We start from the raw sequence: 56,663 nt of genomic DNA, 5'->3' as shown, positions 1-56,663 counted from the left end.
CGAACCGACCCAGGCCAGGGACCGGACATAGGCAATGCCTGCCAGATAAAGCGGTATATAGAGAATGCGACAGCCAAACCAAAGCCAGGCGCCGCCAAGGCCCCAACCGCTCGCATCGCCCTTCAGCACCAGCACCAGCGCGAGAGCGACAAAAGCCGGATAGGTTTCGCGGAAATTGGCGGAAGCGCGCTCGGCGCGACCGGCTATCCTGGCCGTCGGTTTCAGCCCCTCGTCACGCGGGCCGGCATTCCAGGCCGTACCAAGCTCACGCGTCGCCGTCATTCCTTGCAGGAGGATATGAACCACCAGCAAGACGACACTCCAGCCGATGACCGGCAGGAAAGGTGAAGAGGCGAAAAGACCCGGCTCCATCCGTCAGTCCCCGTTTGCAAAAGCCGCCCGATAAATTCGGGCGGCTCTTCAGGATGCTACTCAGAGATCGAGAACGAGGCGTTCCGGATCTTCCAGGCTTTCCTTGACGCGGACGAGGAAGGTCACGGCTTCCTTGCCGTCCACGATGCGGTGATCGTAGGAGAGCGCGAGATACATCATCGGACGGATGACGATCTGGCCGTCGACGACGACCGGACGTTCCTGGATCTTGTGCATACCCAGAATGCCCGACTGCGGCGCATTGAGGATCGGCGAGGACATCAGCGAGCCGTAAACGCCGCCATTGGTGATGGTGAACGTGCCGCCCTGCATGTCGGCCATGGAAAGCGAACCGTCGCGAGCGGCCTTGGCCAGACGCGCCAGTTCCTTTTCAACGCCGGCAATCGACATGCTGTCGGCATCGCGGATGACCGGAACGACAAGACCCTTGTCCGTGCCGACAGCCATGCCGACATGGGCAAAGTTCTTGTAGATGATGTCGGTGCCGTCGATCTCGGCGTTAACAGCCGGGATTTCCTTCAGCGCATGGGTCACGGCCTTCGTGAAGAAGCCCATGAAGCCAAGCTTCACGCCATGCTTCTTTTCGAAGATGTCCTTGTAGCGCTTACGCAGATCCATCACGGCGGACATATCGACTTCGTTGTAAGTCGTCAGCATCGCAGCCGTGTTCTGGGCGTCCTTGAGGCGCTTGGCGATCGTCTGGCGCAGACGCGTCATCTTCACGCGTTCTTCGCGCGAAGCGTCGTCGGCAGGCGAAGCCGGACGAGCGGCGGCGGCAGCAACCGGAGCCGGAGCCGCGGAAACGCCCCCAGAAATGCCCTTGGCGATAGCGTCGAGAACGTCGCCCTTGAGAACCTGACCGCGCTTGCCGGAACCATCGACCTGAGCGGCGGAGACGCCGCTTTCAGCCAGAAGCTTTGCAGCGGCGGGAGCCGGCTGCATGGCCGGGCCGGACGAGGCAGAAGCGGCGGCAGCCGGTGCCGGAGCGGCAGCAGGCTTGGCTTCTTCCTTCTTTGCGGCGGCAGGGGTAGCCGGAGCGGCAGCGGCGCCGTCGCTGGAAATCTGGCCGAGCAGCGCATTCACTTCGACCGTGTCGCCTTCATTGGCCACGATTTCAGCCAGAACGCCCGCAGCCGCGGCCGGAACTTCCACTGTCACCTTGTCGGTTTCCAGTTCCACCAGCGGTTCGTCGACGGCGACTGCGTCCCCGACCTTCTTGAACCATTTTCCGATGGTTGCCTCAGTAACGGACTCCCCAAGCGTGGGAACGCGAATTTCGGTGGCCATGGTTTCTTCTTCCGTTGATCTTCAATTTCTGGATTTGGTGTTCAATTCATGCCGGAGCCGCCTTTTAAGGGGCGGCTCCAAAACCGGTCAGTTGCCGAGAGCATCCTCAAGGAAAGCTTGAAGCTGCGCAAGATGCTTCGACATCAGGCCCGTCGCAGGCGATGCCGCAGCCGGACGGCCCGCATAACGGACGCGCTGATGCTTGGCGTCGATATGCGCCAGCACCCATTCCAGATACGGATCGATGAACGACCATGCGCCCATGTTCTTCGGCTCTTCCTGGCACCATACGATTTCCGCCTGACGGAAGCGAGACAGTTCGTTGATGAGCGCCTTGGCCGGGAACGGATAGAGCTGTTCCACACGCAGCAGGTAGACATCGTCGACACCGCGCTTTTCGCGCTCTTCGTAGAGATCGTAATAGACCTTGCCCGAGCAGAGCACGACGCGGCGGATCTTGGCGTCCTTCTGAAGCTTGATCTCGCCCTTGTTGTACTGCGCATCGTCCCACAGCAGACGGTGGAATGACGAATCGCCCGACAGTTCGCTCAGGCTGGAGACGGCGCGCTTGTGACGCAGCAGGGACTTCGGCGTCATCATGATGAGCGGCTTGCGGAAGTCGCGTTTCATCTGGCGGCGCAGAATGTGGTAATAGTTTGCCGGCGTCGTAACGTTGGCAACCTGCATGTTGTCTTCGGCGCAAAGCTGGAGATAGCGTTCCAGGCGAGCCGAGGAGTGTTCCGGACCCTGGCCCTCATAGCCATGCGGCAGAAGGCAGACCAGACCCGACATTCTGAGCCACTTGCGTTCGCCCGACGAGATGAACTGGTCGAAAACGACCTGCGCACCGTTGGCGAAATCGCCGAACTGGGCTTCCCACAGGACCAGCGCGCGCGGTTCGGACAGCGAATAGCCGTATTCGTAGCCGAGCACCGCTTCTTCCGAAAGCATCGAGTTGATGGCTTCGTAGATCGCCTGTCCCTTCTGGACATTGCTCAGCGGGATATAGCGGTTCTGGTTTTCCTGATCGTAGAGAACCGTGTGACGCTGCGAGAAGGTGCCGCGTTCGACGTCCTGACCCGACAGGCGGATCGGATGACCTTCGGCTGCAAGCGAACCGAAGGCAAGCGATTCAGCCGTTGCCCAGTCGATGCCTTCGCCCGTTTCGATCATCTTGGCGCGGTTGTCGAGGAAACGCTGGATCGTGCGATGAACGTGGAAATCCTTCGGCACTTCGACAAGCTTCTTGCCGATTTCCTTCAGCGTCTTCATCGGAACGGCGGTCTTGCCGCGACGCTGTTCGTCGGCATTGTCGGCGGTGCGCAGACCAGACCATGCACCGTCCAGCCAGTCGGCCTTGTTCGGCTTGTAGCTCTGGCCGGCTTCGAACTCGATTTCGAGCTTTTCGCGCCAGTCGGCCCGCATCCTGTCGATGTCTTCCTGCGTGACCAGGCCTTCGGCGATCAGCTTGTCGGCATAAAGCTGAACCGTCGTCTTGTGGCCGCGGATCGCCTTGTACATCAGCGGCTGGGTGAAGGACGGCTCGTCGCCTTCATTATGGCCGAAGCGGCGGTAGCAGAACATGTCCACGACGACCGGCTTGTGGAAGGTCATGCGGAATTCCATCGCAACCTTGGCCGCAAACACCACGGCTTCCGGGTCGTCGCCATTGACGTGGAAGACCGGCGCCTCGACCATCTTGGCCACATCCGACGGATAGGGCGAAGAACGCGAGAAGGCCGGATTGGTGGTGAAGCCGATCTGGTTGTTGATGATGAAATGCAGCGTACCCGCCACACGATGGCCCTTGAGGCCGGAAAGACCGAGACACTCCGCAACGACGCCCTGACCGGCGAAGGCGGCATCGCCATGCAGCAGCAAAGGCAGAACTTTTGCGCGCTCGGCCAGCGGCACCATGTCGTCGCGGGTGCGGCCGACCAGAAGATCCTGCTTGGCGCGCGCCTTGCCCATGACAACCGGATTGACGATTTCCAGATGCGACGGGTTGGCGGTCAGCGACAGGTGAACCTTGTTGCCGTCGAACTCGCGATCCGACGAAGCGCCCAGATGGTACTTCACGTCGCCCGAACCTTCCACGTCGTCCGGCGTATAGGAGCCGCCCTTGAACTCGTGGAAAATCGCGCGGTGCGGCTTGCCCATGACCTGGGAAAGCACGTTCAGACGGCCACGGTGCGCCATGCCGAGCACGACTTCCTTCAGGCCCATCTGGCCACCGCGCTTGATGATCTGTTCCAGCGCCGGGATCAGCGATTCGCCGCCATCGAGGCCGAAACGCTTGGTGCCCTTGTACTTGACGTCGATGAACTGCTCGAAACCTTCCGCTTCGATGAGCTTCGACAGGATGGCCTTCTTGCCTTCGGCAGTGAAGGCATAACCCTTGTCCGGGCCTTCGATGCGCTCCTGAATCCAGGCCTTTTCGACCGGATCGGAAATATGCATGAATTCGACGCCGATGGTGCCGCAATAGGTGCGCTTGAGGATTTCAAGCATTTCCGGCACGGTCGCATATTCGAGACCGAGCACATTGTCGATGAAAATCTTGCGATTGTAATCGGCAGGCGTGAAGCCGTAGCTCGACGGCTCCAGCTCATTATAGTCGTTCGGCTTTTCGGCGAGACCGAGCGGATCGAGATTGGCATGAAGATGGCCGCGCATACGATAGGCGCGGATCATCATGATGGCGCGCACGCTGTCGCGCGCAGCCTGGGCAATCTCTTCGGCGGTGAGCGGTGCGCCGGATGCGCCCTTGGCCTCACCTTTCGCAGCCTTGCCCTTCAACTTGTCGGAAACGGCCTTTTCGACTTCGGCCCAATTGCCGTCGAGCGCCGAAACGAGTTCGCCATTGGCGGCAATCGGCCAGTTCTTTCTGGTCCAGGATGCACCTTCGGCGTTCTTCTTCACGTCGGCTGCATTATCGCCGAGCTTGGCGAAGAAATCCCGCCACTGCGGATCGACCGAATTCGGATCGTCCTCGTACCTGGCATAGAGTTCCTCGATATAGTCGGCGTTGCCGCCATAGAGGAACGAGGTGAGGGCGAAAACGTCGTTGGCTTGTTCCTGCCTTGCCATAGCCTACCCGGAGCCTTGCTCCGTCTCCTTGTCAGCGATTCATTTCGCGCGGGCCGGAAGTCCGACAATGAAACTTCATCCCTCACGCCGCCGGGAAGGAACCGCTACAGACCCCGGCAAACCATACTCTACGCGTTGGAGCGGTCGCTTCCGCTCCGCTGTCACCGGAATATCCCGGTGTTCATGCCAAACCCGGCAACGGCTTTCGCCGATGCCGGGGCTATTCAAAATAACGACCGGTCTCAGCCCTTGAGGACTTCCACCAGCGTCTTGCCGAGTTGCGCCGGCGACGGGGACACGCGAATGCCAGCCGATTCCATGGCTGCAATCTTGTCTTCCGCGCCGCCCTTGCCGCCGGAAATCACGGCGCCGGCATGGCCCATGGTGCGTCCGGCGGGAGCCGTGCGGCCTGCAATGAAGCCGACCATCGGCTTGTTTCGGCCACGCTTTGCTTCGTCTTTCAGGAACTGCGCGGCATCTTCTTCAGCCGAACCGCCGATTTCACCGATCATGACGATCGACTTGGTTTCATCATCGGCCAGGAACATTTCCAAAACGTCGATGAATTCGGTGCCCTTGACCGGGTCGCCGCCGATGCCGACAGCCGTCGTCTGGCCGAGACCTTCGTTCGAGGTCTGGAACACAGCCTCATAGGTCAGCGTGCCGGAACGGGAAACAACGCCCACCGAACCCTTCTTGAAGATGTTGCCTGGCATGATGCCGATCTTGCATTCTTCAGGGGTCAGGATGCCGGGGCAGTTCGGTCCGAGCAGGCGCGAATTCGAGCGTTCCAGACGCTCCTTGACGCGAACCATGTCGAGAACCGGAATGCCTTCGGTGATGCAGACGATGAACGGGATTTCGGCTTCAATGGCTTCGATGATCGCATCGGCTGCACCTGCTGGCGGAACGTAGATCACGGAAGCGTCGGCGCCCGTGCGTTCCTTGGCTTCGGCAACGGTCGCGAAGATCGGAAGCTTTTCGCCCTTCTGACCTTCCCAGGTTTCGCCACCCTTCTTCGGATGGATGCCGCCGACCATCTGCGTACCGTAGTAAGCAAGCGCCTGTTCGGTGTGGAAAGTACCGGTCTTGCCGGTCAGGCCCTGTACGAGAACCTTGGTGTCCTTGTTGACGAGAATGGACATGCCTTAGTTTCCCTTCACTGCAGCGACGATCTTCTGCGCCGCATCGTCGAGATCGTCAGCCGAAATGACATTCAGGCCGCTCTCGTTGATGATCTTCTTGCCAAGCTCGACATTGGTGCCTTCGAGACGGACAACCAGCGGAACCTTGAGGCCGACTTCCTTGACGGCAGCGATCACGCCTTCGGCGATGACGTCGCACTTCATGATGCCGCCGAAGATGTTGACCAGAATGCCTTCGACAGCCGGATCAGCGGTGATGATCTTGAACGCAGCCGTCACCTTCTCCTTGGTAGCGCCGCCACCAACGTCGAGGAAGTTGGCAGGTTCCGCGCCATAGAGCTTGATGATGTCCATCGTCGCCATGGCGAGACCGGCGCCATTGACCATGCAGCCGATATTGCCGTCGAGGGCAACATAGGCCAGATCGTACTTGGAAGCTTCGATTTCCTTGGAATCTTCTTCCGTCAGATCGCGCAGCTCAAGGATGTCCGCATGACGGAACAGGGCATTGTTGTCGAAGGAGACCTTGGCGTCGAGAACGCGCACGCGGCCATTCTTCATGACGATCAGCGGGTTGATCTCCAGAAGGCTCATGTCCTTTTCGACGAAAGCCTTGTAGAGGATCGGGAACAGCTTGAGGCCGTCTTCACGGGCTTCGCCTTCGAGCTTCAGCGCATCGGCGAGCTTGGCGGCGTCTTCGTCCGTCACGCCCTTGGCCGGATCGATGGCGAGCGTCACGATCTTTTCAGGGGTTTCTTCGGCAACGGCTTCGATATCCATGCCGCCTTCGGTCGAAACGACGAAAGCCGGACGGCCGACCGAACGGTCGATCAGGATCGAGAGATAAAGCTCGCGGTCGATGTCGGCGCCATCTTCGATATAGAGGCGGTTGACCTGCTTGCCGGCCGGGCCGGTCTGCTTGGTGACCAGCGTATTGCCCAGCATTTCCTTCGCAAAGGCAACCACTTCGTCAATCGACTTGGCGAGGCGCACGCCACCCTTGGCATCTTCGGGAAGTTCCTTGAACTTGCCCTTGCCGCGTCCGCCAGCATGAATCTGGCTCTTGACGACATAGAGCGGTCCGGGAAGCGTCTTTGCCCATTCTTCCGCCTGTTCGACGGAATAGACAGCCACACCGTTGGCGATTGGCGCGCCGTAGGTGTGAAGCAGGCGCTTGGCCTGGTATTCGTGAATATTCATCTGGTTGTCCTCTGCGGATTCCCGACCCGCTTCTCAAGCGTAGCCGGTACGGCCCAAATCTTCGACCAATAATTGGCAGCCGGAAAAGGCCGGAGCCGCCCGAAGCGGCAACCGGCCTTGTCTGGAATTTACTTCAGCGACGGAGCGATGCCGATGCAGGCTTCGCAAAGACCGGCGACAGACGCCACCGACTTGTCGAATTCGGCCTTTTCGCCACCGTCGAGATCGATCTCGATGATGCGCTCGACGCCATTGGCGCCGATCACGGTCGGCACGCCGACATACATGTCCTTGACGCCGTACTGGCCGGTAAGCTGTGCCGCGACCGGCAGAACACGCTTCTTGTCCTTGAGATAGGATTCAGCCATGGCGATGGCCGAGGAAGCCGGTGCGTAGAAAGCCGAGCCGGTCTTGAGCAGGCCGACGATTTCCGCGCCGCCGTCACGGGTGCGCTGGATGATCTTGTCGAGCTTGTCCTGGCTGGTCCAGCCCATCTTGACGAGGTCCGGCAGCGGAATACCTGCAACGGTCGAGTAACGGGCCAGCGGAACCATCGAGTCGCCATGGCCGCCCAACACGAATGCGGTGACGTCTTCAACCGACACGTTGAATTCTTCCGACAGGAAGTAACGGAAACGGGCGCTGTCGAGAACGCCGGCCATGCCGACGACCTTGTGAGCCGGAAGGCCGGAGAACTTCTGCAAGGCCCAGACCATGGCGTCGAGCGGGTTGGTAATGCAGATGACGAAAGCGTCGGGAGCATATTTCGCGATGCCCGCGCCGACCTGTTCCATCACCTTCAGGTTGATGCCCAGGAGATCGTCGCGGCTCATGCCCGGCTTGCGCGGCACGCCTGCGGTGACGATGACAACGTCTGCGCCCTCGATGGCGGCGTAGTCATTGGCGCCGGTAAACTTCGCATCAAAACCGTCGACCGGAGAAGATTCGGCGATATCCAGTCCCTTACCCTGCGGGGTGCCTTCCGCAATGTCGAACAGGACGACGTCGCCGAGTTCCTTCAGACCGGCCAGATGAGCGAGCGTACCGCCGATCATGCCCGAGCCGATGAGGGCAATCTTGTTGCGTGCCATGATTGTTTCTTTCCTCACGTTTGATCCAGAAACGCATCAAGCCATCCGGTTTCCTCCCCGGAAACGCTCAAGCGTTGGAACTGCGAGATAGGACTCTTTGCAAAAAAACTCAACTCATTATTTTGCGACCAATGTTTTCAATCGGTTAGAATTATATGTTCTTACGTAAACGTAAGATATTTTGTCGAAAACAAGGCAAAATCACCCTTCCCTCCCCGCCGCCAGCCATCCCCGAACAGACGGTATGGAGCGACTGGCAAGCTGCCAATTCCTTCAGCGTCATGCAACGGTTCCAGACCGGCCACGATCTGGAACCGATACGCGTTTCAGGTTTGGGTTAGCCCCTAAGGTGTGCCAGCCCACGACCACGAATTGCGCTGGTAACATAGCCCAGGGAACATATAAGTCCAGTCTGTGGCAGCCTGATGATGGGGCAGCCTGATGATGGGCAGCGGACGATACGGAACGCTTCAGCCGGCCTTGCCGGGCGGCTCGGCCAGATATTCCGCGCTCTGCATCTCGAACAGGCGTGACGCGGTGCGGTCGAACTCGAAGGCCTCCGTACCCTTGCTGGCAATATAGAGCTTCTCGGGCGGAGCTTCCGCCGAAACGAACACCCGCGCATGATGATCGTAGAGCACATCGACCAGCAGGATGAAGCGCTTGGCCTCATTGCGACGCGCATAATCGAGCACCGGCACACCGTCGATAAACAGCGTCGGGTAGCGCTTGACGATGGCGATGTAGTCCGAAGCGCCGAGTGGTTTCGAGCACAGCGCATCGAAGGACAGACGCGCGGCGCCGGAAACCGCACGGGCAATCTCGATCTCGCGGCCCTTGATGCGGATCGTATCCGGCTTTTCGTCCGCGCCGTTCTTCTGGGCCGCCCAAGCGGCATCCATGCGGCCTGCCGTCTCATTTGTGAGCGGTGTCAGATAGACCGGCTGGCGGTCGAGCTTCTCCAGACGGTAGTCGGTCCGTGAATCGAGATTGATCACATCGACATGCTGCTTGAGGATGTCGACGAAAGGCAGGAAGAGCTGCCGGTTCAGCCCGTCGCGATAGAGATTGTCGGGTGCGACGTTGGACGTCGCCACCAGCACCACGCCACGCGCGAAAAGCGCGCTGAACAGGCGCGACAGGATCATCGCATCGGCAATGTCGGTGACGGTGAATTCGTCGAAGCACAGGACCCAGGCCTGCTGGCTCAGCGCATCGGCGACCGGCGGGATCGGATCGTCCTGCTTGGTCTCGCCGCGTTTCAACGCCTGACGATGGGCATAGATGCGCTCATGCACGTCGGCCATGAAGTCGTTGAAATGCGCGCGCCGCTTGCGCTCCACCGGCAGAAGCGAAAAGAACATGTCCATCAGCATGGTCTTGCCGCGCCCGACCTCGCCATGGACATAAAGCCCCTTGACGATTTCAGCCGCCGGCTTGCGCTTGCCGAACAGCCAGCCGAGCGCACTCGACTTGCGTGACAGTCGTCTGGAACAGATTTCCTCGATCAGCCGGTCATAGCGATCGGTGAGTTCGAGTTGCGCGGGATCCGCGTCCACATCGCCCGCCGCGACCATCGCATCGTAATGTTCGCGAAGGGAGGGAAACGCCTTGAGATTGCCGTCGAAAGACATCACAGGTTCCGGTGAAACCGTTATCGGGGAATTGGCGGAGCCGTCCGAAGACGCTCCGCCTCATAGAATGCTGCCACCGAGGGCGCAGCGTGAAAACAATCAGCGCGAGAGCGACACAGCCTGACCGCCCGAAGTCTGTCCGTCGAAGCGGCTCTGGCCCGAAGAATAGAGCGAGGCAACGGTGCCGCCATTCGCATCGTAAAGCACGAGCTGCTTGCCGTTGACCGCCCAGGAGGCGAGGCTTGCCAGTTCGCCGGGGCAGCGCAGCGGACCTGCGCGATAGCCCTGACCGTATTTTGTCTGCGGCGTCGCGATCTTGCAGCTCTGGCCGCCGAGCGATGCATTCCACACGCCTGCGACAGCGCCCGGCGTCACATCCGGCGCGGATGCCGGCGGCAGGTTCGCAACCTGCGTGCCGTCCGGCGCATTCGGGTCCGTGGTCGGAGCGGTCGGAAACTGCGAGGCATTGGGAGAGGCGAGATTACCCTTCTGCACCGTGCCTGCCGGGGCAGCATTGACCGGCGGCGGGGGCGGCGGAGGCGAAACCGTGTCGAGATTGCCGAACCGGGAGCTCTGGCACCCGGCCAGTACGATGCCAGCTGCCGCGAGGCTGAGCAGACTTGCTTTCGAAATTCCCATCAGGTTCTCCATTTCCGTCGTATTTCATCAGGGGTGGGGACGCCCCCGGCTTACCTACCGAAGCCGTGCAATGTGACAATATTGGACCGATAAAATGGCTATATGGTTAAAAAAGCAACACCGGCACCTGTCATTTTTGGCCGCAGAACCCGTCAGCGAGGCTTGAAAGCGCTTAATAATCCGGGAACTGGCACAGGAAGGTCACAGTTTCGGCATTCAGGGTTCCACGCAAGGAACAGGGAGCCGCCGCCGTCCCGTGTTTTTGCAATCTGTCACGGGCACTGGCAATTTGCGGGCTTTTCCGCCATATAGACCCTGAATGTCCATAGGCTTCACCAGCAAAGCCGCAGGAAAACGGAACCACGATAGTTATGGCCACCAAGGCAGCCTTCGCCAAGATGAACGGGCTCGGCAACCAGATCATCGTTGCCGACATGCGCGGTCGCGCCGACCGGATCACGCCTGAAGCCGCGATCCGCCTCGCAGGCGGCGGCGAAACGGCCTTCGATCAGATCATGGCAATCCACGACCCGCGCACACCGGGAACCGACAATTACGTCGCCATCATCAACAGCGACGGCACTGAAGCCCAGGCCTGCGGCAACGGCACGCGCTGTGTCGTGCAGGCGCTCGCCCGCGAGAGTGGCAGGCGCGACTTCACCTTCGAAACCCGCGCCGGAATCCTCACCGCGACCGAGCATGAGAACGGCCTGATCTCGGTGGACATGGGCAAGCCGCGTTTCGGCTGGCAGGATATTCCGCTGGCCCGCGAAGTCGCCGACACGCGTGCCATCGCGCTTTTCGCCGGTCCGGCCGACGCGCCGGTCCTGCAAGCGCCGTCAGTTGCCTCGATGGGCAATCCGCACGCCATTTTCTGGGTGGACGGCGACGTCTGGTCCTATGAGCTGGAAAAATACGGCTCCGCCCTCGAACACGATCCGATCTTTCCCGAGCGCGCCAATATCTCGATTGCGCGCATAACCTCGCCGGAAACGATGGACCTGCGCACATGGGAACGGGGCGTCGGCTTGACCCGCGCCTGCGGTTCCGCCGCCTGCGCCGCGGGCGTCTCGGCGGCCCGCACGGGTCGTACCGGACGCACCGTCACCGTCACCGTTCCGGGCGGCCCGCTCCGCATCGAATGGCGCGACGACGATCACGTCATCATGACCGGCCCCGCCGAATGGGAGTTCGGCGGCACGTTCGATCCTGCAACCGGCGAATGGGAGCACGCCCCCGACAATAGCCGGGGTGCCGCCTGATGGCTGTCGAGATCGTAACATTCGGATGCCGCCTCAACACCTATGAGTCCGAGGTGATGAAACGCGAGGCCGATGCTGCGGGCCTTGGCGAGCTGAAAGATGGCGCCATCGTCTTCAATACCTGCGCGGTCACGGCGGAAGCCGTGCGCCAGGCGCGTCAGGCGATCCGCAAGGCCCGCCGTGAAAACCCGGAAGCGCGCATCATCGTCACCGGCTGCGCCGCGCAGACCGAGGCCGACAATTTTGCCGCCATGGGCGAGGTGGACCTCGTTCTGGGCAATGAGGAAAAGCTGAAAGCCAATTCCTACCGGATGCTGCCGGACTTCGGCGTCAACCAGTTCGAGAAGGTGCGCGTCAACGATATCATGGAAGTGCGCGAAACCGCGAGCCACATGGTCGACGCCATCGAGGGTCGCGCGCGCGCCTTCGTGCAGGTGCAAAATGGCTGCGATCATCGCTGTACCTTCTGCATCATCCCTTATGGACGCGGCAATTCCCGCTCCGTGCCGATGGGCGCGGTGGTGGATCAGGTCAAACGGCTCGTCGGAAACGGCTATGCCGAAGTGGTGCTGACCGGCGTGGACATGACCTCCTACGGTCCCGACCTGCCGGGCAATCTCCGCCTTGGCAGGCTCGTCAGGACGGTTCTCGATCAGGTGCCCGATCTTCAACGCCTGCGGCTCTCCTCCATCGATTCCATCGAGGCCGATGACGAGTTGATGGATGCGATTGCCAATGAAAAGCGTCTCATGCCGCATCTGCACCTGTCCTTGCAGGCGGGCGACGACATGATCCTGAAGCGCATGAAGCGCCGCCATCTGCGTGACGATTCCATCCGCTTCTGCGAGACGGTGCGCGGGCTTCGCCCCGACATCGTTTTCGGCGCGGACATCATTGCCGGTTTCCCGACCGAAACCGAAGAGATGTTCCAGAATTCACTGAAGATCGTCGAGGAATGCGGCCTCACCCATCTGCATGTCTTTCCCTATAGCGCCCGCGAGGGGACGCCTGCTGCGCGTATGCCGCAGGTTCGCCGGGAGATCGTCAAGGAACGCGCCGCGCGCCTGCGCGCCGTCGGCGACCGCGCCTATGAAAAGCATCTCGCCGCACTTGACGGCACGCGCCAGCGTCTTCTGGTCGAGAAGCAGGGCATCGCCCGCACGGAAGGCTTCACGCTTGCCGCCGTCGATGGGGGCAATCCCGGCGAAATCATCGAATCCATCGTGACAGGCCATGACGGGGAAAAACTCCTCACCCGTCAGGCAGAGCCGAAAGCGGCTTAAACAGGGCATAAAAATTCATGGCAATGGGCTTCATCAAGAAAATGTTCTCCTTCGGCAAGAAGGAGGTTGAGGAAAAGCCGGTCGAAGAATCGACCCCGGAAACCGTGGAAACGCAGGTGCCCGAACCTGCCGAAGCGCCCGCCGTCGAAACCGCCCGGGAGCCGAAACCCGAACCGGAACATCCGGTTGCCGAGATCGAAATCCCGATCGAGCAGCCCCCCGTCATGGAACCGCCCGCCGTGGAACCGCCCGTCGTGGAACCGGTTCCGGCGGAAACACCGCCGGTCGAACAGCCAATTGCGGAACCTGTCGTCGAACAACCGGCTCCCGAGCCTGAACCTGCCATCGAACCGGAACGCGCCGAAGAGCCGGAAGCTCCGGCACCGGACTCCACCCCTGTTCCGGCACCGGCCAAGCCCAAGAAGGTCAAGGTCGCCAAAGCCGTCGAGGAACAGCAGGAAGAGTCCCCCGTCGAGGTGACGCCCCAGCCGAAGCTCTCATGGTTCGAGCGCCTGCGGCGCGGCCTTGCCCGCTCGTCCAGTTCGCTCAGCGAATCCATCGGCGGCATCTTCACCAGGCGCAAGCTGGATGACGACACCTTGCAGGATCTGGAAGACGTGCTGATCCAGGCCGACCTTGGACTGGAAACGGCGATGCGCGTTACCGATGCACTGGCCTCGGGCCGGTACGGCAAGGATGTCACCGGTGAGGAAGTCCGCGCCATCATGAGCGCCGAGATCGAAAAGGTGCTCTCCCCCGTCGCAAAGCCGCTGGAACTCGACCTGTCGCACAAACCGCATGTCATTCTGGTCGTCGGCGTCAACGGCACCGGCAAGACCACCACCATCGGCAAGCTCGCGGCAAAACTGACCGCCGGCGGCCTCAAGGTCATGCTGGCGGCGGGCGACACGTTCCGCGCTGCCGCAATCGAACAGCTCCACATCTGGGGCGAGCGCACCGGTTCGCCGGTCGTCTCCTCCAAGCTCGGCGCCGATGCGGCGGGGCTTGCCTATGACGCGTGGGAAAAGGCCAGGGAAGCAGGCAGCGACGTGCTCATCATCGACACGGCGGGCCGTCTCCAGAACAAGGCCGAACTGATGGAAGAACTGGCCAAGATCGTGCGCGTTCTCGGCAAGCACGACCCGGAAGCGCCGCACACGGTGCTTCAGACGCTCGATGCCACCACTGGCCAGAACGCGCTCAACCAGGTCGAGATTTTCAAGAATATCGCCGGCGTCAACGGTCTCGTCATGACCAAGCTTGACGGAACCGCGCGCGGCGGCATTCTGGTCGCGATCTCGGCCAGGCACAAATTGCCGGTCTATTTCATCGGCGTCGGCGAAGGCGTCGACGACCTCGAACCCTTCGCGGCCAGCGATTTCGCGCAGGCTATTGCTGGAGTAGCGTAATGGAAAAGCATATTTTTGAAAGCGACCCGGCCCGGAAAAGCGAAGCGGAACGCAAGGAAGTTCCGCCGCTCCTGAAGCTCGCGCTGGAACTGGGGCCGCTTCTGGTCTTCTTCTTTGCCAATGCGCGCGGCGAAATGCTGATCGAGCGCTTTCCCGTTCTCGGCTCCATCGGCGCGCCGATCTTCCTGGCCACCGCGCTCTTCATGGCGGCGACCGTCATCGCGCTTGTCATCTCATGGTCGATGACCCGCACCCTGCCGATCATGCCGCTCGTTTCCGGCATCGTGGTGCTGGTATTCGGAGCGCTGACGCTGTGGCTGCATAACGACACCTTCATCAAGATGAAGCCGACCATCGTCAACACGCTGTTCGGCGCGATCCTGCTCGGCGGCCTCTTCTTCGGCAAATCCCTGCTCGGCTATGTGTTCGATTCCGCCTTCCGGCTCGACGCCGAAGGCTGGAGAAAGCTCACGCTGCGCTGGGGCCTGTTCTTCATCTTCCTCGCCATCGTGAACGAGATCGTCTGGCGCAATTTCTCGACCGACGCCTGGGTATCGTTCAAGGTCTGGGGCATCATGCCCATCACCATTGTCTTCACGCTTTTACAAATGCCGCTTATTCAGAAACACTCGCTGGCCGAAGACAGCAACACCGCATCATGACCGCATGACAGGAGGGAGGACGCCATGTCCGGGATCGAACCACGGCTTGAAATCGAACAGTTCATCTGCCGCAGCGACAATTATGGCGTCCTGATCCACGACCCGGAAAGCGCCCTCACCGCCTCTATCGACGCGCCCGATGCGGCGGCGATCGAGGCAGCGCTGAAGCGGCGCGGCTGGACGCTCGATTTCGTCTTCACCACGCATCACCACCTCGATCATGTCGAAGGCAATGAGGCGCTGAAGGCGAAGTATGGCGTCAGCATCATCGGCCCCAAGGCCGAGGAAGCCAGGATTCCGGGCATAGACCGCACCGTGAAGGACGGCGATGCGTTCACTTTCGGGCTTTTCAGGGTGAAGGTCATCGCGACGCCCGGCCACACGGCGGGCGAAATCTCCTACCATCTTCCCGACGCGAAAGTGGTCTTCACCGGCGACACGCTGTTCGCGCTCGGCTGCGGACGGCTGTTCGAGGGAACGCCCTCGACCATGTTCCGGTCGCTACAGAAGCTGATTTCGCTTCCCGGCGACACCGCCGTCTATTGCGGCCATGAATATACCGAGAGCAATGCCCGGTTTGCGCTGACCATCGATCCCGGCAATTCCGCGCTCAAGGAGCGCGCTGCCGAAATCGCGCGGCTTCGCTCGGCCGATCGCATGACGCTGCCGTCGAGCATCGCGCTCGAAATGGCGACCAATCCCTTCCTGCGCTGGCACGATGCGGGCATTCGCAGCCGTCTCGGCTTGCAGGACGCCCCCGACGAGGCGGTGTTTGCCGAAATCCGCAAGCGCAAGGACCTGTTCTGAGGGTCCGGTGCTTGACACAAATTGCCGTTTGCAGACCGGCATCGCGACTTTTGGAACAGATGCTGACATATCGAGGATGAAACAATGACGGTATTTTCCCGTTTCAAGATTGCTGGCTGCGCCGTTTTCCTCGGCCTCTCGCTTGCCGCCCTGCCGGTTTTTTCCAGCGGCACCGCCTTCGCCGACGACCTTCTTGACGTCGCGCCAGAAGAGACGCCCGCCGAAATCAACAATTTCAGGCTCAGCGAGGATTTCCTCTCCCGTATGGAGAAGATTCAGGAACAACTTGAAACCATGGAGCTTTCCGCGACCGAGGAAGAAGGACAGGACCCTTCCCCTTCCTTCGACAAGATGGTCAAGAGCATCGAGGCCCGGCCGCAGGTCGTCGAGGTGCTCAAGGCCCAGAATATCACGCCGCGGGATTATATAGTCGGCTATTTTGCCCTGATGAGCAGCCTCGCCGCCGCCGATGCGGAAGACGAACCGCAGCTCGTCGATGAGTTGAAGGGCATCAATCCCGATCACCTTGCCTTCGGCAAGCAATATGGCGAACGCATCCGCACCCTGATCGGCGAGTGAACGTCCCGCCTCCTGTCCGAGCTTCCCGTCTCCTCAGGATGAGGGACGGGAGCATCCGCTGACCCTGTTACCGTGCCGGTTGCCTCAAAAGCCGCAGCGCGTTGATCGTCACCAGAACGGTCGCACCGGTATCGGCCAGAATTGCGGGCCACAGGCCGGTAATGCCCAGCACGGTGGTCACGAGGAAAACGGCCTTCAGCCCGAGCGCCATGGCGATATTCTGGTGGATATTGCGCATGGTCCGCTTCGACAGATCGACCATTTGCGCCACGTCACCGACCCGCCCGTGCAGCACGGCGGCATCCGCCGTTTCCAGCGCCACATCCGTACCGCCGCCCATCGCAATACCGACATCGGCAGCGGCGAGCGCGGGCGCATCGTTGATGCCGTCTCCGACCTTGGCGACGATCAGCCTCTCCTTACGCAATTCGCCGACAATACGCTGCTTGTCTTCGGGCAGGAGTTCCGCGTGCACCTCGATACCAAGGTCGCGCCCGATGGCTTCCGCAGTACGGCGATTGTCGCCCGTCAGCATGACGGTGCGGATATTGCCGCCTTTCAGTTCCTGCAAGCCCGCAATGGCATCCGCGCGCGGTTCGTCCCGCATGGCGATGGCTCCGGCGATCCTGCCGTCCGCGACAAGAACGGAAACCGTCTTTCCCTGGTCGTTGCAGGCGGCGATCCGGCTCGCAAGCGCATCCGGGATGGCGGCAATATCGCCGGCGGCGCGGCGCGACCCCAGGAACAGTTGCGTCTCGCCGACCGTACCCGACACGCCCTTGCCGCCATGCGCCCGGCCCTCGGCAACGACGGACAGCTTCAGCCCGCGCTGTCCGGCGGCGTTCACGATGGCGAGCGCCAGCGGATGGCTTGAGCCTGCATCCAGCGAAGCGGCAAGACGCAGCACCTCATCTTCCGGCAGGTCGGCTGCGAGAATATCGGTCACTTTCGGCTTGCCTTCGGTCAGCGTGCCGGTCTTGTCGAAACAGGCGGCGGTGATCTTGCCGATGGTTTCCAGCACCGCTCCGCCCTTCATCAGAAGGCCACGCCGTGCGCCAGACGATAGAGCCGCCGCAATGGCAGCCGGCGTGGAAATGACCAGCGCGCAGGGGCAACCGATCAGAAGGATCGCAAGGCCCTTATAAATCCATTCGCTCCAGTCACCGCCGCCCGCGAGCGGCGGCAATATGGCGACGAGCGCCGCCACGACCACCACGCCCGGCGTATAATAGGTCGAGAAGCGGTTGATGAAACGTTCGGTCGGCGCCTTGGCCTCCTGCGCTTCCTCCACCAGCCGCACGACGCGGGCAATGGTGTTGTCCTGCGCGGCTGCGGTCACTTTCACCCGCAACAGGCCGTCCCCGTTGATCGTGCCTGCGAAAACCGTATCGCCCGCGCCCTTGCCGACCGGCGTGCTTTCGCCGGTGACGGGCGCTTCATCGACAGCGCTTTCGCCGGAGAGGATTTCGCCATCGGCGGGCATCCGGTCGCCCGGACGCACGGAAATGACGTCGCCGACCGCCAGACCGTCCGCGGCCACTTCCGTCGCCGTACCGTTCTTCTCAAGAAAGGCCGTCTTCGGCACCAGCGCGGTCAGCGACTGGATGCTGGCGCGCGCCTTTCCGGCGGCAACGCCTTCGAGCAATTCGCCGACAAGGAACAGGAACACGACCGCAGCCGCTTCCTCGGTCGCGCCGATGAACATCGCGCCGATGGCTGCGATCGTCATCAGCATTTCGATGGAAAAGGGCGTGCCGTTGATGGCCGCCATCCAGGCGCGCCGGGCAATCGGCACCAGGCCGATCAGCATCGCCGCCGTGAAGGCCCAGAGCGCAATCGCCGGATAAAGATGCCCCACACCATAGGCGGCAACCAGCCCGCCGCCGCAGGCAAGCATCATCTGCCCCTTTTTCGAGCGCCACCACGGCAGGGGTTTTGCCGGTGCTCCGTTCTTCGGGGCTATCCCGGCGCTAGCCGTATCGGCCTTCCCGGCAAGCGTGGTCCTGTAGCCGAGCGCCGTCACCTTGCCGGCAATCTCGTCACTTGCAGCCATCCCGTCATGATTGACGGTCATGGCGCCATTGGTGACGGAAACCGACACATCCGTCACGCCCGGCAGGCGGCGCACGGCGGTATCGATCTTGGCCGCGCAGGAAGCACAGTCCATCCCGTCAATACGAAAGCGAATCTGGTTCATCGTTTCACTCATGATCTGCTCTTTTCGGCACTGCTCTTGAATTGTGTCGAGCAAGGTCTACATCCTCTAGTGACTAGAGGAGCAAGCGGAAAATGAGAATAAATGTCCCCATCGGCGAGGCATCGAAGGCAAGCGGCGTAAAAGTGCCGACGATCCGCTATTACGAGCAGATCGGTCTGCTGCCGGTTCCGCCGCGCACGGAAGGCAATCGCCGTCTTTATGATCGCAACGACGTCCAGCGGCTCGTTTTCATTCGTCACGCGCGCGATCTGGGTTTCGAGGTGGATGCGATCCGCACGCTTCTCGACCTTCAGGACAATCCCGACCAGTCATGTGCGGCGGCTGACGCCATCGCCCGCGCCCGCTTGAGCGATGTGGAGCGCCGCATCGCGAAATTGCTGTCGCTAAAAACCGAATTGCAGCGCATGGTGGAATGCACCGCCCATGGCCGCATCGACCGGTGCCGGGTGATCGAGATTCTCGGCAATCATGAGGAATGCGTGCATCGGGAGCACTGATCCCGAAAATGGACCGGAAACAATCCCGCTCCCGTTCCGGCAGCCGCTCAGTTCACCTTTGAAAAGCGGGTGGCTGCGATCTTGAGCGTCCCGATACGCGTGCCGATACGCGCCACGACCGGCGCGTAGATGCCGGAATCGCCCAGCGAGGCGAATGAAATCGTCATCCGGCTGCGCTTGCTCAGATAATCGATGGCTTTCTTGCCCTTCTGATAACCGGAAATCGGAATGAATTTTGCCGAGCAGATTACCGATTCGCCGGTAAAACCGTCTGTCGTGAACGATTCGGTGCCGTTGAAGGAAAGCTTGATGTCGGCGCGGGTCTGACCGTCGAAGACGCTTAACGTGCGATCGCAGACGGCGCGGCCATTCCTGGCCGGGACCATGAGCGCGCTCAAGGGATCGCTGACATCGAGAAGATCCTGCGGCGATGTTTCCACCCACGGGTCGCGCTTCTTCACCGGGGGCTGGTTTTCCGCCGCGACCACATTGCCATTGGCAAAGCGGATCGCCGTGCTCTTGTTCTTGCGACCGTGCTTGTAGGCAAGATCGAAACTCTTCGGAACGACCTTGTCGCCCGATGCGCTGCCCGTCACATGCACGGTGCCGTCCGTATCGTCGAACACCCGCGCCAGGCCGGAGGTGAGAAAACGTCCGTTGAGATTGTAATTGGCCCCGTTCACGGTGGTTTCTATGGCCGAACGCGCAATCGAAAGGCCGAAAATCGAAATGTCGTATTCAGTGCGGTAGAGATCGTTGGCCTTGGCCGGGCCGCCCGCAAAGGTCAATCCGGCAACGATCAGGACGCCGAAACGCAGCAGGCGATTTCCGGCAGCCTTCAACACATGCGACGCTTCGATCATGTTCGACATTCCTTCCACTAGTGTGGTGGATTTGAAGTTCCTATCATTTGCCTGGCATCTACGTTTAGGAACTTCAAATCCGTAAACCACACTCGATTCAATATCTTGCTAGTGTGGCTTTGAATCTGAAATTCGTTCGCAACACTGCTCCAAAGTGATACGAATTTCAGATTCACCACACTAGACCGTTTTCAACCATATTGGGTCGTCAAAAAGTTGCGTGGGATTCTTCGATACAGTATCTGTGTAAGCCAAGCAAAATCGGCGAAGTTATGTTCGCAACCTTTCGTGAACACGGCGCCAAAGCCCGAAAACCATGTCTTTGCGCCGCCGATACGGAATCTCACTTGACTGCAACGGCTGCTGTCACTATAGAAACGCGACTTTCCCAATAGGCCGCCTGTCCGAGATCGCGCGCCAGCAGCACCAAACTGCTTTGATAGCTTGAGTTCGGACATTCGGGTCGGGGCCTGAAGAACGTAATTGAAGGTGAGACCAAAATGTCCCGCGCTTGTGAATTGACCGGCAAGTCGGTCCAGTACGGCAACAATGTCAGCCACGCGAACAACCGGACGCGTCGCCGCTTTCTGCCCAATCTCTGCAATGTAACGCTGATCTCCGAAACGCTCGGCCAGAGCTATCGTCTGCGCATCTCCGCCAACGCCCTGCGTTCGGTCGAGCATCGCGGCGGCCTGGATGCGTTCCTCGCCAAGTCCGACGACAAGGAACTCTCGCAGCGTGCCCGCCTGCTGAAGCGCCAGATCGCAAAGAAGCAGGCTGAAGTCGCTGCTGCCTAAGCTTTCGGCCAAAAGATTTTGACAAAAAAGGCCGGCATTTGTCGGCCTTTTTTGCTGGTTCCATCACCCAGGATAAAAAAATGTCGATCGAGACACCTTCTTATTCCCGGCTTGCGCCTGCAATACTGGCCATGTGCGTGGCGGTCGCCGCGTCCAATATTCTGGTCCAGTATCCGTTCCGGCATTTCGGCCTCGGCGAAGTGCTCACCTATGGCGCCTTCACCTATCCCGTCGCCTTTCTGGTCAACGACCTGACGAACCGCCGTTTCGGGCCAGCCGCCGCGCGCAGGGTCGTCTATGCCGGTTTCGTGCTCGGTGTCGTCATGTCGGTCTGGCTTGCCACCCCGCGCATCGCCATCGCCTCAGGCTCCGCCTTCCTTCTCGCGCAATTGCTGGACATCACCGTATTCAACGGCCTGCGCCGCAGGACCTGGTGGAAAGCGCCGTTTGCCGCTGCGATGTTCGGTTCCGTGCTGGATACGCTCCTGTTCTTCTCCATCGCTTTCGCGGCGGGCTTCGCATGGATCGACCGCATGACCGGTATGCCCGATTCGTCGCTGGCCGAACCTGCGTCCTTCCTCGGGCTCGGTGTGCCGCTCTGGGCCTCGCTCGCCTTCGGCGATTTCATCGTCAAGGTCGTCATGGGAACGCTGATGCTGATTCCCTATGGCGCAATCCTCGCAATATTCGCGCCGACGCTTTATGCACCAAACCGCACGACCGCGGAAAAAGCATGAAAAAGGGGCCCAATGGCCCCTTTTTTATCTCCTGCCGCCAGCGCGGCGTTTACCCCGCCCGCTGCCCGCAGCACCCTGTTCCTCGAACAGGGAAGCAAGCTGCTCGGTCATCGCGCCCGCCAGCTCTTCCGCATCCACGATGGTCACGGCCCGGCGATAATAACGCGTCACATCGTGGCCGATGCCGATGGCGATCAGTTCCACCGGAGAGCGCGTTTCGATCTCCTCGATCACGGCACGCAAGTGCCGCTCCAGATAATTGCCGGGATTGACCGACAGCGTGGAATCATCCACCGGCGCGCCATCCGAAATCATCATCAGGATCTTGCGCTGCTCGGAGCGGCCCAGAAGCCGCTGATGCGCCCAGATCAGCGCTTCACCGTCGATATTTTCCTTGAGCAGCCCTTCACGCATCATCAGGCCCAGATTGCGCCGCGCACGCCGCCAGGGCGCATCGGCGCTCTTGTAGACGATATGGCGCAGATCGTTGAGACGGCCCGGATTGGCGGGCTTTCCGCGCCCAAGCCACGCCTCGCGCGACTGGCCACCCTTCCACGCCTTGGTGGTGAAGCCCAGAATTTCCACCTTCACGCCGCAGCGCTCCAGCGTGCGCGCCAGAATATCGGCGCAGGTCGCGGCAACGGTGATCGGGCGCCCGCGCATGGAGCCGGAATTGTCCAGCACCAGCGTCACGACCGTATCGCGGAAATCCGTGTCGCGTTCCATCTTGTAGGAAAGCGGCTGCGTCGGATCGATCACGACACGCATCAGGCGCGCCGTATCGAGATAGCCTTCTTCCAGATCGAAATCCCACGAACGGTTCTGCTGCGCCATCAGGCGGCGCTGGAGCCGGTTGGCGAGACGCCCCACCACGCCCTGCAGATTCGCAAGCTGCTTGTCGAGGAAACTGCGCAAACGTTCCAGTTCCGCCTCGTCGCAAAGATCGGTCGCCTCGACCTCCTCGTCGAACTCGCGGGTGAAAACCTTGTAATCGACATGCTCGGCAAAATTGGCGAAGGGCTGGTTGGGACGGCGCGTATCGCCCGGCGTTTCCGCGTCGATGTCCTCGCTGTCGTCCATGTCGTCGGCGGAAGCGTCCGCCGCGTCCATCTCGCCCTGCTCGCTCTCGTCGCTGGAACTGTCAGACTCTTCGCTTTCAGACGAATCGGAACCTTCCTGGCTCTCGTCGCCGCCTTCCTCGTTCTCGTCGGAATCCGGTGTCTGCTCGTCGTTCTGCTCTTCGTCGTCGCTCGGCTCTTCCTGCGACAGCTCTTCCGCCATGTCCATGGAAGCGAGCATGTCGCGCACCGTGCGCGCAAAAGCCTGCTGGTCCTCGAGATTTTCACCCAGACGCGCAAATTCGGAACCGGCCTTCTGCTCGATCCAGTCGCGCCACAGATCAAGCACCTGTCCGGCTTCGGCAGGTGCGGGCCGTCCGGTCAGCTTTTCACGCAGCAGAAGCGATACGGCTTCCTCGAGCGGCGCATCCTCCTTGTTCGTGACGGCAGCGAAATTGGCTTTCGAATATTTGTCGGCCAGCATGGTCGCGAGATTGTCCGCGACCCCGGCCATGGCGCGGGCGCCGATGGCTTCGACACGCGCCTGCTCGACTGCGTCGAAAATCGCCCGGGCCTGTTTGCCTTCAGGGGCGAGCGCGGCATGAATACGCGGATTGTGCCGCGCCTGCCGCAGGGCCATGGAATCGCCGAGGCCGCGCGTGACGGCGACGTCATGCGCGGTCGGACGCTTCGGCAGATCAGGAAGACGGGCGCGATTGGCGCTCAATGCCGGGCGGTCGTTTGTGAAGGCGACCTCCAGCTCATGCTCGCCGGAAATGGCGCGAACACAGGCCGTTATCGCGCGCTTGAACGGTTCGGAATCGACCGGTCCCGTTTTACGATCACGCGTATTATCGCCTATTCCTGACATCTGGCCCGACATATGCCTATCCCGATTACGAATGAGAGCGGGTCAAGGCTGCCCGACCTGCATCAAATCCCTGCATCAATCACCGAGTGCCGCCGCCGGATCATTCCGGCGACCGGCTTCTTTCCCGTCAGGCGAGAACGATATTGGCTGCCGATTCCGGCAGTTCCACGCCGAAGGCCCGCTGATAGAACTCGGCCACCGTCGCGCGCTCCAGTTCATCGCACTTGTTGAGGAAGGTCAGTCGGAAGGCAAAGCCGATATCGTTGCCGAAGATGGCGGCGTTTTCGGCCCATGTGATGACCGTGCGCGGGCTCATCACGGTCGACAGGTCGCCATTGATGAAAGCCTGGCGCGTCATGTCGGCCACGCGCACCATCTTGTTCACGATCTCGCGACCTTCGGCATTCTGGTAATGCTTGGCCTTGGCCAGGACGATAGCCACTTCATTGTCGTGCGGCAGATAGTTCAGCGTCGTCACGATGGACCAGCGGTCCATCTGTGCCTGATTGATCTGCTGGGTGCCGTGATAAAGACCGGTCGTGTCACCGAGACCGACCGTATTGGCGGTCGCGAACAGGCGGAAAGCCGGATGCGGATGAATGACGCGGCTCTGGTCGAGCAACGTCAGACGGCCGGACGTTTCCAGCACGCGCTGGATGACGAACATCACGTCCGGGCGACCGGCATCATATTCGTCGAAGACCAGCGCGACATTGTGCTGGTAGGCCCAGGGCAGGATACCGTCCTTGAATTCGGTGACCTGCATACCGTCCTTAACGACGATGGCGTCCTTGCCGACGAGATCGATACGGCTGACATGGCTGTCGAGATTGACGCGCACGCAGGGCCAGTTGAGGCGGGCGGCGACCTGTTCGATATGGGTGGACTTGCCGGTGCCGTGATAGCCGGAAACCATCACGCGACGGTTATAGGCAAAGCCTGCAAGGATCGCGAGCGTCGTCTGACGGTCGAAAAGATAATCCGGATCGAGTTCCGGTACGTAGGAATCGCCTGCCGCATAGGCCGGCACCGTCATGTCGGAATCGATCCCGAACACGTCGCGTACCGAAACCGTGGTATCCGGCAAATTGGCTATATCCCGCTCAACCTTGTTCATCATGCCTCCAAAGCGGCAGGCACCGACCGGCCGCGACATTCAACTATCCATCCGCGGGCATGTTTTTCCGGCAAGCCGGACGGTGTGCCCCTTCCGTAGTTCGTTGCGGGCATCCGTACTTGCATCCGCGCAATCGCGCGGCAGAATGTCCGTCGGAGCCGCACTGGACGGCTCCATAACCGGCCTCTCGAACCCAATCAGGCTTTAGCAAAAACCTGCCTGCTTGAGCAATTGATAAGCCTGGATAACATCGCGAAATCTTTCTTCAGATCCGCGATCGCCACCATTCGCATCGGGATGGTGCTGTTTTACCAGTTCTTTATAGCGCGCCTTGATCTTATCGCCAGTCGAATTTGGTTCAAGACCGAGTGTCGCGAGCGCCTTTATTTCCAGCGTTCGCGGTTTGCGCTGCGCCTTCTGGCCCGGCGCATGACCCTTTGCTTCCTTGAAGAGGTTGAAAGGGTCGCGAATGCGATTGTGATAAGAGGCCGAACCGGAGCGCACCTTCGCCATGTCCGGCGATGTACGCGCCTTGGCGGTGGAATTTGCAGCGGTCGACCAGGTCGGGCGGTGGCCCGTGATCGCATCCTTTTGGAATTTCGCGATGTCGCCATCGGAAAGACCTGAGAAGTAATTGAAATTCTTGTTATATTCCCGCACGTGATCAATGCAGAAGCGGAAATACTCGCCCTCGCGCATACGTCCGACAGGCGCGCGATGCGTGCCCGGCTTGTCGCAGCCGTCCCATTGGCAGCACGGTGCCGAAGATTTCGCTTCGACCGTCTTCTTGGGCTTGATGCGGATGCTGTCGAAAAATTTGGAGTTCGTTGTCATCGAATCGATTATGCGGATTATCAGTTACTGAACAAGAATTGACATTTCGTCCGGTTCGGCTTTTGGCCAATCAACAGGGCGAAATTTTGAAGCAGGTGGCTTTCCTGTGCGGATTTGCCCCATCTTTTGCCACCGAAGCGGCGTTATATGAGACACAGCGTCTATATGGGGAGAAGTGGCCCGAATGTCCATTCACAATAGCAAACAAAGCGCGATGGAAGCGAAACTGACCACGGCTTTCGCCCCCGAAAGCCTTGAAGTGATTAACGAAAGCCATCTTCACGCGGGGCACCATCACGAGGATCGCGGCCATCACGAAACCTATGACGGCACCGGCGAGACGCATTTCCGCATCCGCATCGTCGCCGAAGCATTTTCGACGATGAGCCGCATCGAGCGCCACCGGGCGATCAATGCGCTGCTGAAGGAGGAACTCGCCAGCGGCGTCCATGCGCTGGCGCTCGAACCCTCAGCACCCGGCGAGCCGATCCGTCGTTAACGCGATCCTGAAGCGGCGGAGATCTGAGCGGGTTTGCCTTCCGCGTCGAGCGCGACGATGCGCAGGCGCGTCAGCCGGTTCTTTTCCTTTTTCAGCACCGTGAAGCGCTTGCCGTGGAAAGTGAAGGCCTGCTTCACTTCGGGGATCGTCTGCGTCTCGTGAATGACGAGCCCGGCAATGGTCGTCGCCTCTTCGTCCGGCAGACCCCAGTCCAGCGCGCGATTGAGATCGCGAACCGGCAGCGCGCCGTCCACGATCACCGAACCGTCCGGCTGCAGGCGCACGCCCTGCATGTCGATATCGTGCTCGTCGGCGATGTCGCCGACGATTTCCTCCAGGATGTCCTCAAGCGTCACCAGCCCCTGCACGTCGCCATATTCGTCCACCACGATGGCGATATGCGCCTTGCGGCGCAGAAAGGCATTGAGCTGGTCCTGCAATGTGGTCGTATCGGGCACGAACCACGGCTTGCGCGCCACCTTCATGATGTCGATGCGCGAGAAATCATTATCGACGTCGTAAAGCGCGCGCAGCAGATCCTTGGTGTGAATGATGCCGATAATATTGTCAATATCGTCGCGCCAGACCGGAACGCGCGTATGCGGGCTTGCCAGAATTTCACCGACGATCTGGTCGGCGGGCGTATCGGCATTGACGGTGCCCATCGCGGTGCGGTGCACCATGACATCGCTGACTTCCAGCTCTTTCAGGTCGAGAAGCCCGCCAAGCTGGTCGCGATCCTCCTTGATCAGGGATTTGTCGCGGTGCAGCACCTCGACCGCGCCGCGCAACTCTTCCTGCGGGCTCAGCATGGAGCGGCCCGCGGCCAGGTTGATGCCGAAGAGCCGGAGGATCACGCGCACGATCCAGTTGACGGCGGCGGAAATCGGCCCGAGCACCAGCACGACCAGCGACACGCTCCGCGAAACGGTGAGCGAAAAGCGGTCCGGGCTGGAAATGGCCCAGGATTTCGGCAGCACTTCGGCGAAAATCACCAGAATGACCGTCATCGCCAGTGTGGCATAGGCAACGCCCGCATCGCCGAAGAGCGTCAGGAAAATGCTGGTGGCAATGGATGAAGCCAGAATATTGGTGAGATTGTTGCCGATCAGAAGCACGCCGATCAGCCGGTCCCGCCGCCCGATCAGGCGCTGGACCAGACCGGCGCGCGCATCGCCATTATGTTCGAGCGTGAGCATGCGCGCGCGCGAGGCGGCCGTCAGCGCGGTTTCGGAACCGGAAAAGAAGGCCGACAGAATGACACAAAGCAGGATGATCCCGCATAGAATCCAGAGCTCGAAACCCATTCCCTTTTTCCTTTATGCCGTGGCGAAGCGCTCTTTCAGGAAGTCCAGGACCGCCGTGGGCGGCACATCCCTTGCAATGAAGGACTGGCCGATGCCGCGTGTAAGGATAAAGGTAAGCGCACCGCGCGCCACCTTCTTGTCCTGCGCAATATGATCCATCAGCTTTTCCGCCGGCGGCAGGCCGCCCGGAACGTCCGACAGCCGGTATGGCAGACCCACGGCCTTCAGATGCGCTTCGACGCGTTCCGCATCCTCGATGCCGCAAAGATTCATCTTGACCGAAAAACGATGCGCCAGCGCCATGCCGATGGCAACGCCTTCGCCATGGACGAGGCGGCTCGAATCGTAACCCGTCGCCGTTTCCAGCGCATGGCCAAACGTATGCCCGAGATTGAGCAGCGCGCGGTCGCCGGTCTCGCGCTCGTCGCGGGCCACGACAGCGGCCTTGCAGCGACAGGATTCGGCAATCGCCTCGGTTCTCGCCGCGCCACCGGAAAAGACGTCCCGCCAGTTCTTTTCCAGCCATTCGAAAAAGTCCGGGCGATCGATGAGACCGTATTTCGCGACCTCGGCATAACCGGCGCGAAACTCGCGCGGGCTCAGCGTGTCGAGAACCCCGGTATCGGCCAGGACGAGCCGGGGCTGGTAGAAGACGCCGACGAGATTCTTGCCGTGCGCGGTGTTGATGCCGGTCTTGCCGCCGACGGACGAATCCACCTGCGCCAGAAGCGACGTCGGCATCTGCACGAAATTCATGCCGCGCCGCACGATCCCCGCCACGAAGCCGGACAGATCGCCCACCACGCCGCCGCCGAAGGCGACGACGGCATCGCCGCGCTCCAGCCGCGCGGCCAGCACCGCATTGGTGACGGTTTCCAGCGTGGCGAAGGATTTGGATTTTTCGCCCGGCGCGACGACGACCGGCGTCACGTCGATGCCCGCTCCGGCGAAACTCGCGGTCAGGCGTTCCAGATGGGCGGCGGCGACATTCTCGTCGGTCACGACGGCGACGCGCGCGCCCTTGAGCCGGCGCGCCACTTCCTCGCCCGCGCGATCGACCAGCCCCTTGCCGATCAGGATGTCATAGGAACGGTCGCCCAGCGAAACCGGAACGGTCGTGACATGTGCGGCAGTAGCCGAAGGCGCGTTCATGCGTAGTCTCCAATTTCAAGCGTCGGGAAATCGCCCGGCTTCACGATCGATCCGATCGAGCTGCGGTATTTTCGAGATGTCCGGCCAGAATGTCGAGCAGTTCGGCGGCAATCACTTCCTTCCTGTCGTCGCGGCTCATCAGTTCCAGATCGGCCAGCGCATAGACCGGATAGCGTTCGTTCATCAGGCGCAGCATCACGCCGCGCGGATCGCTGTTTTTCAGCAGCGGGCGGTTCTGGCGCCGCGACACGCGTTCCATCAGAAGATCGATCTCCGCATTGAGCCAGATGGAAACGCCCATGCGGCTGATCGCGGCGCGGGTTTCGGCGTTCATATAGGCTCCGCCGCCGGTTGCCAGAACCATCGGCCCGTCTTCCAGAAGGCGCATGATGACGCGGCGCTCCAGATCGCGAAACTCGACCTCGCCATAGGCTTCGAACAGTTCGGGAATGGTCATGCGCGACACGGCCTCGATCTCGGTATCCGCATCGCGGAACGGCAATCCAAGCAGGCCCGCGACCTTGCGCCCGACCGTCGATTTTCCCGCCCCCATCAGCCCCACGAGCACGACGACCCTCGAACCGAGCAGATCGCGGATCAACGCCGCTTTCCGATGTTGATTATTCTGTTTTGTCGTACTGCTCATCATCCTCGTCCATTTGCTCCGGTTCCACATGAAAAACGGAGCGGCGTCAATTGCTTTGATCGGTTTTCAGGGAGCGTATGGCGGGAAGCCGGTCTTTTTTGCACGATTGCGCGCTTAGGCTGCTTTTGTCCCTCTTCTTGCTTTCGTCTCGCCCTCCTTGCTTTCGTCTTAATGCCACAGCATAAAAGATGAATGCCTACGCTGACGCGCCTCGTCATCTTTCTCGCTCTCGTCGCCGCCGTCATTTACGGCGCGATGTATGCGCTCGCGAATTTCGTGGAGCCGGACATGCGGGAGATCACGGTGGAAATCCCCGCCTCGAAGCTGAAACCGGTCGTCATCCCCCCGCCGCCCGCAGCCGAACCGGCAGCGGCGGATGCTTCCACCCCTTCCGACACGCCGCAGGAGTGACGATGCGCGCTTCGCTCGCAATCGAGAATTTTCTGGAAATGATGAGCGCCGAACGCGGCGCGGCCGAGAACACGCTCGAATCCTACCGGCGCGACCTCGAAGCCGTGGCCGATGCGCTTTCGGCCCGGGGCGTCAATCTGGCCGAAGCCGGGGCCGACCATATCCGCGCCGCGATCGACGCCATGGCCACGGAAGGTTTTGCCGCGACATCGCAGGCCCGGCGCCTGTCGGCGCTGCGCCAGTTCTTTCGCTTTCTCTATTCGGAAGGCTACCGGCAGGACGATCCGACCGGCACCGTCGATGCGCCGAAGAAGCAGAAGCCTCTGCCGAAGATCATGAGCGTCGAAAGCGTTACGAAGCTGCTCGACCGCGCCGCGCTGGAAGCTTCCGAAGCGGGCGGACCGGGCGAAAGCATCAAGGCGCTGCGCCTCCACGCGCTTCTCGAAACGCTTTATGCGACCGGGCTTCGCGTTTCCGAGCTTGTCGGCCTGCCCGTCACGGTCGCGCGCACCGACCACCGTTTTCTGCTGGTGCGCGGCAAGGGCTCCAAGGAACGCATGGTTCCGCTTTCGCCCAAGGCGCGCGAGGCGCTTCAGCACTTTCTGGCGCTGCGCGACTCCCTGCCCGGCAGCGACGACAATCCCTGGCTGTTCCCGGCGTTTTCCGAAAGCGGCCATCTGGCGCGTCAGGTTTTTGCCCGCGAATTGAAGGGACTGGCCGCACGGGCGGGATTGTCTGCGGCGTCCGTTTCACCGCATGTGCTGCGTCACGCCTTCGCCAGCCATCTCCTGCAGAACGGCGCCGATCTGCGCACCGTCCAGCAATTGCTCGGTCATGCCGACATTTCCACGACACAAATCTATACGCATGTACTTGAGGAAAGACTGCATAAGCTCGTCAGCGAGCATCATCCGCTTGCCGATTAGCTGCTGTGCGGTTATGAGAAAACCGAAAATTTGCAAGATGAGCCCGCAGTGAATATGTAAGAGCCTGAATCAAAAAGCGGCATGTGTGTGTGAAAATGGTGATTTTCGAGTACCGGAGCTTGAATGTACTGGACGTACATGAGCACCGGAACGGAGGCAAATTGCCATTTGCAGCCACTCATGGCGACTTTTGGAACAGGCTCTAAGGCGCCGTAAATCAGCCTTTTCAAGCTGGTCACAGAGCGGCACATCCCTTTGTAAAACGCACGAACAGTCAGGCCAGATGTACAACTATCTCGATTTTGAAAAACCCGTCGCCGACCTCGAAGGCCAGATTCTCGAGCTGAAGAAGCTCGCGCAGGAACAGGGCAGCGTCGAGATGAGCGACGAGATTCGTCGCCTCGAGAAGCGTTCGGCCGATGCGCTGAAAGATATCTACCGCAAGCTGACCCCCTGGCAGAAGGCGCAGATCGCCCGCCACCCGGACCGTCCGCACTGCCTGGAATATATCGAACGGCTGTTCACCGAGTTCACGCCGCTTGCCGGGGATCGCAAATTCGCCAATGACGAAGCCATCCAGGCCGGTTTCGGTCGTTTCAACGGTCAGGCCGTCGCCGTCATCGGGCAGGAAAAGGGTTCCGACACCAAGACCCGCCTGAAGCACAATTTCGGCTCGGCCCGCCCGGAAGGCTATCGCAAGGCCGTCCGCATCATGGAAATGGCCGACCGTTTCCAGCTTCCGCTCATCACCTTCGTCGATACGGCGGGCGCCTATCCGGGCGTCAGCGCCGAGGAGCGCGGCCAGGCCGAAGCCATTGCGCGCTCGACGGCGGAATGCCTCAAGCTGCGCGTGCCGGTCGTCTCGATCATCATCGGTGAAGGCGGCTCGGGCGGGGCGATTGCAATCGCGGTCGCAAACCGCGTCTACATGCTCGAACATTCGATCTATTCGGTCATCTCGCCGGAAGGCGCGGCCTCGATCCTGTGGCACGATTCCACCCGCGCCAAGGATGCGGCCTCCAACATGCGCATCACCGCGCAGGACCTGTTCGACCTCAAGATCGTCGACGGCATCATTCCCGAGCCGATGGGCGGCGCGCATCGCGGCAAGGAAGCCGTTATCGACGCTACCGGCGACATCATCACCGCATCGCTGCGCTCGATGAAGGATATGGACGGCGAGACGCTGAAGCAGGAACGCCGTCAGAAATTCCTCGAAATCGGCCGCAACATCTGATTTTTACCACGTACTGGAGCGCATCCCGAAAAGCGTAACGCGGTTTTCGGAATAAGATACGCGGTTCAGAACAAAGAGATAATGCGTCCGGGAGGCCCCGCGCTTCCCGGATTTGCATCATGCCGCGAATTCGGCCATATTGCCGACGCGCCGGATTTTAGCTATCTGAGCAAGGATTTATAAATGATACCGTAAGGTTTCATTTATAGGATCGGACCTTCAGGAAATCGACTTTTGCTCATAAAGTCTCTGGCGTAGCTCTAACAGACTTGATGCGACATGAAGATCAGAACCGCAATTCTAGGCTCCTTACTGGCAACCACGCTGCTCGCAGGCTGTCAGGGTTCGTCTGTATCCGATCTGAGCCTGCGCGCTGAAAAGCCGCTTCCTCAAAAGGTCGTTGCCAGGATGAAGGCGAAGGGCATGACCCGCACCTCGCCGATCATGGTGCGCATCTTCAAGGAAGAAGGCGTCCTCGAAGTCTGGAAGCAGAAGAACAACGGCAAATACGACCAGATCGCTTCCTACGAAATCTGCAAGTGGTCCGGCAAGCTCGGGCCCAAATATATCGAGGGCGACCGTCAGGCGCCGGAGGGTTTCTATACCGTCCGCCCGGCGCAGATGAATCCGAAATCCAGTTATTATCTCGCTTTCAATATCGGCTTTCCCAACGCCTATGACCGCGCCAATGGCCGCACCGGCCAGCATCTGATGGTGCATGGCGCATGTTCTTCGTCGGGCTGCTACTCGATGACCGATGAGCAGGTCGCCGAGATCTATGCTTTCGGGCGCGACGCCTTCAAGGGCGGCCAGCGCGACTTCCAGATTCAGGCTTTCCCGTTCCGCATGACCGCCGCCAACATGGCGCGCTACAGGAACGACGCCAACTATTCTTTCTGGAAAATGCTGAAGCAGGGTTACGATGCCTTCCAGACCACCAAGGTTCCGCCGAAGGTCGATGTCTGCGAAAAGCGCTATGTGTTCAACGTGTCCACGCCGGACGGCCAGCCGCTTTCGCCGACCGAGGCCTGCCCGCCTTCGGCTGGCGGCGCGGCCATGTCCTATGCGTCTTATGAAAAGACCTATCTGACGGCTTTCAGCGCCGCACAGAAGGCACCGGCACCGTCCATTCAGGGCATTGCCGAGGCCAAGCTCGTCTCCGCATGGAGCGCGGCGCGCGCACGCGGCGAAAAGGTAACGCGCGAACCGCCGTCGCTCTCGCCCGCTTCCGCCGAAAAGACCGGTGCACCGGACATCCGCCCGGCAACGCCATCGGTACAGCCAACGGCCATTGCGGCGACACCGCAGCCAGCCGCACCGGCTGTGGCCGGGACAGCACCCCAGGTTTCGCCCCAGGTTTCACCCCAAATTTCGACAATGACCACCGCCAGCACGGTGGCGCAGAATGCCGAACAGCCGGCGCCCGCTGCCGCACCGGAACCGAAGAAGCCGTGGTGGAAGATCATCGGGAACTGACATTGCGGCAGGAAGACATTCCTGTCTACGACCTGAGGGGGCTGAAATGCCCCCTTCCGGTTTTGAAAACCCGCAATCGTCTGGAAAAAATGCAAAGCGGCGCGCTTCTCTGGGTAGAGACGACCGACCCGCTGTCAGGCATCGACATGCCGCATTTCTGCACACAGGAAGGCCACGACCTGATGACGCAGAAGCGGGAAGGTACGCTCCACCGCTTTCTCATTCGCCGGAAGTGATTATCAGCTCCGGGGCGAAAAACCCGGAATGGCCAGCGGGTTTTCGGTCAGCGCGGCGCGGTCCGGCCTGTCGGGCGCCGGACGCCCCATGAATGCATCGAAAAGCTCGCGCACATAGGTTTCCGGCAAATCCTTCACGATCATCACCAGAAGCGTCTCACGCTTTGCTTTTTCCTCCCGCAACTCCGGGCGCAAGACCGCACCGCCCTCTTGCTGGAGTTGCTCTCCCGGCCATTGCGGCAGCCGCGCGGGCGGATGGAAAATCTTCTGCACGCCATGGATCACTACCGGACGCTCCGGGTCCTCCGCGATCTGCACGATGCCCTTCACCCGCAGAAGCTTCTCGCCATGGGTCGAACGCAACAGGTCGAGAAACATATCGAAGGACGATAGCGGGATCGGCGCATCGTGACGAAGCGAAAAAGACCGGATCGCATCGTCATGATGATGGTGATGGCCATGGTGGTGATGATGGTCGTGGTCGCAATCCGGCCCGCAAACATGCCCATGGTCATGGTGATGCCCATGATGGTGTTGCCCGTCCTCATAGGCTTCCGCCCTGAGCCAGCGCTGCACATCCGCCGATTTCGTTTCCGGATTATAGAGACCGCATTCGAAAAGCGCGGCATAGCCCGTGCGTTCTTCGCCGGCCTCCAGCATATCGGCGCCGGGATTGAGCGCGCGCAGCCGCGCCCTGAGCGCTGGCAATTCCGCCTGCGCCTCGGGCAGATCGGTCTTCGTCAGCACGATACGGTCGGCCATCGCCGCCTGCTTTACCGCTTCCTCGTGATTGTCGAGCGTCGCCATGCCGTTGACGGCATCGACCGTCGCAAGAACCCCATCGAGCCGGAACGCCTGCATGAGCACCGGATGCCCCATGATCGAATGCAGGACCGGAGCCGGATCGGCAAGGCCCGTGGTTTCGATGATGACGCGCTTCAACGCCTTGATGCGCCCGGTCTGGAGCCGGTCGATGAGATCGGCCAGCGTATCCACCAGTTCGCCGCGCACCGTGCAGCACAGGCATCCGTCGGCAAGCTCGATCACGCCTTCGCTCGCCTGCTCGACCAGAAGATGGTCGATGCTCACCTCGCCGAACTCGTTGATGATCACCGCCGTATCGGTCAGCGCCGGATCTTTCAAAAGCCGGTTGAGAAGCGTCGTCTTGCCCGAGCCGAGAAAACCGGTGAGGACGGATACGGGAATAGGGGTCGCCATGTCGGTCACTTACGCTTTCAGGCGCATGTCGAAAGCGGAATGTTTTCGGACGGATGCGCGTTTGAACAAATCGGAGCAGTCCGCAACTGCTCCCTGTCAGTTGATGGCGGTCGTCTTCACGCCCGCTGCGCGCTGCGGGCGTGGCATCGGCACGGGGACCTGCGAAATATCGAGCTGGCTCGGACGGGAGATCGGTCCCGGCTCGGAAACGAGGCCCACACGCACCGCAACCGGATCGCGATCCATCGCGTGGATATAGGGCGAGTTGATCTTCAGCCTGCCCTCCACGTCGCGCCCATCCCAGCGGTCGGCCATGGCCTGCTTGCTGCATATCGCCTTGCGCATATCGACGGCCTGATCGAGATTGCCGCCGGGCGCCGGGCGCAATGTGGCCAGTGTCGCGCCGCCGCCTGGGCTTGCGCGGAAGGCGTCGCTCATGAGCTGTGCGGCCTGAACCGCGCGCGTTTCCTGCCGGTCCGCGCCCAGAACGATCGCGAGCACCGTGCGGCCATTGCGTGTCGCCGAACCCGCCAGATTGAAACCGGACGCACAGACGAAGCCGGTCTTCATGCCGTCGGCGCCGTCATAGCGGCCGAGCAGGATGTTGTAATTGGCCTGAACCTTCTTGCCCGCGCCGGGATCGATCGCCTCCGTCGCGAAATAATGCGCATATTGCGGGAATTCGCGGCGCAGTTGCACGGCCAGAACCGCGAGGTCGCGCGCCGTCGTGTAATTGTTCGGATTGTGCAGGCCGTTCGGATTGACGAAATGCGAGCCGACCATGCCGAGACGCTGCGCCTCGGCATTCATGCGCTGCGCGAAGCCGGACTCCGTGCCGCCCACCGCTTCAGCAACGGCAACGGCAATATCGTTGGCCGACTTCACCAGCATGATCTTGAGCGCCGTATCGAGCGTCATGACCGATCCGGGCTTGTAACCCATCTTGCTCGGCGGCTCCTTGGCGGCGTTCACCGTCATGCGCACCGGCGATTCCAGCGTCATCTGCCCCGACTGAAGCGCGCGGAATGTCACATAGGCCGTCATCATCTTGGTCAGCGAAGCGGGATACCAGCGCTGGAAGGCTTCCTGCTGTGCATAGACCTTGCCGGTCGCAACATCCACGGCAATCGACGGATTGGCCTCAGCCGACGTCAGTGCGGCAGCGGACAGGCCAGCGGCTGCAAACCAGATTTTCAATGATTTCGACATCATTCCGTAGTTCCAATCGAAAAAGCCTGCAACTTTTGCGGGTTCGAATTGCATCTGGAGCATGTCTCCCGAAAGGGGGAACCGGTTTCGGGAGACATGCGTCAAAACAAAAACTTAAAGCGTGTCGCCCGAGTATGATTGAATGCAACACGCTTTAGTGGCCTGTTTCCGACATTTGCATCCCTCTGATACAGGCGCCGGGCAAATGTCGGAATCGAAAAGACCACTAGTGTGGTGGATTTGAAGTTCCTCTCATTTGCCTGGCATCTACGTTCAGGAACGTCAAATTCAATCCACTGGATGTGGGATTTACTTTTTCTTATCTATGCCATGTGGCGGGGAAAAGGCAAACAGGGATTGCCCGCTTTCACCGAAACGTCATATCCTGACGGCTTCAAATCACGCCCAATCCGGGGAGCCATCCGAAAATGCCATTGTTGAACCGCGCCGTTGAATCCCAGGCGGAAATCGCCGCATGGCGACGAAAGCTGCACCAGAACCCAGAACTTCTCTACGACGTGCACGAAACCGCCAGATTCGTAGCGGAGAAGCTGAAATCCTTCGGATGCGATCACGTGGAAACCAGCGTCGGGCGCACGGGCGTGGTCGGCATCATCAAGGGACGCCACGGCGACGGTCCGGCGATCGGGCTGCGCGCCGACATGGATGCCCTCCCCATCACCGAAACCAGTGGCGTCGAATGGGCGTCCCAAAATCCCGGCAAGGCCCATTCCTGCGGCCATGACGGCCACACCTCCATGCTGCTGGGCGCCGCGCAATATCTCGCTGAAACCCGCAATTTCCGCGGCTCCGTCGCGCTTTTGTTCCAGCCGGCCGAAGAAGGCGGCGCCGGCGGGCTCGCCATGGTCGAGGACGGCGTGATGGACCGCTACGACATTACGGAAGTCTATGGCGTGCACAACATGCCGGGCCTGCCGGTCGGACAGTTCGCCATGTGCAAGGGCCCGATCATGGCCGCGACCGACGAGTTCGATCTTTTCATTTCCGGGCGCGGCGGCCATGCCGCGCAGCCGCACCGCACAATCGATCCGATCCTTGCCGGATCGCAACTGATGATCGCCTTGCAAGGCATCGTGTCGCGCAATACCGATCCGCTCGATTCGCTCGTGATCTCGGTCACGAAATTCATCGCGGGCGAAGCCTACAACGTCATCCCGGAAAAGGCGACGCTTTCCGGCACGGTGCGCACGCTGAAAAAGGAGGCCCGCGCCTTTGCCGAACGCCGCATCCGCGAGGTGGCGGCTGGCATCGCCGCGGCCACGGGCACGGAAATCACCGTGCGCTACAAGAACAACTATCCGGTCACCTTCAATCACGACGCGCAGACCGAGTTTGCCGCCCGTGTCGCCGGCGCGGTGGCGGGTGAAGGCAAGGTGGACGAAAATGTCGAGCCGATGATGGCGGCGGAGGATTTTTCCTACATGCTGGAAGCGCGCCCCGGCGCCTATGTCTTCCTTGGAAATGGCGACACGCCGGGCCTTCATCACCCGGCCTACGACTTCAACGACGACGCTATTCCTTATGGCGTGAGCTATTTCGTGGCTCTGGCCGAAACGGCGCTTGCCGCAGGAAACTGAAGAAATCGGCCTGCCCCGCTTTTTGCGGGGTTGGCGATCCGTCCGAAAACCAGTATGTGTCGAAAAGCATCCGACTTGCTGGAATCAGCGGCGGACGTTTTTCGGTTGGTCCCGTAGCTCAGTAGGATAGAGCGACAGATTCCTAATCTGTAGGTCACAGGTTCGATTCCTGTCGGGATCACCATTTCTTTGCACAAACATTTGTCGTGTCCCGCATCTGCAATACGCTTTAAACGGCACTCATTTCACGAAGGACCGGGCGAGTTTCCCCGCCCGGCTTCTCAACATTTAGGAATGAAGGCGGCGAACAGCCTCATCCTTGCTGCCCGGATGACGCTTTCCAGTATTGATTTCAGAAATGCGTCCACCATTCGTATCGAAAAGAGCTGCGATACGGCTCTGCAATTCACCTTTCATGAGCATTAAATGCACCTGAACGGCATCTTCAAAAGTGAGTTTGTATGCGGGTAAAGTCATAGATTTTATCTTTCACAAAACCGGAAAGAACCTTGACTTGTATCGCGAATGCGAACATGGTCGCCTCGTGATCACAAATCTCCGTCCTTTCCGGCGGTTTCTATCGAGGCCAATCTAGCTGCAACTAGATTGGCCTTCTCCTTTGTTGCGTGCGAATCATTTCTACAAGCAACAGTAGAATTTTGATAGAAAAGGGGAAACTCCGCAACACAATATATAGATATTCACCGAGACATAGGCAGAACATCCTATATCTAGTGGGTCAATTGTTGATAACGGGGACAAGCGTAGCCGAAACTAAGGCCTTTTAGCTGCGAGTACATGAGTACCAATTCCGAAACAGATGTTGATCACCACCGCAACTCACCCCTCATAGGGCCAGTTGGCCTGTGAAAACACGCCGCCATCGACCCAGATCGTCTGGCCGGTGACGAAACGTGCCGCATCGGAAGCCAGAAACAGAACGGGACCGGAAATATCCTCCGGCGTTCCCACCCGGCGCAGCGGCGTGATGCGGGTCCAGGTGCTCGCATAGTCGAGCTGTTCCTCCGCCGTGCGCTCATTGAGGATCGCACCCGGTGCGACGCAGTTCACACGGATGCCATGCGGTCCCAGTTCCACCGCCGAAACCTTGGTGAATTGCTCGATCCCGCCTTTCGACGCCGTGTAGGAAACGAGTTTCGGAAAGGCGAGCTTGTTGCAGCCGGAGCCGATATTGACGATGGCGCCATCCTTGTCGGCCTCCACCATGCGCCTGGCCGCAGCCTGCGTGTTGAGAAAACAGCCCTTGAGATTGGTGCGGATGACATCGTCCCAGCCGTCCTCGGAAAGCTCCAGCAACGGCGCCCATGTCTGGATGCCCGCATTGTTGACGAGCACGTCGGGCGCATCGCCGAACCAGTCGCAGACCTCGTCGAAAAAAGTCTCGACTTCCGCCCGACTTCCGACATCGCATCCGAGTGCCAGCGCCTGGCCGCCCGCCTCCTCTATCGCCTCCACGAGCGTTTGCGCGGCTTCGTCATCGTGCCGATAGCTGAAGGCCACCGCATAGCCCGCATCGGCGAAGGCGGAAACGAGATGCCTGCCAATCCCCGTGCTGCCGCCCGTCACGACTGCGAAATCGCCCATGACAACTCCCTCCCAGAAGCATTTTCGGCGACAAATTTAACCGGTTTTCGGCGGTGGTAAACCGTCAAGAAAGAAAATAGGCTTCGACAAGACACGAGGAGAGAAAATGAACCACGACATCAAGGAAGCCGAAGGTGCATGTCACTGTGGAACCGTGCGTTTTCGCGTAAGACTTTCCGATGGCCTGCACAGCGCGCGGCGCTGTACCTGCTCCTATTGCCGGATGCGTGGCGCGGTGGCCGTCTCGGCCGATCTCGACGGGCTGGAAATCCTTGAGGGTGAGGACGCGCTGACGCTCTACACCTTCAATACGGGCACCGCGAAACACTTTTTCTGCTCGAAATGCGGAATCTACACCTTCCACCAGCGCCGTTCCAACCCGCGCCAATACGGCATCAATGCCGCCTGCCTCGAAGGCGTCTCGCCATTCGATTTTGCGGTCGTCGAGGTGAATGACGGCGTCAATCACCCGTCCGACAATCCAGGCCGGCGCGGCGCGGGCATCGTGGGTTATCTGCGTTTTGAACCGGCCGAAGAAGCAGATGCGGACTAGGGACTAAACAACTAAACCCTTGCCCGTGGCTTCTGTTCGTTTTTCTCCCACGAAAAAACGGCGGGCGGCAGAGGATCGAGGCCGCGAATAATATCCGCACCCTTTTCGCCGACCATGATGGTCGGCGCATTGGTGTTGCAGGAAGGAACGCGCGGCATGATCGAACTGTCGCAGACGCGCAGGCCCTCCAGCCCGCGCACTTTCAGGTCGGGATCGACGACGGCCATCGCGTCCGTGCCCATCTTGCAGGTGCCGACCGGATGATGGTCCGTCTTCGCATTGGCACAGGCATAATCGAACAGATCGTCATCGCTGACGACCTTCGGTCCCGGCAGGCGCTCGGCCAGCACGAAGGGTTTCAATGCAGCCTGCTGCATGATCTCGCGGGCGATTTTCAGACCCTCGATGGACATGGCGCGATCATGCGGGTCGCTCCAGTAATCGGGATCGATCAGCGGAGCCGTCGCCGGATCGCTGGACGCAAGCCGCACCGTGCCGCGCGAGCGCGGATGCAGATAGGCGGAATTGAGCGTCACACCGGCATTCCTGAGCTTTTCGACCCCGGCCTCGATGCCCGATCCAAGCCCCAGATGAAACTGGATATCCGGCGACCGTGCCTGTGGATCGGCGTACCAGAAGCCCCCGGTCTCGAACAGGCTGGACGCGACGGGACCGGAGCCGAGCAGCATGTATTGCAGCCCGGCGGCAAGCGTCCGGTGCAGTTTCGCCACGCCGTCATAAGTGTGGTCCCCGGTGCATTCGGCAATGACGAACAGGTCGAGATGGTCCTGCAGGTTCCCGCCCACGCCGGGCAGGTCGTGCCTCACCGCAACGCCTGCCTGTTTCAGGTGGTCGGCGGGACCGATACCCGATTGCAGCAGCAGTTTCGGCGAGCCGATGGCGCCGGATGACACGATGACCTCGCGCGCGGCGCGCAGCACTTCGCCGCTCATCAGCACGACGCCAGTGGCGCGTGCCCTTTCCAGAACGATGTTGCGCACCGGTGCATTCATGCGCAAGGTGAGGTTCTTGCGATCCCTGATCGGCGCGAGATAGGCAAGCGAGGCGGAAGAGCGGCGACGGTTGCGCTGGGTCAGCTGATAAAAGCCGACACCCGCCTGTTCGCGACCATTGAAATCGGGATTGTAGGGAATGCCCAGTTCCTGCCCTGCGCGGATATAGGCGTCGCAGATCGGCAGCGGCGCGGACGGCATGGAAACGCCAAGCGGCCCGCCATAGGAATGATAATCGTCGTTGAAACGCTGATTGTCCTCGGCGCGTTTGAAATAGGGCAGCACATGGCGGTAATCCCAGCCGGTGCAGCCCTCCTCGCGCGCCCAGAGATCGTAATCGGCGGCATTGCCGCGCGTATAGATCTGCGCGTTGATCGAGGAGCCGCCGCCGATGACTTTCGCCTGCGTATAGCGCAGCACGCGGTTTTTCAGGTGCTTCTGCGGAACCGTTTCCCAGCCCCAGCTTGCCACGCCCCTGGTCATTTTGGCAAAGCCCGCAGGCATGTGGAACAGGGGATTCCAGTCGCTTCCCCCCGCTTCCAGCAACAGCACTTTTACCGACGCATCCTCGCTCAGACGATTGGCGAGAACGCAACCGGCAGGCCCGCCGCCAACGATGATATAATCATAAGCCATCCTAAAGCCTCGAAATGGAAAGACCGCCATCGGCATTGACCGCCGAACCGGTCGCGAAGATGAAATCGCCGCCCGCAAGCCCGGCAACGATGGCGCCGACATCGCCCACCTCGCCCCAGCGCTTCATCGGCACCAACCCGCTTTCGATCAGCCCGTCGTAACGCCCGGCAACCCTTGCCGTCATGTCGGTGCGGATGATGCCGGGGCGCACTTCGAACACGCCGATCCGCGCTTCGGCCAGCCGTAAGGCCAGCCCTTGCACAAAAGCCGTCAGCCCGGCCTTGCTGATGCAATAGTCGAGCCGCTCGGGCGAACTCATCACGGACGAAACCGAACTGATCGTCACGATGCTGCGCGGAAAACGCACGTCGCCGGCCGCCAGCATGGCCTTCACCGCGGCCTGTGTGAAGAACACCGTGCCGCGCAGGTTCACACCCATGATCGTGTCGAAATTTTCAGGCTTCAGCCCCAGGAAGTCGCCGCGCTCGACGGAACCGATGCCCGCATTGTTGACGAGACAGTCGATGCCGCCGCACTCCGCCACGATTGCCGATATGGTCGCCTCATGCGTTTCGACCGCCGCAAGGTCGCTCTTGAAGAAAGCGACCCTGCCGCCCGCTCCGCGCAATTCGCCAATGACGGCCGCGTCGTTTTCAAGGTCGGCGATCGCAAGGTCGAACCCTCTTGCGGCCAATGCGCGGGCAATGCCCAGCCCGATGCCGCGACACCCGCCGGTGACCAGTGCAACAGGTCTTTGACGGTTCATGCCAGCACCTCCCGATTCACATGGTCCGCCACGCGCAGCGCCTGCGCGGCAATGGTCAGCGCCGGATTGACCGCCGCCGAAGTGGGCAGGAACGATGCATCGACCACATAAAGATTGGGATGGTCATAAGCACGGCACCAGGGATCGAGCGGCGCACTGGCCGGATCGTCACCGATGCGCACCGTCCCGCATTGATGCGAGGGCGTGCGCCGGTCGAAGGCTCGTGACAGCACGACCGGAAAGCCTGCTTGCCTCAGCGCCGATTTCAGCTTTTCGACCAGCATGAGATGCGCTTTCCAGTTGGTGCGCATCCAGTGCAGAACGATCCGGTCGCCATCCACGCTCACGCGGCTTTCCGGCGACGGCAGGTCTTCGCTCATCGCGTAGAAATCGATCGTGTGCCCGGCAATCCGGTTCAACACCCATTCCGGCGCTTGGCGCATACTGGATTTCAGGATCGCGCCCGACACGCGCCCCAGCAATTGCACATTGCCGAGCGGCGGTCCGCCCGCGCCATCGTCAAGATAATAGTCGTTGAAGCCGAATGTCTTCTGATAGACGCTGTCATTGCGATAGAGCGGATCGAAGGCGATCACCGCGCTGGAATTATGGTTCATGAAATTGCGCCCCACCTGATCGGACCGGTTGGCCAAGCCGGAGCGCAGCAAAAGCGCTGCCGACTGCACCGCGCCCGCCGACAGAACGACCAGTTTCGGCCGCACGACCAGCGCTTCGCCATTCTTCACATAATGAACCGCCGCGATTGCCCTGCCGTCCGGTCCAGCTTCCAGCCGCGTCACCCGCGCCGATGTTTCCAGCCGCACATTTGCATGTTTCAGGGCGGCGGCAAGCGGACAGCTTTCCGCATCCATCTTGCCGTCATCGCAATTGGGATGCGCATCCCACGGCGTTCTGGCCTTTGCCAGCCAGCGCTCGATATCGACACCAAGCGGCAGGGAAGCCGGATGGAGCCCCGCCTTCCTGAGCCGCTCCCGCACATCGGCGATGGGCGGTTCGTCATGAATAGAAGGATGAGAATAGGGCTTCGAATGCGGCGGTTCGGTCGGATCGTCGCCCAGTTCGCCGCGCACCTGGAAAAGCTCTTCCGCGCGGCAATACCACGGCTCCAGTTCTTCATAAGAAAAAGGCCATGCGGGCGACACGCCTTCCAGATGCGCATTTTCAGCGAAATCCTCGCGGCGATAGCGGATCAGCACCGCGCCATAGAATTTGGAATTGCCGCCGACATTGTAATAATTTCCGGGATTGAACGGCGTTCCGTCCGCCTCATACCAGAATTCTTTCGGGCGGAAGAAACCGCGCTGGAAAATGGCGCGTGGATCGCGGTTTTCCGGTCTGTCCGGTAAATGTTCCCCCGCCTCAAGAATGAGAACATCGGCACCCGACGCAGCAAGCCCCGCAGCCATCGTCGCGCCGCCGATACCCGATCCGATGATGACGATATCCGGCTCGCTTCCCGGACCCGACCGGCGATAGCCGCCGAAAGGCAGTTCCGGCGTGCCGTCCATGAATGTATTCATTCAGACCGTACCGGCGCGCACCTTGCGCCCGATGCTCATGCAGGTGTCGAAATCGCGGACTTCAAGACCGGCCAGCGGCTGCGGCTTTACGATAGTGCTCATCACCATTCTCCCTTAAAATTCGCTTCGCGCTTTTCGCTGAACGAGCGCACGCCTTCCTTCAGATCCTCCGTCTTGGAGACGAGAATGGAACCGAGCGCCTCGACCGCCGTTCCATTGTCCTCGCCATTGGCGACGGCGAGCATCAGCTTGGAAATTTCAAGCGCGGCAGGGCCGCGTTTTGCGACCCGCGCCGCATAATCCCGCGCTGCCTGCAAGGCTTCGCCCGTATCCGCCACGGCATCGACAAGCCCGTGCGAAAGCGCTTCCTCCGCCGTGAACATCTCGCCGCCCAGCACCATGCGGCGCACGATCTGCGCACCGAAGCGGCGCACCAGACGCTGTGTGCCCGACCAGCCGGGGATCATGCCGAGCGAGGTTTCCGGCAGGCCGATCCTTGCCTGACGCTCGACAATGCGGATATCGGCGGCACCCGCCAGTTCCAGCCCGCCACCCAGCGCATGACCGTTCATGGCGGCGATCAGCGGCATACGCAACGTCGCCAGACGCTCGAACACGCGGTGGCCGTAGCGCACCCATGCATGGCCGAATGCCTGCGGCTCCATTCCGCCCCACGCCTTGATGTCGCCGCCCGCCGAAAAGGCTTTGCCTTCGCCGGTCAGGATCGCAACCCGCACGGTGCTATCGGCTTCCACCCGGTCACAGGCCGCGGACAGTTCCTGCAAAAGCGCGATATCGAACGCATTGAGCTTTTCCGGTCGCCTGATCGTCATGATGGCGATGTGGTTCTCGACCTTGATTTCGATGCGGTTGGACATTCAGGCCTCCAGCTTTCGCGCGGGCTTTTGCGGCAGTTTCAGCCCCATCGGCTCCTCGCGGAACAGCGCTTCATCCATGGTCTTAAGCTGGTCGGAAACAATCAGCGGAAATTCGGATTGATCTAGAATATGCGTCTGCAAATCCACGCCGGGTGCGATCTCGGTCAGCATGATACCCTCCGGCGTCAGTTTCATCACGCAGCGCTCGGTGACATAGGTCACGTCCTGCCCCTGAGCCACGCCGCGCGGGCCGGAGAAGGTGACATGCTCGACTTGCGTGACGAGCTTCTTCAGCTTGCCTTCCTTGTCGATCGCCAGTTTGCCATCGGCGAGCGACAGTTTCGCCCCGGCATTGAACATGCCGGCGAAGACGATCTTCCTGGCCCTTGCCGTAATATCGATGAAACCGCCCGCGCCTGCCGTCACATGCGGCCGAAACGACAGTTTCGACACATTGACCGAACCGTCGCGGCCTATCTCCAGGAAAGACAGGAGCGAAACGTCGAAGCCCGCCCCCTGAAAATAGGTGAACTGATAGGGCGACGGCATATAGGCGTCGGCGTTGGAAGCGCAGCCGAAGGCGAAATCGAGAAGCGGCACGCCGCCGACGGCGCCCTGCTCGATCACCCATGTCACCGCGCCGTGCAGACCTTCCTCCAGCAGAATGCGCGGCACGTTGGCGGAGATGCCGAAACCGAGATTGACGGCGCTTCCCGCCTGCAATTCCTGCGCGACGCGGCGCGCAATCGCCTTCTGGATATTGAACTCCGTCAGACGGAACGTATCGAGCGGGCGGAAAATCTCGCCGGAAATCGCCGGATCGTAGGGCGTCTGTGTCGTCTGCTTCTGGTCGGGATCGACAATGATGTAGTCCACCAGAACGCCCGGCACGCGCACATCGTGCGGCTTCAACGTGCCTTCCTTCGCGATGCGCTTGACCTGCGCGATAACGATACCGCCATTGTTGCGCGCCGCCAGCGCCTGATCCAGCCCGCCGAGATAGGCGCCCTCATGCTCATAGGTGAGATTGCCGCGCTCATCCGCCGTGGTGGCGCGGATGATCGCCACCTGCGGCACGATATTGGGGAAGAAAAGCCAGTCTTCCCCCTCGAAGGCGACACGCTTGACGATCGGTTCCGCCACGGCCTTTTCGTTCATCGCCGTGCCCTGGCGCTTCGGGTCCACGAAAGTGTCCAGCCCCACCTTGGTCAGCACGCCGGGGCGCTTCGCCGCCGCCTCGCGATGCATGTCGAACAATATGCCGGACGGCACATTATAGGCCGGAATCTCGTTATCGGTGATCATCTGCCAGATGAGCGGCGGTTCGGCGCTGGATGGCCCGGAAGGGTATGACCCGCCGATGATCTTCTTCAACAGCCCCTTTTTGGCGATATGATCGACGCCCTTGATGCCGCTCATGTCGCCCGCCGCAATCGGGTGCAGCGTTGTGATGTTTCTGGGATGGCCGGTTGCGTCGAACCGCTCGCCAATGGCCTTCAGCATCAGGTCCGGGCAGCCGAGACCGCTTGAGGAAGACACCGAAACAACTGCATTATCGGGGATGAGTGCAGCCGCTTCGGCGGGCGTGATGTGTTTGCTCATGGTCAAAGTCCTGATGGTCAAAGTCCTGAATGAACGGCTGTCGCCCTGCCGGTTCTCGCGGCTTCCGCGACCGCAAGCCCTGTCGCAAGCGACCAGATGCCATCCTCCAATGTGGCCGACGGTCGACCCCCGTCAGCAATGCCGGCAATGGCGTCATGGAAGGCCTGCAAGGCGGTTTCGTAGAGATTTTTGTGGTCGAGCGGCAATTCGCGCTCGCCGTTTTGATCGCGCAGGATGACGGTCCCGACCGGCTTTTGCGTCATGACATTGCGGGCGATCAGCGAGCCGTCGCTGCCATGCACCTCGAAGCCGGTTTCGGCATATTTCGTCGTGAAGGCATCGTGGAACTGGGCAATCGCGCCGGATGGAAAGCGCAGCACGCCCATCACGCCGTCCTCAAGCCCCTCACCGCTCAAGCCGCCCTGCTGGCTGAAAGCCACCGCCTCGACCGGGTTTTCGCCCAGCACGAAACGCAACGTGTCGGCATCGTGCACGGTAATATCCAGAATGACGCCGCCGCCCGCATCGGGTCGCTCGATGCGCCAGCCTTGCAGATGCAGCGGCAGATGGACCGCATGAAAAACCCGCGCGCCCAGCACCCTGCCGATCCTGCCTCCGGCAATGGCGTCGCGCATGGCGCGGTGGCTGGCGGCATTGCGCAGGTGATGATTGGTGGCTGCCACGACACCGGCTTCCTGCACGGCCTTGCGCATGGCATGGGCATCGGCAACGGTCAGCGCCAGCGGTTTTTCGCAGAGAATGTGCTTGCCCGCACGGGCGGCGGCAATCGCCTGATCGCGATGCAGTTCATTGGTGGTGGAGATATAGACGGCATCGATTTCCGGGTCGGCCAGCAGCGCTTCAAGGCTCGTCACCGAACGCGCAATGCCGTTTTCCCGCGCATAGGTTTCGCCGCGTCGGGCGTTGGTGCTATAAACCGAAACGACCTCGCCCCCGGCCGCGCGAATAGCCCCGATCACCCATTCCCTTGCAATGGTGCTTGCGCCTACAAGGCCCCACTTTGCCATTCGAATTTCTCCTCTTTTGTCCGCAACGGCGTGCCGCAACTTGCACGCACCGCAAGACGCACCGACAGTCGCTGCGCCTCCGCCTCCACCCGTTCGGAATTGATCTGTTTCAACAAGAGCTGCGCCGCGCGTTCTCCCAAACCTTGCGGATCGACCGCCACGGTCGTAAGCGCCGGAACGGCGGTCTTGGCTTCGATCACATCGTCAAATCCGACCACGCCGAAATCCCGGCCCGGTTCCAGATTTGCAGCGCGCAAACCGTCGCAGACGCCGAAAGCCACCGCATCGTTGAAGCACACCGCCGCCGTCGGTTTCATGCCGTGCCGCAACATGCGCCCGATGGCCTTCGCACCGCCTGCCCGTGATGGCGCGGACGGAAAGACCAGCGCCTCGTCGAAAGCAATCCCTGCCTGTTCCAGCCCGGCGCGATAACCGGCGAGACGCTCGGAAAACACCGCTATATCCGCATAGCCGCCCATGAAGGCGATGGCCCCATGCCCAAGCGAAACCAGATGTTCCACCGCCTTTGCCACGCCGCCGCGATTGTCGGAAACGATGGATGAAACGCCCGAACCCGGCACGTCGCGCACCATCTGCACGACCGGCAGGCCGCTTTTCGCCAATGGTTTCAAGTCACTGGCCCCGGTGCCGCGCGCGGGCGAAACGATCAGCCCCGCAATGCCGTGCTCGCGCATGGAGGCGATCACTTCGCGCTGCCGGTCGACGCTTTCGGCGGTGTTGGCGAGGAACTGTACATAGCCCGCCGACTGCATCACCCGATCCACGCCGACGGCCAGTTCGGCAAAGAAACTGTTGGTCAGGTCGTTGACCACAAGACCGATGATCTTCGATTTCGCCTGACGCAGATTGGCGGCGGAACGGTTATAGACGTAGCCGAGCCTTTCAATGACATCCTGCACCCGGGCGCGGGTATCGGCATGAACCAGAGGACTGCCGCGCAGCACGAGCGAGACGGTCGATTTCGACACGCCCGCTTCGCGTGCAATATCGATCACCGTGACGCTGCCCTTGCTCATGCCTGTCTCCATTGCTTTCAAAATTTAATTGGAACGTTCCAATACTGTCAATAGCAATCGTTAAAAAGGGGCTTTGCCACGAGTTTGCCACATTTGAACGGGTTTTTTGGGTCGGTTTTTCCCGATCGGCACGCCGGATGCTGCAAATTCCGTGCAGGCTGCCGCTTTGCCGCAATTGGCGGGCCACTTGTCATTTGGAACGTTCTAAATAAAATGGCCCGAAATCACGGAGGAAAATCATGAGCGCATTTTCGGCGTCCGCAACCGGTCCTGGCCTGCTTCTGCCCGAGGCCGGAGAAAGCCCCCGCCTTTATCGGTTGACCGGAACACCGACCGAAAAGCCGTCCGCACCACCGGCCTTCAACCGTATCGCCTATGCTGCGGCGCATGTGGTTTCCGACCCCTGGAGAGACACGACGCCATGGAGCAAACCGGCCGTCGACTGGGAGGCGACCATGGCTTTCCGGCATCATCTGTGGAGCCTCGGTTTCCGGATTGCCGAAGCGATGGACACATCGCAGCGCGGCATGGGGCTGGACTGGGCAGGCGCGCAGGAACTGATCCGCCGCTCGCTCGCCGAGAGCAGGACGGTCGAGGGCGCGGACCTCGCCAGCGGCGCGGGCACCGACCACCTCGATCCCGCTGATGCGAAAAGCCTCGATGACATCATCAAGGCCTATGAAACCCAGGCCGGATTCATCGAAAAACATGGCGGGCGCTTCATCCTGATGGCCAGCCGGGCGCTGGCCCGCATCGCCCGTTCGCCGGACGATTATGCGCGGGTCTACGGCCATATCCTCGCCAATGCGCGCGACAAGGTGGTGCTGCACTGGCTGGGCGACATGTTCGACCCGCAACTCAGGAACTATTGGGGTTCGCAGAAATTCGAAGACGCGCTCGATACGGTGATCGGCATCATCGAGGCCAATCGCGACAAGGTGGAAGGGATCAAGATTTCGCTTCTGGAAGAGCGCTATGAATTAGCGCTTCGCGACCGCCTGCCGGAAGGCGTGCTCTGCTTCACGGGCGACGATTTCAACTATGCGCCGCTGATCGAAGGCGATGGCGGGAAGCACAGCCACGCGCTGCTCGGCATTTTCGATGCGGTCGCCCCGCAGGCTTCCGCTGCGCTTGCCGCGCTCGCCAAAGGCGACAATGCGCGCTTCCGCGCCATCATCGAACCAACCGTGCCACTATCGCGGAAGATTTTTGAAGCGCCGACGCAATATTACAAGGCCGGCATCGTTTTCCTCGCCTGGCTCAACGGCCACCAGAACCATTTCACCATGGTGGGCGGAATGCAATCGGCCCGCAGCCTGCTGCATTATGCCGATATTTTCCGTCTGGCCGACAGGGCCAATGTGCTCGACAAGCCGGATCTGGCCGTCGAACGCATGAAAAGGTTGATGACGCTCCACGGCGTGGAATAAGGACAGGCGCCGCCTTTGCGGTCGCCGCCTGTCCTTTTCGTTCAGCGCCAGCCAAGGGCTGGGGCGACGTGCTTGAGGATCGACTCGATCACATGGGCATTGTAGTCCACGCCAAGCTGGTTCGGCACGGTCAGGAGAAGCGTATCGGCTTCGGCGACGGCCTCGTCCCGTTTCAGTTCCTCGATCAGCGCATCCGGCTCGGCGGCATAGGAACGGCCGAAGATCGCCCGCGTATTCTCATCGATATAGCCGATGGAATCCTGCTCCTTGCTGCCATTGCCGAAATAGGCCCGGTCGCGATCGTCCACCAGCGCGAAAATGCTGCGGCTGACCGAAACGCGCGGCGTGCGCGTGTGGCCGGCTTCCTTCCACGCCTCGCGATAGGCCCTGATCTGCGCCGCCTGCTGGACGTGGAACGGCTCGCCGGTCTCGTCGTCCTTCAGGGTCGAGCTTTGCAGGTTCATGCCAAGCTCGGCCGCCCAGCGCGCCGTGGCGTTGGAACCGGCGCCCCACCAGATGCGGTCGCGCAGGCCCTCCGAATGCGGTTCGATGCGCAGCAGGCCGGGCGGGTTGGGAAACATCGGACGCGGATTGGGTTCGGCGAAGCCCACGCCTTTCAGCGCCTCCAGAAACACTTCCGCATGTTTGCGGCCCATATCGGCATCGCTCATGCCCTCGCCCGGCTTGTAGCCGAAATAGCGCCAGCCATCGATGACCTGCTCGGGCGAGCCGCGGCTGAGACCGAGCTGAAGGCGGCCCTCGGAGATGAGATCGGCGGCACCCGCATCCTCGACCATGTAGAACGGGTTCTCGTAACGCATGTCGATCACGGCGGTGCCGATCTCGATCTTCGACGTCTTCGCGCCGATAGCGGCCAGAAGCGGAAAGGGAGAAGCGAGCTGGCGGGCGAAATGGTGCACGCGGAAATAGGCGCCATCGGCTCCCAGTTCCTCGGCGGCGACCGCCAGATCGATCGATTGCAGAAGCGTGTCGCCCGCCGAACGGGTGCCCGACTGCGGTGACGGCGACCAGTGGCCGAAGGAAAGAAAGCCGATCTTCTTCATGTTGATATTCCCTGAATTCGGGCAAAAGGATTGTTCCTGCCCAATATGGCGGCGCGGGCCGGGATTGAAAGAGCACCAAACGGAACACACTGTTCAGCATTTCGGGACCGCGGCTTTCGCGCATCGGATGGCAGCGCCCTTTCGGATACGTTGACAGTCCATCCGGACGCTATTAAGCCTCGAAACAGGCGGAAGACCTTCAATCTGAGGTTATTGGAGACAAGGTGTTTGCCCACATGGTGCGCCAATCGGCAACGCACAAAAACAGGGGAGATTTTCATGCGTTTCAAGTTTCGGGCCATGCTTCTGGCCTCGCTGGCCGCGACGGCCATCGCCACTTCGGCACAGGCCAGGGATGTAACCGTCGCCGTGACCGCCATTGTCGAACATCCCGCGCTCGACGCCGCCCGTGACGGCGTGAAGGACGCGCTGGCCGAAGCAGGCTTCAAGGAAGGCGAAAACCTGAAATTCGTCTACCAGTCCGCGCAGGGCAATCCGGCGACCGCCGCTCAGATCGCGCGCCAGTTCGTCGGCGAAGGCCCGGACGTGATCGTCCCGATCTCCACGCCCTCGGCGCAGGCCGTCGTTTCGGCGACCCGCGATATTCCGATCGTCTTCACCGCCGTTTCCGATCCGGTCGGCGCGCAGCTCGTCAAGGATATGGCCAAGCCCGGCGGCAACGTCACCGGCCTTTCCGACATGTCGCCGGTGGCCGAGCATATCAAGCTCATCAAGGAAGTGATGCCGAATATCAAGAAGCTCGGCTATCTCTACAATTCCGGTGAAACCAACTCGGTTTCGCTTCTGGCCGCGCTGAAGGAAGCCGCTTCCGCCGCAGGCATCGAAATCGTTGAATCGGCTGCCACCAAGTCGGCCGAAGTCCAGGGCGCGGCGCGCGCGCTCGTCGGCCGTGCCGACGCCATGTATGTCCCGACCGACAATACCATCGTTTCGGCTCTCGAAAGCGCCGTCGGCGTTGCCGAGGAAAGCAAGCTTCCGCTCTTCACCGCCGACACGGATTCCGTGAAGCGCGGCGCGCTGGCTGCCCTCGGCTTCAACTATTACGATGTCGGCAAGCAGACCGGCGCGGTCGTGGTCAAGATCCTCAACGGTGAAAAGCCCGGCGACATTCCGGTCGACATTGCCAAGGGCACCGATCTGGTCATCAATCTTGGCGCCGCCAGGAAGATGGGCGTCGAATTTCCGCAGGCCGTCATCAACCGCGCGACCAGCAAGATCGACTGATCGAGCCTTCAGGCTCAAAACCAGGAAAGGCGGAGCCTCAAAAGGGCTTCGCCTTTTTTGTTGGAACTCGCCGTCATTCGCAAGAATGCCTGAATCGAAAACAGCGCCTAATCAACTATCGATGAAATATAGCCTATTATTAGGGTAATATTTATATCAGGCTATAACAGTCTAGTATATATTTTAGAATAAATTGCTTGTGGCGACATTACAACTTCTAAAAACAACTTTCATGATGACTTTGATTAGTATTTGTCGGTGATTATTCTTATGGCTATATAGGATGCATTCACTACAATATTGATTTGAGGCTATTATGAACACCAAGACCTTGCTCCTCGGTTCTGCGGCTCTCCTCGCCGCTTCAACCGCCCACGCTGCCGACGCAATCGTCGCGCCAGAGCCGGAAGCCGTTGAATATGTCCGCGTCTGCGATGCTTACGGCGCTGGCTACTTCTACATTCCGGGCACCGAAACCTGCCTGCGCATCCACGGCTATGTTCGTTACGACGCCAAGGGCGGCAGCAATGTCTATGCTCGCAATGCCGGCGAACTGAGACGCGACACCTGGGAGAATAAAGCCCGTGCGACGCTCCGCTTCTCGACCGCTTCGGAAACCGAGCTTGGCGCCCTGAAGACTTACACCGAACTGCGTTATAACTGGAATGGCGACGATGAGGGCAGCACCGATTCGACGCTTAATTTTGCTTACATCCAGCTCGGCGGCCTGCGCGTCGGTCTCGATGAATCGGCCTTCCTCACCTTTACCGGTTATCTCGGCGACGTCTTCAACGATGACGTGATCCTCGCTGGCGGCTATCGCACCAACCTCATCAGCTACACCTTTACCGGCGACAACGGCTTTTCGGCCATCCTGTCGCTCGAAGAAGGCGGCAATGCCGACTCCGATGTCGACGTTACGCTCAAGGACTACACGCCGCACGTCGTGGGCGGCCTGAAATATGCCGGCGGCTGGGGCTCTATTGCCGGTGTCGTGGCTTATGACGCCCGTAACGAGGAATGGGCCGGCAAGGTTCGCGGCGACGTGAACATCACCGACCGTTTCTCGGTCTGGGCGCAGGGCGCTTACAAGTCCAATGACGACCATTATGCCACGAATGCCGATGGAGAATCCTACCGCGTCATCGACTCGTTCTACGGCACCTGGGGCGGGGATTGGGCGTTCTGGGGCGGCGCGGCATACAAGGCGACCGAAAAGGCCACCTTCAACGTACAGCTCGCCTATGATGCTTCGAAGACCTTCGCGGCAACCACAAACATTGCTTACGAACTGGTTCCGGGCTTCACCATCACGCCGGAAGTCTCCTACACTCAGTGGAAGGACAAGAATACCAGCCTCAACGGCAAGGATGCCTGGCAGGGCATGGTGCGCTTCCAGCGTTCGTTCTAAGCTCGACTTTGAGCATTATGCGGGTATGAAGGACATGCCCGCATGATGCCCGGTCGATTTCGGGTCGTTCAGAAGTCAGATCGGGCAGGTTGTCCAGGTTTTGACCTCCAGTCAGACGCGGACAGGGAAAGGCGGGAGAAATCCCGCCTTTCTTATTGGTGCCTGGTTTTGTCGGCCCGTCATCGCTGCCCGAAGGGCGAAATATTGCAATTGCCCCACAAAATGCCGCACTTCAGGGCCTGCACGGCAATATTGCTTGCACACTGGAACTTGTGAGTTGTATCCCGCCTGGGCTATAAAGCCGCAAAAATGCGGTTTCGCATGAACAACCGGGGAATGGTCCGGCGCGCCGGACGAACTCAACTCAAAAACCGGTCGTGACTGAAGCAGGCATGGCGGCAGGTCCGGTGTTTCCGGTCTTCGCGATGCAGGTCGATTGCTCCCGCACCGAAGCGGCGATCTCTCATTTCGGTCACGGCGAGAAACAAGGAACGACATTGTGAGTCAGATCGCCTTCTGGGGTGCGGTCGAATTGGGCCTCGTCTTTGCATTTGTAGCCATCGGCGTCTATCTGGCGTTCCGCATCCTCGATTTCCCCGATCTGACGGTCGACGGTTCGTTTCCGCTCGGCGCCGCCGTGACAGGCGTGCTGATCCTCGCCGGCGTGAATGCCTGGCTGGCCGCCGTGGTCGCCATGGTGGCCGGTGCCGCCGCCGGTCTCGTGACCGCGACGCTGAATGTGCGCTTCAAAATTCTCAATCTGCTCGCATCCATCCTCACGATGATCGCGCTCTTCTCCGTGAACCTGCGCGTCATGGGCAAGCCGAACATCGCGCTCATCAATCAGGACACCATGCTGACGCCCTTCTTCGGCCATGGCATCCCCGAATATTATGTGCGCCCGCTGTTCCTGTTCGTTCTCGTGATCGTCGCCGTCTTCATCGTCTGGCGCTTTCTGGAAAGCGACATGGGCCTTGCCATGCGCGCGACCGGCGCCAATCCGCGAATGGCGCGCGCGCAAGGGGTGCGCACCGACCGCCAGATCTATCTGGGCATGGCGCTTTCCAACGCGCTCGTGGCGCTTGGTGGCTCGCTTTTCGCCCAGACCAACGGCTTTGCCGACGTGACCTCCGGCGTCGGCACCATCGTGGTCGGCCTCGCCGCCGTCATCATCGGCGAAACCCTGCTGCGCAGCCGCTTCATTCTGGTGATCCTGATCGGTTGCGTGCTCGGCTCGATCGTCTATCGCATCGCCATCCAGCTGGCGCTTTCCAACGGCGATATTCTCGGCCTGCAGGCGTCCGACCTCAACATCGCGACCGCCCTTCTCGTCACCTTCGCCCTGATATTGCCGCGCCTGCGTCGTGGAGGAGCATCCGCATGATCGAACTTTCCAATCTCGATGTCGTCTTCGGTCGCGGCTCGCCGCTGGAAAAGCAGGTTCTCAACAAGATCAACCTGACGATGGACAAGGGCTCCTTCGTGACCGTCATCGGCTCCAACGGCGCCGGCAAGTCGACCATGCTCGGCGTTCTGGCGGGCGACGTCATCCCGACCGGCGGCAGGGTCGTTATCAGCGGCAGGGATGTGACCCGCAAATCGACCGCCGACCGCGCCGGTCTTGTCGCGCGCGTCTTTCAGGATCCGCTTGCCGGAAGCTGCGGCACGCTGACGATCGAGGAAAATCTTGCGCTGGCGGCCTCGCGCGGCAAGCGTCGCGGTCTCACCCATGCGCTCAATTCCAACCGACGGGCGTGGTTCCGCGAGCGCGTGGCGAGCCTCAATCTGGGGCTGGAAAACCGGATGCATGACCGCATGGAACTGCTTTCTGGCGGCCAGCGCCAGGCGCTTTCGCTCATCATGGCGACGCTTGCCGGTTCCGAAGTGCTGCTTCTGGACGAACATACCGCGGCGCTCGACCCCGGCATGGCCGAATTCGTCATGGAACTGACCCGCACGCTGATTGCCGAAAACAAGCTCACCGCGCTCATGGTGACGCATTCCATGCGTCAGGCGCTCGACTACGGCGACCGGACGATCATGCTCCACGGCGGCAAAATCCTGCTCGACGTGACCGGCGACAAACGCAAAACGCTCGGCGTCGAGGACCTGATCGACATGTTCCGCAAAGTGCGCGGCCAGACGCTCGACGACGATGCGCTGCTGATCGAATAGCTATTGCAAACAGCTTTGTTTCACAGCCGTCGTTCGGTTTGAGCGGCGGCTGTTTCGCTTCAAAGCGAATTGCGCTAATGAATGCCGATGGCGCAAAAGAAAGCACATGAAGTCGATGGTTTCCTGGCACGACCGACGAGCTCGTTTCCGGTCGTGCTTCTTTACGGCCCCGACAAGGGGCTGGTGAGCGAACGCGCGCGCCGTTACGCCAAGGCAAGCAAGTTGCCGCTTGACGATCCCTTCGCCGTCATCCGCATGGAAGCGGACGAGATCGAGGCCGATCCGGCAAAGCTCGCCGATGAGGCCCGTACCATTTCCATGTTCGGCGGGCAGCGCCTGATCTGGATCAAGAACGCCGCAGGACAGAAGAAACTTGCCGAAGCGATCAAGCTTCTGGCAACCGAACCGCCGCAGGAAACCCTCATCCTTGTCGAAGCGGGCGACCTGAAAAAGGGCGCGGGCCTGCGCAGCGCCATCGAAAACGCCCCGGCGGGCATGGCCTTGCCCTGCTATGCCGACGATGCGCGCGGCATGGACGGGGTGATCGACGACATTCTGGCCGAGTGGAAGATGCAGATCACGCTCGACGGACGCCAGCTTCTGCGCTCAAGCCTCGGCGGCGACAGGCTTGCCACGCGCGGCGAGCTGGAAAAGCTCTGCCTCTATGCCCGCGGCAAGGAACGGATCGATATCGATGACGTGCGTGAAGCCGTGGGCGATGTTGCCGGTCTTTCCACCGACGAGGTCATAGATGCCGTGCTTTCGGGCGATCTGCCGCGTTTCGAGGTCGCGTTCGACCGCGTGGTGAAATCCGGCACGGCGCCTTTCCTGCTGCTCAATACGGCCATGCGCCAGTTTCAGCAGGTACAGAATCTGCGCCACATCGCCGATAGCGAGCGCAAAAGCGCATCGGTCGTCGTGGCCGCTGCCCGCCCGCCCATCTTCTTCAACCGAAAGAAACTGATCGAAAATGCCGTCAGCCACTGGACGGGCGACAGCCTTGCCCGCGTGATGGAACGCCTGCAACGCGCCGTTCTGGAAAGTCGCCAGAATGCATCGCTGGCAATCCCGATCATCCGCCAATGCCTGCTGGCGATCAGCGTTGAATCACTTCGCAACGCACGGCGATAATAACTTACCGACAGTCATTTTTAACCTGAAAAGAACAGGCCCGCCGCAATGACACCAACGGGACATGCAACGGGCCTTTTGTGTAAGTATATCTCAGGACGATCAGCTTTGCAGGCGTCGGCAAATCTCATCGAGTTGCTCAAGAGAACTGTATCGTATC

The 56,663-nt window shown here is 60.7% G+C and carries 52 protein-coding genes, 1 tRNA gene and 1 pseudogene (2 of these 54 running past the window's edge); 25 read left to right on the top strand and 29 right to left on the bottom strand.

What is annotated here, in order from left to right:
- The 8 genes from FHS76_RS01865 to FHS76_RS01830 all read right to left on the bottom strand — a co-directional run.
- A protein-coding gene (locus FHS76_RS01865) for an MAPEG family protein (RefSeq protein WP_183647226.1) crosses the window boundary here: on the bottom strand, positions 1-372 show its 5' portion. Its footprint begins 42 nt before the window's first position; 372 of the gene's 414 nt are visible here — the first part of the coding sequence; its start codon is at positions 370-372; the stop codon falls past the left edge of the window.
- A 60-nt stretch (positions 373-432) separates the two neighbouring features.
- Positions 433-1,680 (bottom strand): 2-oxoglutarate dehydrogenase complex dihydrolipoyllysine-residue succinyltransferase, encoded by a 1,248-nt coding sequence (gene odhB, locus FHS76_RS01860; RefSeq protein WP_183647222.1) that lies wholly within the window; start codon positions 1,678-1,680, stop codon positions 433-435.
- A gap of 87 nt (positions 1,681-1,767) precedes the next feature.
- Positions 1,768-4,770, bottom strand: a complete 3,003-nt coding sequence (locus tag FHS76_RS01855) for a 2-oxoglutarate dehydrogenase E1 component (protein ID WP_183647219.1) — start codon at positions 4,768-4,770, stop codon at positions 1,768-1,770.
- 242 nt (positions 4,771-5,012) lie between these two features.
- Positions 5,013-5,915, bottom strand: coding sequence for a succinate--CoA ligase subunit alpha (gene sucD / locus FHS76_RS01850; protein ID WP_183647216.1), 903 nt, complete (start codon positions 5,913-5,915; stop codon positions 5,013-5,015).
- A 3-nt stretch (positions 5,916-5,918) separates the two neighbouring features.
- On the bottom strand, positions 5,919-7,115 hold the full coding sequence (gene sucC / locus FHS76_RS01845; RefSeq protein WP_183647211.1) for an ADP-forming succinate--CoA ligase subunit beta: 1,197 nt from the start codon (positions 7,113-7,115) through the stop codon (positions 5,919-5,921).
- A gap of 128 nt (positions 7,116-7,243) precedes the next feature.
- Positions 7,244-8,206: a malate dehydrogenase gene (gene mdh, locus FHS76_RS01840; protein ID WP_183647208.1), complete on the bottom strand. Its 963-nt coding sequence runs from the start codon at positions 8,204-8,206 to the stop codon at positions 7,244-7,246.
- A gap of 470 nt (positions 8,207-8,676) precedes the next feature.
- Complete coding sequence (gene zapE / locus FHS76_RS01835; RefSeq protein WP_183647205.1) at positions 8,677-9,840, bottom strand: cell division protein ZapE; 1,164 nt, start codon at positions 9,838-9,840, stop codon at positions 8,677-8,679.
- Positions 9,841-9,939: 99 nt separating this feature from the next.
- Positions 9,940-10,479 carry a protease inhibitor Inh/omp19 family protein gene (locus FHS76_RS01830; RefSeq protein ID WP_183647202.1) on the bottom strand — a complete coding sequence of 180 codons (540 nt, stop codon included), beginning with the start codon at positions 10,477-10,479 and terminating at the stop codon, positions 9,940-9,942.
- Positions 10,480-10,850: 371 nt separating this feature from the next.
- On the opposite strand from FHS76_RS01830, the gene dapF reads away from it, so the two are divergent.
- The 6 genes from dapF (at position 10,851) to FHS76_RS01800 (ending at position 16,481) form a co-directional block, all read left to right on the top strand.
- Positions 10,851-11,741, top strand: a complete 891-nt coding sequence (dapF, locus tag FHS76_RS01825; protein WP_183647199.1) for a diaminopimelate epimerase — start codon at positions 10,851-10,853, stop codon at positions 11,739-11,741.
- Complete coding sequence (gene mtaB / locus FHS76_RS01820; RefSeq protein ID WP_183647197.1) at positions 11,741-13,024, top strand: tRNA (N(6)-L-threonylcarbamoyladenosine(37)-C(2))-methylthiotransferase MtaB; 1,284 nt, start codon at positions 11,741-11,743, stop codon at positions 13,022-13,024. Before dapF ends, mtaB begins: the two co-directional genes overlap by 1 nt.
- 17 nt (positions 13,025-13,041) lie before the next feature.
- Positions 13,042-14,433 carry a signal recognition particle-docking protein FtsY gene (gene ftsY / locus FHS76_RS01815; protein ID WP_183647194.1) on the top strand — a complete coding sequence of 464 codons (1,392 nt, stop codon included), beginning with the start codon at positions 13,042-13,044 and terminating at the stop codon, positions 14,431-14,433.
- The gene (locus tag FHS76_RS01810; protein ID WP_183647192.1) at positions 14,433-15,095 is read left to right on the top strand and encodes a septation protein A; all 663 of its coding nucleotides are present in this window, start codon (positions 14,433-14,435) and stop codon (positions 15,093-15,095) included. The genes ftsY and FHS76_RS01810 overlap by 1 nt, the downstream gene beginning before the upstream one ends.
- Positions 15,096-15,119: 24 nt before the next feature.
- A complete protein-coding gene (gloB, locus tag FHS76_RS01805) occupies positions 15,120-15,902 on the top strand; it encodes a hydroxyacylglutathione hydrolase (protein ID WP_183647188.1) in 783 nt (260 codons plus the stop codon).
- An 84-nt stretch (positions 15,903-15,986) separates the two neighbouring features.
- Complete coding sequence (locus FHS76_RS01800) at positions 15,987-16,481, top strand: hypothetical protein (RefSeq protein ID WP_183647186.1); 495 nt, start codon at positions 15,987-15,989, stop codon at positions 16,479-16,481.
- Positions 16,482-16,548: 67 nt separating this feature from the next.
- Here the strand turns inward: FHS76_RS01800 and FHS76_RS01795 are convergent.
- Positions 16,549-18,675, bottom strand: a pseudogene (locus FHS76_RS01795) (heavy metal translocating P-type ATPase); the annotation flags it as partial.
- A gap of 95 nt (positions 18,676-18,770) precedes the next feature.
- Between FHS76_RS01795 and FHS76_RS01790 the strand changes: the two are divergent.
- Positions 18,771-19,196 carry a MerR family transcriptional regulator gene (locus FHS76_RS01790; protein ID WP_183647183.1) on the top strand — a complete coding sequence of 142 codons (426 nt, stop codon included), beginning with the start codon at positions 18,771-18,773 and terminating at the stop codon, positions 19,194-19,196.
- Positions 19,197-19,243: 47 nt separating this feature from the next.
- Here FHS76_RS01790 and FHS76_RS01785 read toward each other — a convergent pair whose 3' ends face one another.
- Positions 19,244-20,059 (bottom strand): DUF3108 domain-containing protein, encoded by an 816-nt coding sequence (locus FHS76_RS01785; RefSeq protein ID WP_183647180.1) that lies wholly within the window; start codon positions 20,057-20,059, stop codon positions 19,244-19,246.
- Between the two features lie 500 nt (positions 20,060-20,559).
- Between FHS76_RS01785 and rpmB the strand changes: the two genes are divergently transcribed.
- Both rpmB and FHS76_RS01775 read left to right on the top strand, forming a co-directional pair.
- Positions 20,560-20,856 (top strand): 50S ribosomal protein L28, encoded by a 297-nt coding sequence (gene rpmB, locus FHS76_RS01780; RefSeq protein WP_183647178.1) that lies wholly within the window; start codon positions 20,560-20,562, stop codon positions 20,854-20,856.
- An 80-nt stretch (positions 20,857-20,936) separates the two neighbouring features.
- Positions 20,937-21,593 carry a queuosine precursor transporter gene (locus tag FHS76_RS01775; protein ID WP_183647174.1) on the top strand — a complete coding sequence of 219 codons (657 nt, stop codon included), beginning with the start codon at positions 20,937-20,939 and terminating at the stop codon, positions 21,591-21,593.
- A gap of 24 nt (positions 21,594-21,617) precedes the next feature.
- Here FHS76_RS01775 and cobT read toward each other — a convergent pair whose 3' ends face one another.
- The 3 genes from cobT to FHS76_RS01760 all read right to left on the bottom strand — a co-directional run bounded on the left by cobT (position 21,618) and on the right by FHS76_RS01760 (position 25,473).
- Positions 21,618-23,534, bottom strand: coding sequence for a cobaltochelatase subunit CobT (cobT, locus tag FHS76_RS01770; RefSeq protein ID WP_183647170.1), 1,917 nt, complete (start codon positions 23,532-23,534; stop codon positions 21,618-21,620).
- A 115-nt stretch (positions 23,535-23,649) separates the two neighbouring features.
- A complete protein-coding gene (gene cobS / locus FHS76_RS01765; RefSeq protein ID WP_183647481.1) occupies positions 23,650-24,639 on the bottom strand; it encodes a cobaltochelatase subunit CobS in 990 nt (329 codons plus the stop codon).
- A gap of 204 nt (positions 24,640-24,843) precedes the next feature.
- Positions 24,844-25,473 carry a J domain-containing protein gene (locus tag FHS76_RS01760; protein WP_183647155.1) on the bottom strand — a complete coding sequence of 210 codons (630 nt, stop codon included), beginning with the start codon at positions 25,471-25,473 and terminating at the stop codon, positions 24,844-24,846.
- Between the two features lie 184 nt (positions 25,474-25,657).
- Between FHS76_RS01760 and FHS76_RS01755 the strand changes: the two genes are divergently transcribed.
- Positions 25,658-25,972: a BolA family protein gene (locus tag FHS76_RS01755; protein WP_183647152.1), complete on the top strand. Its 315-nt coding sequence runs from the start codon at positions 25,658-25,660 to the stop codon at positions 25,970-25,972.
- Here the strand turns inward: FHS76_RS01755 and FHS76_RS01750 are convergent.
- Genes FHS76_RS01750 through FHS76_RS01740 form a run of 3 tightly spaced genes read right to left on the bottom strand, consistent with a single transcriptional unit; the run spans position 25,969 to position 29,077 of the window.
- Positions 25,969-27,279 (bottom strand): HlyC/CorC family transporter, encoded by a 1,311-nt coding sequence (locus FHS76_RS01750; RefSeq protein ID WP_183647149.1) that lies wholly within the window; start codon positions 27,277-27,279, stop codon positions 25,969-25,971. The two genes, FHS76_RS01755 and FHS76_RS01750, sit on opposite strands and share 4 nt — an antisense overlap.
- A gap of 12 nt (positions 27,280-27,291) precedes the next feature.
- The gene (aroB, locus tag FHS76_RS01745; protein WP_183647146.1) at positions 27,292-28,431 is read right to left on the bottom strand and encodes a 3-dehydroquinate synthase; all 1,140 of its coding nucleotides are present in this window, start codon (positions 28,429-28,431) and stop codon (positions 27,292-27,294) included.
- A 40-nt stretch (positions 28,432-28,471) separates the two neighbouring features.
- A complete protein-coding gene (locus tag FHS76_RS01740; protein ID WP_183647143.1) occupies positions 28,472-29,077 on the bottom strand; it encodes a shikimate kinase in 606 nt (201 codons plus the stop codon).
- A 192-nt stretch (positions 29,078-29,269) separates the two neighbouring features.
- Between FHS76_RS01740 and FHS76_RS01735 the strand changes: the two genes are divergently transcribed.
- The 5 genes from FHS76_RS01735 to FHS76_RS01715 all read left to right on the top strand — a co-directional run bounded on the left by FHS76_RS01735 (position 29,270) and on the right by FHS76_RS01715 (position 33,363).
- Positions 29,270-29,488 (top strand): hypothetical protein, encoded by a 219-nt coding sequence (locus tag FHS76_RS01735; protein ID WP_183647140.1) that lies wholly within the window; start codon positions 29,270-29,272, stop codon positions 29,486-29,488.
- Between the two features lie 2 nt (positions 29,489-29,490).
- The gene (xerD, locus tag FHS76_RS01730) at positions 29,491-30,414 is read left to right on the top strand and encodes a site-specific tyrosine recombinase XerD (protein WP_183647137.1); all 924 of its coding nucleotides are present in this window, start codon (positions 29,491-29,493) and stop codon (positions 30,412-30,414) included.
- Positions 30,415-30,697: 283 nt separating this feature from the next.
- On the top strand, positions 30,698-31,651 hold the full coding sequence (locus FHS76_RS01725; protein ID WP_183647134.1) for an acetyl-CoA carboxylase carboxyltransferase subunit alpha: 954 nt from the start codon (positions 30,698-30,700) through the stop codon (positions 31,649-31,651).
- Between the two features lie 279 nt (positions 31,652-31,930).
- Entirely contained in the window at positions 31,931-33,127 is a 1,197-nt protein-coding gene (locus tag FHS76_RS01720) for a L,D-transpeptidase family protein (RefSeq protein ID WP_183647130.1), read from the top strand.
- Positions 33,106-33,363 carry a sulfurtransferase TusA family protein gene (locus FHS76_RS01715; protein ID WP_328700429.1) on the top strand — a complete coding sequence of 86 codons (258 nt, stop codon included), beginning with the start codon at positions 33,106-33,108 and terminating at the stop codon, positions 33,361-33,363. The genes FHS76_RS01720 and FHS76_RS01715 overlap by 22 nt, the downstream gene beginning before the upstream one ends.
- 3 nt (positions 33,364-33,366) lie before the next feature.
- On the opposite strand, the gene FHS76_RS01710 is transcribed toward FHS76_RS01715, so the two are convergent.
- Together FHS76_RS01710 and FHS76_RS01705 are read right to left on the bottom strand one after the other, a co-directional pair.
- The gene (locus FHS76_RS01710; protein ID WP_183647127.1) at positions 33,367-34,581 is read right to left on the bottom strand and encodes a CobW family GTP-binding protein; all 1,215 of its coding nucleotides are present in this window, start codon (positions 34,579-34,581) and stop codon (positions 33,367-33,369) included.
- Between the two features lie 96 nt (positions 34,582-34,677).
- Positions 34,678-35,793: a D-alanyl-D-alanine carboxypeptidase family protein gene (locus FHS76_RS01705; protein WP_183647476.1), complete on the bottom strand. Its 1,116-nt coding sequence runs from the start codon at positions 35,791-35,793 to the stop codon at positions 34,678-34,680.
- Positions 35,794-36,218: 425 nt separating this feature from the next.
- Between FHS76_RS01705 and FHS76_RS01700 the strand changes: the two genes are divergently transcribed.
- Together FHS76_RS01700 and FHS76_RS01695 are read left to right on the top strand one after the other, a co-directional pair.
- Positions 36,219-37,388 carry a M20 aminoacylase family protein gene (locus tag FHS76_RS01700; RefSeq protein ID WP_183647124.1) on the top strand — a complete coding sequence of 390 codons (1,170 nt, stop codon included), beginning with the start codon at positions 36,219-36,221 and terminating at the stop codon, positions 37,386-37,388.
- 107 nt (positions 37,389-37,495) lie between these two features.
- Positions 37,496-37,572, top strand: a tRNA-Arg gene (locus tag FHS76_RS01695).
- Positions 37,573-37,676: 104 nt separating this feature from the next.
- Here FHS76_RS01695 and FHS76_RS01690 read toward each other — a convergent pair.
- On the bottom strand, positions 37,677-37,865 hold the full coding sequence (locus FHS76_RS01690) for a hypothetical protein (protein ID WP_183647120.1): 189 nt from the start codon (positions 37,863-37,865) through the stop codon (positions 37,677-37,679).
- 363 nt (positions 37,866-38,228) lie between these two features.
- Positions 38,229-38,993 (bottom strand): SDR family NAD(P)-dependent oxidoreductase, encoded by a 765-nt coding sequence (locus FHS76_RS01685; RefSeq protein WP_183647117.1) that lies wholly within the window; start codon positions 38,991-38,993, stop codon positions 38,229-38,231.
- Positions 38,994-39,099: 106 nt separating this feature from the next.
- Between FHS76_RS01685 and FHS76_RS01680 the strand changes: the two genes are divergently transcribed.
- Positions 39,100-39,546, top strand: coding sequence for a GFA family protein (locus FHS76_RS01680; protein WP_183647114.1), 447 nt, complete (start codon positions 39,100-39,102; stop codon positions 39,544-39,546).
- An 11-nt stretch (positions 39,547-39,557) separates the two neighbouring features.
- On the opposite strand, the gene FHS76_RS01675 is transcribed toward FHS76_RS01680, so the two are convergent.
- The 7 genes from FHS76_RS01675 to FHS76_RS01645 form a co-directional block, all read right to left on the bottom strand.
- Complete coding sequence (locus FHS76_RS01675; RefSeq protein WP_183647111.1) at positions 39,558-41,195, bottom strand: GMC family oxidoreductase; 1,638 nt, start codon at positions 41,193-41,195, stop codon at positions 39,558-39,560.
- Between the two features lies 1 nt (position 41,196).
- On the bottom strand, positions 41,197-41,961 hold the full coding sequence (locus tag FHS76_RS01670) for a 3-ketoacyl-ACP reductase (RefSeq protein ID WP_183647108.1): 765 nt from the start codon (positions 41,959-41,961) through the stop codon (positions 41,197-41,199).
- On the bottom strand, positions 41,958-43,490 hold the full coding sequence (locus FHS76_RS01665) for a GMC oxidoreductase (RefSeq protein WP_183647473.1): 1,533 nt from the start codon (positions 43,488-43,490) through the stop codon (positions 41,958-41,960). The genes FHS76_RS01670 and FHS76_RS01665 overlap by 4 nt, the downstream gene beginning before the upstream one ends.
- A gap of 113 nt (positions 43,491-43,603) precedes the next feature.
- Positions 43,604-44,380: an enoyl-CoA hydratase/isomerase family protein gene (locus FHS76_RS01660; protein ID WP_183647105.1), complete on the bottom strand. Its 777-nt coding sequence runs from the start codon at positions 44,378-44,380 to the stop codon at positions 43,604-43,606.
- Positions 44,381-45,982 (bottom strand): acyl CoA:acetate/3-ketoacid CoA transferase, encoded by a 1,602-nt coding sequence (locus FHS76_RS01655; protein WP_183647102.1) that lies wholly within the window; start codon positions 45,980-45,982, stop codon positions 44,381-44,383. It lies immediately after the preceding gene.
- A 17-nt stretch (positions 45,983-45,999) separates the two neighbouring features.
- Positions 46,000-47,010 carry a Gfo/Idh/MocA family protein gene (locus FHS76_RS01650; RefSeq protein ID WP_183647099.1) on the bottom strand — a complete coding sequence of 337 codons (1,011 nt, stop codon included), beginning with the start codon at positions 47,008-47,010 and terminating at the stop codon, positions 46,000-46,002.
- On the bottom strand, positions 46,989-48,047 hold the full coding sequence (locus FHS76_RS01645) for a LacI family DNA-binding transcriptional regulator (RefSeq protein WP_183647094.1): 1,059 nt from the start codon (positions 48,045-48,047) through the stop codon (positions 46,989-46,991). The genes FHS76_RS01650 and FHS76_RS01645 overlap by 22 nt, the downstream gene beginning before the upstream one ends.
- Positions 48,048-48,286: 239 nt before the next feature.
- On the opposite strand from FHS76_RS01645, the gene FHS76_RS01640 reads away from it, so the two are divergent.
- Positions 48,287-49,477: a dihydrodipicolinate synthase family protein gene (locus FHS76_RS01640; protein WP_183647091.1), complete on the top strand. Its 1,191-nt coding sequence runs from the start codon at positions 48,287-48,289 to the stop codon at positions 49,475-49,477.
- A 41-nt stretch (positions 49,478-49,518) separates the two neighbouring features.
- Here the strand turns inward: FHS76_RS01640 and FHS76_RS01635 are convergent, their stop codons facing one another.
- Positions 49,519-50,541: an LLM class flavin-dependent oxidoreductase gene (locus FHS76_RS01635; RefSeq protein ID WP_183647088.1), complete on the bottom strand. Its 1,023-nt coding sequence runs from the start codon at positions 50,539-50,541 to the stop codon at positions 49,519-49,521.
- 279 nt (positions 50,542-50,820) lie between these two features.
- Here FHS76_RS01635 and FHS76_RS01630 point away from each other — a divergent pair, with 279 nt between their 5' ends.
- The 6 genes from FHS76_RS01630 (at position 50,821) to holA (ending at position 56,503) form a co-directional block, all read left to right on the top strand.
- Positions 50,821-51,786: an ABC transporter substrate-binding protein gene (locus tag FHS76_RS01630; RefSeq protein WP_183647085.1), complete on the top strand. Its 966-nt coding sequence runs from the start codon at positions 50,821-50,823 to the stop codon at positions 51,784-51,786.
- A 316-nt stretch (positions 51,787-52,102) separates the two neighbouring features.
- On the top strand, positions 52,103-53,197 hold the full coding sequence (locus tag FHS76_RS01625) for a porin (protein ID WP_183647082.1): 1,095 nt from the start codon (positions 52,103-52,105) through the stop codon (positions 53,195-53,197).
- Between the two features lie 377 nt (positions 53,198-53,574).
- Positions 53,575-53,700: a hypothetical protein gene (locus FHS76_RS22710; protein ID WP_268902616.1), complete on the top strand. Its 126-nt coding sequence runs from the start codon at positions 53,575-53,577 to the stop codon at positions 53,698-53,700.
- Positions 53,697-54,581 carry an ABC transporter permease gene (locus FHS76_RS01620; RefSeq protein WP_183647079.1) on the top strand — a complete coding sequence of 295 codons (885 nt, stop codon included), beginning with the start codon at positions 53,697-53,699 and terminating at the stop codon, positions 54,579-54,581. The genes FHS76_RS22710 and FHS76_RS01620 overlap by 4 nt, the downstream gene beginning before the upstream one ends.
- Positions 54,578-55,372 carry an ABC transporter ATP-binding protein gene (locus FHS76_RS01615; RefSeq protein WP_183647076.1) on the top strand — a complete coding sequence of 265 codons (795 nt, stop codon included), beginning with the start codon at positions 54,578-54,580 and terminating at the stop codon, positions 55,370-55,372. The genes FHS76_RS01620 and FHS76_RS01615 overlap by 4 nt, the downstream gene beginning before the upstream one ends.
- A gap of 87 nt (positions 55,373-55,459) precedes the next feature.
- The gene (gene holA, locus FHS76_RS01610; protein WP_183647073.1) at positions 55,460-56,503 is read left to right on the top strand and encodes a DNA polymerase III subunit delta; all 1,044 of its coding nucleotides are present in this window, start codon (positions 55,460-55,462) and stop codon (positions 56,501-56,503) included.
- Between the two features lie 102 nt (positions 56,504-56,605).
- On the opposite strand, the gene FHS76_RS01605 is transcribed toward holA, so the two are convergent.
- Positions 56,606-56,663, bottom strand: partial view of a ParB/RepB/Spo0J family partition protein gene (locus FHS76_RS01605; RefSeq protein ID WP_183647070.1) — the 3' portion only. It continues 821 nt past the right edge of the window; only the last 58 of its 879 coding nucleotides appear in the window; its start codon lies beyond the right edge, outside the window; the stop codon is at positions 56,606-56,608.

It is taken from the genome of Brucella daejeonensis, assembly GCF_014199265.1.
Classification (GTDB): Bacteria; Pseudomonadota; Alphaproteobacteria; order Rhizobiales; family Rhizobiaceae; genus Brucella; species Brucella daejeonensis.
This window is presented reverse-complemented; position numbering and strand designations above follow the sequence as displayed.

Bases quoted from the DNA above. Each gene is read 5' to 3' on its own strand.
- odhB (WP_183647222.1), bottom strand. From the start codon at position 1,680: ATGGCCACCGAAATTCGCGTTCCCACGCTTGGGGAGTCCGTTACTGAG.
- FHS76_RS01855 (WP_183647219.1), bottom strand. From the start codon at position 4,770: ATGGCAAGGCAGGAACAAGCCAACGACGTTTTCGCCCTCACCTCGTTC.
- sucD (WP_183647216.1), bottom strand. From the start codon at position 5,915: ATGTCCATTCTCGTCAACAAGGACACCAAGGTTCTCGTACAGGGCCTG.
- sucC (WP_183647211.1), bottom strand. From the start codon at position 7,115: ATGAATATTCACGAATACCAGGCCAAGCGCCTGCTTCACACCTACGGC.
- mdh (WP_183647208.1), bottom strand. From the start codon at position 8,206: ATGGCACGCAACAAGATTGCCCTCATCGGCTCGGGCATGATCGGCGGT.
- zapE (WP_183647205.1), bottom strand. From the start codon at position 9,840: ATGTCTTTCGACGGCAATCTCAAGGCGTTTCCCTCCCTTCGCGAACAT.
- FHS76_RS01830 (WP_183647202.1), bottom strand. From the start codon at position 10,479: ATGGGAATTTCGAAAGCAAGTCTGCTCAGCCTCGCGGCAGCTGGCATC.
- dapF (WP_183647199.1), top strand. From the start codon at position 10,851: ATGGCCACCAAGGCAGCCTTCGCCAAGATGAACGGGCTCGGCAACCAG.
- mtaB (WP_183647197.1), top strand. From the start codon at position 11,741: ATGGCTGTCGAGATCGTAACATTCGGATGCCGCCTCAACACCTATGAG.
- ftsY (WP_183647194.1), top strand. From the start codon at position 13,042: ATGGCAATGGGCTTCATCAAGAAAATGTTCTCCTTCGGCAAGAAGGAG.
- FHS76_RS01810 (WP_183647192.1), top strand. From the start codon at position 14,433: ATGGAAAAGCATATTTTTGAAAGCGACCCGGCCCGGAAAAGCGAAGCG.
- gloB (WP_183647188.1), top strand. From the start codon at position 15,120: ATGTCCGGGATCGAACCACGGCTTGAAATCGAACAGTTCATCTGCCGC.
- FHS76_RS01800 (WP_183647186.1), top strand. From the start codon at position 15,987: ATGACGGTATTTTCCCGTTTCAAGATTGCTGGCTGCGCCGTTTTCCTC.
- FHS76_RS01790 (WP_183647183.1), top strand. From the start codon at position 18,771: ATGAGAATAAATGTCCCCATCGGCGAGGCATCGAAGGCAAGCGGCGTA.
- FHS76_RS01785 (WP_183647180.1), bottom strand. From the start codon at position 20,059: ATGATCGAAGCGTCGCATGTGTTGAAGGCTGCCGGAAATCGCCTGCTG.
- rpmB (WP_183647178.1), top strand. From the start codon at position 20,560: ATGTCCCGCGCTTGTGAATTGACCGGCAAGTCGGTCCAGTACGGCAAC.
- FHS76_RS01775 (WP_183647174.1), top strand. From the start codon at position 20,937: ATGTCGATCGAGACACCTTCTTATTCCCGGCTTGCGCCTGCAATACTG.
- cobT (WP_183647170.1), bottom strand. From the start codon at position 23,534: ATGTCGGGCCAGATGTCAGGAATAGGCGATAATACGCGTGATCGTAAA.
- cobS (WP_183647481.1), bottom strand. From the start codon at position 24,639: ATGAACAAGGTTGAGCGGGATATAGCCAATTTGCCGGATACCACGGTT.
- FHS76_RS01760 (WP_183647155.1), bottom strand. From the start codon at position 25,473: ATGACAACGAACTCCAAATTTTTCGACAGCATCCGCATCAAGCCCAAG.
- FHS76_RS01755 (WP_183647152.1), top strand. From the start codon at position 25,658: ATGTCCATTCACAATAGCAAACAAAGCGCGATGGAAGCGAAACTGACC.
- FHS76_RS01750 (WP_183647149.1), bottom strand. From the start codon at position 27,279: ATGGGTTTCGAGCTCTGGATTCTATGCGGGATCATCCTGCTTTGTGTC.
- aroB (WP_183647146.1), bottom strand. From the start codon at position 28,431: ATGAACGCGCCTTCGGCTACTGCCGCACATGTCACGACCGTTCCGGTT.
- FHS76_RS01740 (WP_183647143.1), bottom strand. From the start codon at position 29,077: ATGAGCAGTACGACAAAACAGAATAATCAACATCGGAAAGCGGCGTTG.
- FHS76_RS01735 (WP_183647140.1), top strand. From the start codon at position 29,270: ATGCCTACGCTGACGCGCCTCGTCATCTTTCTCGCTCTCGTCGCCGCC.
- xerD (WP_183647137.1), top strand. From the start codon at position 29,491: ATGCGCGCTTCGCTCGCAATCGAGAATTTTCTGGAAATGATGAGCGCC.
- FHS76_RS01725 (WP_183647134.1), top strand. From the start codon at position 30,698: ATGTACAACTATCTCGATTTTGAAAAACCCGTCGCCGACCTCGAAGGC.
- FHS76_RS01720 (WP_183647130.1), top strand. From the start codon at position 31,931: ATGAAGATCAGAACCGCAATTCTAGGCTCCTTACTGGCAACCACGCTG.
- FHS76_RS01710 (WP_183647127.1), bottom strand. From the start codon at position 34,581: ATGGCGACCCCTATTCCCGTATCCGTCCTCACCGGTTTTCTCGGCTCG.
- FHS76_RS01705 (WP_183647476.1), bottom strand. From the start codon at position 35,793: ATGATGTCGAAATCATTGAAAATCTGGTTTGCAGCCGCTGGCCTGTCC.
- FHS76_RS01700 (WP_183647124.1), top strand. From the start codon at position 36,219: ATGCCATTGTTGAACCGCGCCGTTGAATCCCAGGCGGAAATCGCCGCA.
- FHS76_RS01690 (WP_183647120.1), bottom strand. From the start codon at position 37,865: ATGACTTTACCCGCATACAAACTCACTTTTGAAGATGCCGTTCAGGTG.
- FHS76_RS01685 (WP_183647117.1), bottom strand. From the start codon at position 38,993: ATGGGCGATTTCGCAGTCGTGACGGGCGGCAGCACGGGGATTGGCAGG.
- FHS76_RS01680 (WP_183647114.1), top strand. From the start codon at position 39,100: ATGAACCACGACATCAAGGAAGCCGAAGGTGCATGTCACTGTGGAACC.
- FHS76_RS01675 (WP_183647111.1), bottom strand. From the start codon at position 41,195: ATGGCTTATGATTATATCATCGTTGGCGGCGGGCCTGCCGGTTGCGTT.
- FHS76_RS01670 (WP_183647108.1), bottom strand. From the start codon at position 41,961: ATGAACCGTCAAAGACCTGTTGCACTGGTCACCGGCGGGTGTCGCGGC.
- FHS76_RS01665 (WP_183647473.1), bottom strand. From the start codon at position 43,490: ATGGACGGCACGCCGGAACTGCCTTTCGGCGGCTATCGCCGGTCGGGT.
- FHS76_RS01660 (WP_183647105.1), bottom strand. From the start codon at position 44,380: ATGTCCAACCGCATCGAAATCAAGGTCGAGAACCACATCGCCATCATG.
- FHS76_RS01655 (WP_183647102.1), bottom strand. From the start codon at position 45,982: ATGAGCAAACACATCACGCCCGCCGAAGCGGCTGCACTCATCCCCGAT.
- FHS76_RS01650 (WP_183647099.1), bottom strand. From the start codon at position 47,010: ATGGCAAAGTGGGGCCTTGTAGGCGCAAGCACCATTGCAAGGGAATGG.
- FHS76_RS01645 (WP_183647094.1), bottom strand. From the start codon at position 48,047: ATGAGCAAGGGCAGCGTCACGGTGATCGATATTGCACGCGAAGCGGGC.
- FHS76_RS01640 (WP_183647091.1), top strand. From the start codon at position 48,287: ATGAGCGCATTTTCGGCGTCCGCAACCGGTCCTGGCCTGCTTCTGCCC.
- FHS76_RS01635 (WP_183647088.1), bottom strand. From the start codon at position 50,541: ATGAAGAAGATCGGCTTTCTTTCCTTCGGCCACTGGTCGCCGTCACCG.
- FHS76_RS01630 (WP_183647085.1), top strand. From the start codon at position 50,821: ATGCGTTTCAAGTTTCGGGCCATGCTTCTGGCCTCGCTGGCCGCGACG.
- FHS76_RS01625 (WP_183647082.1), top strand. From the start codon at position 52,103: ATGAACACCAAGACCTTGCTCCTCGGTTCTGCGGCTCTCCTCGCCGCT.
- FHS76_RS01615 (WP_183647076.1), top strand. From the start codon at position 54,578: ATGATCGAACTTTCCAATCTCGATGTCGTCTTCGGTCGCGGCTCGCCG.
- holA (WP_183647073.1), top strand. From the start codon at position 55,460: ATGGCGCAAAAGAAAGCACATGAAGTCGATGGTTTCCTGGCACGACCG.